The sequence below is a fragment of the Hymenobacter roseosalivarius DSM 11622 genome (assembly GCF_900176135.1).
Taxonomy (GTDB): domain Bacteria; phylum Bacteroidota; class Bacteroidia; order Cytophagales; family Hymenobacteraceae; genus Hymenobacter; species Hymenobacter roseosalivarius.
The window spans coordinates 114,201-163,808 of the sequence record NZ_FWWW01000055.1; the positions used below are offsets into that span (position 1 = coordinate 114,201).

Genomic DNA, 49,608 nt, shown 5'->3' on the forward strand with positions numbered 1-49,608 from the left:
CACACCTCTGATTCAACCTTTTACGACGTGCTACGGCTCTCACGGGTGCCGGTCATTGCCTCACACTCCAGCTGCCGCGCCCTCGCCGATATGCCCCGCAACCTTTCCGATGATATGCTGCGGGCGCTGGCCCGCAACGGTGGCGTAATTCAGATTAATTTTTTCAGCCCTTACGTGAAAAACGAAGCCAAAAGCCCCGAGCGAGTGGCGGCCGAGCAGGCGTTTTTCTCCAAGTGGCAAATCAAAACTTCCCTGAACGTGTACGGGCTGCCGGCCGAATCTCAGAAAGAAGCTCTGGCAGAGCTAAAGCAGTTACAAGTACGCTATCCGGTGCCGCTGGCCACGCTCCAGGACGCGGCTAACCAAATTGACCACGCTGTGAAAATGGCTGGCATCAACCACGTTGGCATCGGCTCCGACTTTGATGGCGGCAGTGTACTCACCGGCCTGCGTGACGTGGGTGACTTACCATCGTTGACGGCGGAGCTGATGCGGCGGGGCTACTCACGCCGCGACCTCGCCAAAATCTGGAGTGGTAATCTGTTTCGGGTCATGAAGGCAGTGGAGAAAGGCAAAAGCCGCCCGGCTACGGCCTTAGTCTCTACGCCTTAGTGCCAGAAATACAGTTCAGCAACGGGGCTTATTATCTACATTTGATCTGATGCCGGCTGCAAGGTTGGCTCGCTTACTTCTTTCGTTCTTTAACCAACCCAAACCCTTAATGCATACTTCTATTCCTCGATTGGGGCTGGTGAGTGGGCTGCTGCTGAGTAGCCTCAGCACCTACGCTCAAACTAGCACCTTCCCGCGCAACGGCGTGTACGACCAGCGACCGGGCCTCTATGCCTTTACCCACGCCACCATTTTTACCGACTACAAAACCAAGCTCACCGACGCCACACTCCTGATTCGGGATGGCAAGGTGGAAGCGGTGGGCACCAACGTGAAGATTCCGGCTGGCGCCGTGGTGCAGGATCTGAAAGGCAAGTACATCTATCCGGGCTTCGTTGATTTAGCTGCCAGCTATGGTCTGCCGGAGATAAAGCCCCTAGAGCGCGCCGCGCGCCGGCCCCCGCCGCAATTTGACAGCAAAAAAGGCGGCGCTTACGACTGGAACCAGGCCGTTCACCCCGAAACCGACGCCGCCAGCGACTTCCGGCTCAACGAAGAACAGGCCGATGCTTACCGTAAGCTGGGCTTCGGAGCGGTGCTCACCCAGCAGCCCGACGGTATTGCTCGTGGTACCGCTGCCCTCGTGACGCTGGCCACCACCGGCCGCCGCGAAAACGAAGTTATTCTTACCGATAGAGCCGCCGCTGGTTTTTCCTTTAACAAAGGCACCAGCACCCAGAATTACCCTGCCTCGTTGATGGGCAGCATTGCATTGCTGCGCCAAACATATCTGGACGCCGACTGGAACCAGCGCAACCCCACCAAAGAGCAGAACCTATCGCTGCGGGCTTTTCAGGAGCAGCGCCGCCTGCCGCAGCTTTTTGAGGTGAGTGATAAGATGAACGCCCTGCGGGCCGACAAGCTGGGCGACGAGTTCAAGACGCAATTCATCATAAAGGGCCGCGGCGACGAATACCAGCGCATCGCCGACATTAAGGCTACCGGCGCGTCATTTATCTTGAACCTTAACTTCCCGGATGCCTACAACGTGGACGACGTGTACGACGCCTCACGTATTCCGCTGGAAGATTTGAAGCACTGGGAAATGGCCCCCGCCAACGCGGCCCTGCTCGCCAAAGCGGGCGTGCCCATTGCGCTTTCAGCCACTGATTTGAAGGACAAAAAGAAGTTTCTGCCCAACCTGCGAAAGGCTATTCAGTACGGGCTGACGGAAGAGCAGGCCCTGCGTGCCCTCACCGCTACGCCCGCTGAGCTAATCAAGGCCCAGGACAAAGTAGGCAGCCTGAAGCCGGGCCTGACCGCCAACTTCCTGGTCTGCTCCAATCGGTTGTTTGCTGAGGATAACGTGATGCTCGACAACTGGGTGCAGGGTGAGCGCTACCAGCTCAGTAACCTGCCCGCCGACTATCGCGGCGTGTATACGTTGCAGGTAGGCAACCGCCCCGCCGTGCAAATGCAGGTGGCGGGCAAGCCCGAATCGCCGGAGCTGAAAATTGCCGTCGCGCCCAAAGACACGGTCCGGGGGGCAATTTCGGTGCAGGGCGAGCTGGCTACCATCGTGTATAACCCCACACCTAAAGACAAAACCACCGCCGTGCGCCTGAGCGGCTACTTTACCCCCGAAACCCGCCAGTTTCAGGGCGACGGTCAGTTGCCCGATGCGACGCTCGTGAAGTGGTCGGCCAAGCGCCAGGAAGTAGCCAGCCAGGCTGCCAAGCGCGACTCGGCCAAAGCGCCCGAAGCTATCCAACTGGGGTCTATGCTGTATCCGTTTGCGGCCTACGGGCGCGCGGCCATGCCTCAGCAGGAAACAGTATTGATCAAGAATGCTACCGTTTGGACCAGCGAAGCCGCCGGCAAGCTGGAAGGCACCGACGTATTGCTGGTGGGGGGCAAAATTTCGAAAGTAGGCAAGAGTCTATCGGCTAAGGATGCCCGCGTGATTGACGGCACGGGCAAGCACCTCACGCCAGGCATTATCGATGAGCACTCGCATATTGCTATTATCGGCGGTGTAAACGAAGGCACCCAGGCCGTTACCTCGGAAGTACGTATCGGCGATGTGCTCGACCCCGAAGACGTGGATCTGTACCGTGATCTGGCGGGCGGCGTTACGGCTGCCCAATTGCTGCACGGCTCGGCCAACCCCATCGGTGGTCAGTCGCAACTCATTAAGCTGCGTTGGGGAGGTGCACCTGAGGATTTAAAAATAGCTGGTGCTGATGGGTTTATCAAATTCGCTTTGGGCGAAAACGTAAAGCAATCGAACGCGGGCGAAGCCAACGTGCTGCGCTTCCCACAGTCGCGCATGGGCGTGGAGCAGGTATTTGTAGACGCCTTCACGCGGGCCAAAGAGTACGAAAAGGAATGGGCGGCTTTCAATAAGCTCAGCAAAGGCAAGCAGAAAAAAGCCGAAGCTCCGCGCCGTGACCTGGAGCTGGATGCGCTGGTGGAAATTCTGAATAACAAGCGCTTCATTACCTGCCACAGCTACGTGCAGAGCGAAATCAATATGCTCATTAACGTAGCCGACCGTCTGGGCTTCAAGGTGAATACCTTCACCCACATTCTGGAAGGCTATAAAGTGGCCGACAAAATGAAGGCCCACGGCGCCGCTGCCAGCACCTTTGCCGACTGGTGGGGCTACAAAAATGAAGTCCGTGACGCCATTCCTTACAACGCCGCCATCATGCACGACGCCGGCCTCACGGTCGCCATCAACTCCGACGATGCTGAGATGAGCCGCCGCCTCAACCAGGAAGCCGCCAAAACAATGAAATACGGTGGCTTGTCGGAAGAGGAAGCCCTAAAGCTGGTCACCATCAACCCCGCCAAAATGCTCCACGTCGACAATAAGATGGGTAGCATTAAGGAAGGCAAAGACGCCGATGTGGTGCTGTGGAGCGCCCACCCGCTCAGCATCTACGCCCACGCTGAGCGCACCTTCGTCGATGGCCGCCAATTCTTTGATATCGAGTCGGACAAGGTGATGCGTCAGGAAATGGAGAAGGAGCGCCTGCGCATCGTGCAGAAAATGCTGGCTGCCAAGAAAGGCGGCGCGCCTACCCAAACCCCGGTAGCCAAAGCTACAGGCCATTTTCACTGCGACTCGGTAGGGGAGGATAAGGAACTTGATAAGTAAAAAGTAAAGCCAATTCTGTCCTCGCAAGTGGAGGCGAAATGCATTACGAACCCATAGATTACTCAACCATGAAGCATATACTTCTTTCTTTAAGCCTGCTCACGGCCGTATCGGCGGCGGCGCAGGTTCCGGTGCCCGCTCCGCCCCAAGGTCGGCCCATTTTGCTGGTGGGGGGCAATTTGCACGTTGGCAACGGCACTGTCGTGCCCGACGCGGCCGTAGCTTTCGATAAAGGTCGCATAACGTACGCCGGGGCGCAAAACGGCTTTACCCAGCGCGATGGCTACGAGGTCGTGGACGTGAAGGGCCAGGAAATTTATCCCGGTCTAATTTTGCCTAATACCACCCTGGGCCTCACTGAAACCGAATCTATCCGAGCGACGGTAGATGAGCAGGAAGTAGGCACGATGAACCCCAACGTACGCTCCCTCATTGCCTATAATACTGATTCCGACATTATCCCGACGGTGCGCACCAATGGGGTGCTGCTGGCCCAGATTACACCCCGCGGTGGCATGCTTTCAGGCCAAAGCAGCATTGTGCAGCTCGATGCCTGGAACTGGCAGGATGCGGCCGTGCGCGCCGACGATGGCATGCACCTCATCTGGCCGCAGATGATTCTGAAGCTGAACCCCGCGGAAGACGAGAAAGCGGTAGAAAAGCGCATCAAGGATCGTCAGACGCAGCTGCGCGAGCTGGAAGTAATGTTCACGGAAGCAGCAGCTTACAAAAATTTGCCCCCCAGCCGCCGCGAAAACCTGCGCCTCTCCGCTCTGGGAGGCATTTTCGATGGTTCCAAAACTTTGTTTATTCACGCTGACTACGGCAAGGAAATCGTGGAAGCGGTCAGCTTTGCCAAGCGCCTGGGAGTACAGAAAGTAGCCGTCATCGGGGCCCGCGACGCGTGGATGATGCTTGATTTTCTGAAGCAGCATGACGTGGCCGTGGTGTTGTCGCGCACGCACGCGCTGCCCCGCCGCCCCGGCGACGACTACGATTTGCCCTACAAATTGCCGAACATGTTGCAGCAGGCTGACATCCGTTTCTGCCTTGATTATGAAGGCAGTATGGAAACGGCCGGCTCGCGCAACCTGGCTTTTATTGCCGGTACTGCCGCAGGCCATGGCCTCACCCAAGAGCAGGCCATCACGGCCGTTACCCTCAGCCCCGCCCGCATCTTGGGCATTGATAAAGATTACGGCAGCCTCGAAAACGGCAAAAGCGCCACGCTGGTCGTGAGTAGCGGCGACCTGCTGGACATGCGTACCAACAACATTACCCGCGCTTACATCGATGGCCGCGCTTTCAGCCCCGAGAATAAGCAGGTGTATCTGAATCGGAAGTTCCGGGGCAAGTACGGTATGCCAGTAGGAGTGAAGTAAATTCCAGATATAAAAAAGCCCCCCAGAAACGCTTCTGGGGGGCTTTTTTGTACGTAGAACACAGCGTTTATGTCGTCAATCTTCAATCTGGTAGCCAATTGGTTTGAAGGCGTAGTTATTCGACATCTCCGCCGAGCAGGCTGTCATGCCGATCAGCAAATCCATCTTAGCTTCCAGCACTACATAATCCCCGGCTTTGCTTTTGGGCGGCAGCACATCCACCTTGCCCGTGTTCCCATCCACGGTGACGTGCATGAAGATATTGAAGCAGATAGGAATAGCATCAGGGCTGATTCCGTGCTCTTCCAGGACGGCACTCAGGTTGCCGAAGCAGCCCCGATGCGGCTGCTGATGCCCGTAGATAATGCGAAACGTATCGGCGCTACAGGGCGTGAGCAGGAAATCGTGGCGGCCTACCGTGTCCTCTACCATCTCGAACATGACGTTGCTGCGGTTGGAGTAGAAGGGGTGGCCTTTGGTCAGGAAGATGGTTTCGGCGTAATCAATGGTGCGGCCCGAAGACAGGTATTCGGCCTTGTCCTCCAGACTATAGCACACAAAGTCGGCTACCTGCTCGCCCTGAATATCGACCACCCGCAGGCGCTGGCCCTTTTTGACGATGAAGGAAGTGCCGCTACGCGGCGGAATGATGGTCAGTTGTGGCATGTTGGCTTAAAAAAGGGCATTTCCAGGCATTGTCGTACACCCGGCCGCTGTACTGGTACACTTCCGAGGCCTGACCATAGTCTTCCAGCATCGGGTTGATAGAACCAGAAAACACCACATCGCGCGTTCGGATAGTGTTGCGCAGCCCATCGTAGCGGCTGGCTTCCCGAATCTGCTCGAACTGGGCATGAGCATTAAAGACCAATGTTGGATATTTAAACCGTCGTGCCAGTCGGCTACTACCGGGGTGCAAACCGATGATGAAAAAAGCTTCTTCTTTCAGGCTGAAGCTGAAATCGGGAGAGTTAGGGTCGGCTACTACGCGCTTGTCGTAACCGTATTGCTGAGCATCCAGGTTAGATAAAGCTTGCAGGCGCTGCCACAGAAACTCCTCAAACTGGGCTTCATTCGGGTCTTCTGGCCCCTTAAAGACAATAGCCAAGCTATGGTACAGCTTAGTGGACTGCCGGTACTCATCTACGAAATCGTAGATGAATTGCAGAATGGCCGCGTCGTCCTTGGGGCAAGCCATATGATCAACCACCAAGCATTTTATCTGCTTCCAAGTGAGTGCGGTCTTAGCGGCGACACAAGGGAATTCTTTGTTATTTATAAAATCAAAGTATTCCGATGTTATAATATTGTATTCAGCATCAGTCATATAAGCTACTCAGGTTCAACGAAACCGGCGGAATAGTTAAATTCCCCGACTTGCTTAACGAGTATGTTATTTGGAAGGTTGAGGTTTTTGATAGAAAAAGTTAAACAGAACAGTAGGGCTTACTTCCGGGAAAAAGCCATTTACGCGACGTGGAAAGGGTTTTTAGTAAAGTTTCGCTAGGTTTAGGCTTTCTGGAAAAACTTAGTGCTGTTGCTAAGCTCTATCCTGATCTGGACCGAGTACGCACCATGAAGGCAGACCACACGGGGTAGTGGATACTAGTATCACACCAGAAGATTTATCGTATATTTCTACCTGCTGTTGCGGGTAAGTTATCCAAGCATGTTGCAGTCTGCTATGGGTAGAAATTGCGTAATCTGTTCTTGTGCCTGACCATTTGCGCTATATGAATGACCCAGTAGCCGAAGATTGCATTGCCGTCTTGGTGCTCGATGACCACCAGATGGTAATAGAAGGCGTGAAGACGTTGCTGAAATCCCAGCCCAAAATCCGGGTGGTGGCCGAAGCAAACCGGGGTGCCGACGCGTTGCAGCAGCTGCTCAGGCATCCGGAAGTGCAGGTAGTGCTCACCGATCTGAGTATGCCTCAAATGTCGGGACTAGAGTTTATTCGGGCGGCGCGTGAAGTCAACGCCAACTTGCGTATCGTGGCGCTCAGCATGTTCTATGACCAGGCTTCCGTAACCGACGTGCTTAGCGCCGGCGGCTGTGGCTATATGTTAAAAAGCCTGAGCCCAGAAGAGCTAATACAAGCCATTGAGCAGGTGGCAGCGGGCCATACATACTTTAGCCCGGAAGTAGGCTCGATGCTGCTGCAAAACATGGAGCTGGCTTCCCTGCGGCCAACTCCCGCCACCGACGCCCCCGTGCCGCTAACCCTGCGGGAGCGGGAGGTGCTTGAGCTAATCAGTAGAGAGTACTCCAACCACCACATTGCCGAAAAGCTGTTCATTAGCGAGCGAACAGTAGAAACGCACCGCAAGAACATCTTAACCAAAACGAACTCAAAATCGATTATTGGCTTGATTCGCTACGCGTTACGCCACAAGCTTATTCAGTAAACGCAACCTTTTCCAGCTGCTCAGCCTCTACGATTCGTGGGGGCTTTTTTATGCTTTCTGGTATGAATTGGCGCCGCTACGCGTAACAGCCCTTTTGGGTTACGAGAGGGGAGCATATTTAGCTACTTATAATAAATGCCCTAATCAGGCTTTAAATGCACTATTCGTAGGTTGTATCCGGGCTAGTACGGATAGAGGCGTACGTACTGACTCAGACCTAAAATTACGGGGTAATACGCATTTACTTTTACATATTTAATAAGCTACCTTAGCATCGTTCAAAAAGATGTTTACATCTTCATAGTTAGTAAATAAAAAAAGTTAAATACTCTGTCTTCTCCCAGGTAGCACTTTCCCGACAATCCTACACACTTAATTTTACCCTATAAAGCACACTTACCATGCCGTCCAAAATCCTTTCCTTCATTTGCCATGCGCCAGGTCTGATGCCTGGCTCGTATCCTTCGGTTCCGACGATGCCCAGCACCCGCTCCGTGGAGCGCAAGCCAGAAGCAAGGAGCACTGCTCCAACGGGGCACTTCGCTGCTATCTATGAGAACGACCGGTTTGTGCGCTTCAAGTACATTAACAATGCTATCAGCTAACTACTGCTCTATGCTTATGCTACTTTAGCTTATACTTATTTTAGATTAGCTACTTAATAATATCAACCGCCGCTTTTGCCCTGGGCAAGAGCGGCGGTTCTCGTTAGGGGCTACCCGGTGCAGATTTCCGCTAACTTGCGGCCCAGTCCATTCATTCGCGTGCATGCTCCCTTCGCCGCTTCGTATTCTGCTCGTATTGCTTATCTGCGCTACAGCAGGTCCGCTTTTCGCCCAAAACACTCCTTTTATTCCCGATGAAAAGGCCTATTATGGCATCGCAGCCCGCAGTAGCGGCCGGTCATTGGATGTAGCCAACTCTTCCGCTGAGTCGGGTGCTGCTATAGTGCAGTGGGAGTTCACGCACGCCTCCAGCCAGCAGTGGCGCTTCGTGCGCGTCATGCCGGGCAGCGACTATTTCCGCATCGAAAATCGCCTTACCGGCAAGTGCCTGACGGTAGATAAACCGGATGAAAATGCCCCCTTGGTGCAGCGGCCCTTCACGGGCAGCCTGTATCAGCAGTGGCGTCTCGTGCCGGGTGGGTCGGCGGGCAGCTTACAGCTCATCAGCCGCGGCAACGACCGGTGCATTTCCGTAGCCTCAGCCGACAAAGCTAACGGGACGCCCATCGTGTCGCAGAAGCCGGCCAACCGGGCTACCCAGCAATGGCGCTTATTCATGTTGCGCCTGAACGTGGATTCTAGCTTACCGGGCTTCGGACCCCCGCAGGCCCTGAATACATTGAATACTCCTGGCAATGAGCTACAACCCGTGCTGGCCCCCGATAACGCGACCTTGTTTTTTGTGCGAACTAAGTTTGCCGGTAACACGGAAGGCAACGCGGAGTCGGGCGATATCTGGATGAGCCGCTCCGTAGACCAGGGCCGTACCTGGGGGCCCGCCACGCGCTTCGACGGGCTGAATACACCTCAGCACAATGGGGTGATGGCGGTGGTAAAGAATGGCTACTATCTGCTGGTGCGCGGCTACTACGAGCGCGACGGTACGTTTCATGACGATGGTATTTCGCGGGCCGCCCGCAACGTGGGGGGCAAAAACGGCAACCGCACCGAGCAGCTGGATATAATTAATTATTATTCTACGGGCACCGCTACCACGTTTTTTCAGACCAACGACGAGAAAGTTTTGCTCTTGTCCCTGGAGCGGGCTGATGGCTACGGCGGCAATGACTTATATATCAGTCAGCCTGCCGGAAAAGGATCCTGGTCGGAGCCGCGCAACCTGGGCGACGTAGTAAACTCGCCGGGCTTTGAATTTGCCCCCTGGCTGGCACCCGATGGCAAAACCCTGTATTTCTCCTCCTATGGCCACGGCGGCTACGGTAGCGCCGACATCTTCACCAGCACCCGCCTCGACGACTCCTGGACGAAATGGAGTGAGCCCCGTAATCTTGGTCCTACCCTCAACGGGCCGGGCTTCGATGCTTATTTCAGCCTCACGCCCGATGGCAAGCAGGCCTATTATGCCGCCTCCCGCACGGCCAATGGCCCCGCCGACCTGTTTCGGGTGGAGGTGGGCGTGGTACCTCCCGATTCGGTGGTGGAAACGGCCCCGGCACCCACGTTTGCGGTGGCACCTCCACGGGCGCTGCTGTCGGGACGCGTAATCAATGCTAAAACCCAGCAGCCAGTAGCTTCCGAAGTGAAAATTGCAAGTCTGGGGGGCAATTTCTCGTACAATGCCACCGCTCGCGTAGAGGCGGCTACCGGCGGCTACCAGTTTACGCTGCCGCCCGGTCGCTACCGACTGTCGGCGGTGAGCGGGGGCTTCCTGACCGCCACCGATACGCTTACTGTCACGGCTCCGCTCACCCGCAACCTACTCTTAGTACCGGCCGGGGTAGGCTCGCGCCTGGAGCTGCCAACGCTGATTTTTGCTCAGGGCAAATACAATCTGCTCGGTGCTTCCTACGCCGAGCTAAACCGCCTGGCTGGCACCCTCACCGACAACCCCACGGTGAATATTCGCTTGGAAGGTCACACGGATAACCAGGGCAATTTGGGTCTCAACCAAAAGCTGTCGGAAGACCGGGTAGCAGAGGTGAAGCGCTATTTAGTGAGCCGCGGGGTAGCCGAAGGCCGCATCAGCACCGTAGGCTACGGTGGAACGAAGCCCCGCGCCAGCAATGCCCAGGAAGAAACCCGCCGCCTGAACCGCCGCGTGGAGTTTACGATTACGAAAGAGTAAGCAAATCCGACCAGCGTAGCGTGGTCCTGCGACTCCAAAGTCGCAGGACCACTATCGTCGAACGACTATCACGGCGCGGACATCAGCAACGAGAGTGGACCTACGACTTTTTCGTCGTAGGTCCACCTGACTTCCTACCCTATGAAAGCAACCATCCTTCGCCAGTTTGATTTGCCCGACCTGCCCTCGGCCTCTGGGGTGGAAGTGGTGGGCGACACAGTTTACATTATCGGCGACGATTCCCCTTTTCTCTACCGCTTCGATGCGCGGGCCCTGAAGGCCAACGGCCGCATCACGCTTTTTGAAACAGTGCATTTCAGCTCCGGCCGCTTACCCAAAAACATCAAGCCCGACCTGGAATGCCTCACGGCCGTGCCCATAGCCGGCGGCGATACAGCCCTGCTTGTATGCGGCTCGGGGGCCACAGAGGAACGCGAGAAGGGGTTTTGGGTGACGCTGCCCAAACAGCCGGGGGCCGGAGCTGCGGTGTATCCGCTTTCGTTGAGTGCCTTGTATGGTGCCCTGCGCAAAGCGTTGCCCAAGAGCGTGGTGCTAAATCTGGAAGCCGCCGCCGCCACCGCTACCGAGCTGCTGCTGTTTCAGCGTACGGTGGGTTCGGCAATGGGTAACCTGCTGTTTCGGTTGCCTTTACAGCAGGCGTTAGATTTTATCCAACATCGCTCGGCCCAACTTCCCATCGTCCTAACGCAGTTTTATCAATTACCGGTCATCACTCAGAAACCTGCCGGCTTTTCGGGTGCCACTACCTATAAGGAGAAGCTGTTTGTGACGGCCTCCGTGGAAGACACCACCGACCCCGTAGCCGATGGCGAAGTATTAGGCAGCTTTGTAGGTATGCTGGACCTGGCGAAGCGTTCAGACCGCCCTTTGCAGACCCTCTTTACCCAACTGGTGTTGCCCAGCGGCCAGCCCTACCGCGGCAAGGTAGAAAGCATAACCGTGCGCCGCGAAATTGCCCCCCAACGCTACGAGCTGCTACTCGTTACCGATGACGACGCCGGCGGTTCCACGGCAGTATTGGTAGAGCTAAAAGCAGATATGTAGAGACGCCTATTCGCGTCTAATTGTCGCGGTCGTTGTTCAATTGGCATAGTACCGGTTGTTAGCTGCACTGACCTTCGGTTCAATGATTAGACGTGAGTACGCGTCTCTACAAGCTGTATTAATCTACTCAAATAACCTTTCGCCCGTTCTGAGCGTGTTTAGGCTTGGAGTTAGCTTTTATAGTAGTTCCAAAAACTTTAAGCTGCCTTTACAGGTTGAAGAAACCGGCCGTACTTTTTTGCGGCCGCTTATTATCCATTCTTGTCTATCTGAACAATGCCAACCAACTCTAAAAACTGGTTTATCACGGGTGTCAGCACCGGCTTCGGCGCTTCCCTGGCCGAGCTGCTCCTGCAGAAAGGCGACAAAGTAGCCGCCACCTTCCGCCAGCAGCAGCAGGCCGACGAATTCACCCAAAAAGCCGGTACCAACGGCCGCGGCTTCGTTTGCGAAGTCACCGATGAAAGCCAGGTAAAACAAGCCGTCACCGATGCTATTCAGACCCTGGGGCACCTCGACGTTATCGTGAATAATGCTGGCTACGGCTCTATGGGCAGCATCGAGGAAATCACGGCCGAAGAAGCGCACCGTCAGTTCGACGTGAACGTGTTTGGCCCGCTGCATGTGCTACGGGCCGTATTGCCCCACCTGCGCGAACGCAAAAGCGGCCACGTACTCAACATCACCAGCATTGGCGGCCTGAAAACCTTCCCCGGCGTGGGCGTGTATAATGCCAGCAAGTTTGCCCTCGAAGCCATCGGCGAAAGCCTGGCTCAGCAGGTAGGCCCCTTGGGAATAAAAGTCACGAACATCGAGCCCAGCGGCTTCCGCACCGACTGGGCCGGCCGCTCCGCCAGCTTCGCTGACACCCAGATTGAGGACTACCGCGCCACCGTGGGCGAAAACCTGAAAGGCATCCAGAGCTATAGCGGCCGTCAGCCCGGCGACCCCGACCGCGCCGCCCAGATCATGTATGATCTTGTGCGTCAGGAGAATCCGCCGCTCCACCTGCCCTTGGGCAAAGCCGCCGTGAAAAGCGCCCGCGACAAGTTTACGAGCTTGATGAAGGAGCTGGAAGGAGTAGCTGAAATAGGTAACTCAGCCGACTTTCCGGAGTAGTAAAGAGACCACCTGAATTCAATATAAACGGCCCGGAAGCTTACTGTTTTCGGGCCGTTTTTGTGCGCTGATTATTCAAGTGGTATATCTAGCCGAAATATAGTTGCCCGTCATGCTGAGGACATGCAGCATGACGGGCAACTTTCAGTTGCCATTATTTTGTTGATAGGCGATTTAGTGCGCATCCGAGCCCCCAGCAGGACCTAATGTTACTTGGCTCAACTGAGCTTTATACGTCCGCCACTCAGGCATAAACTCATCCATGAAACCCCAGAACCGGGTGTTGTGGTAGCGCTCATGTAAGTGCACCAGCTCATGCACCACCACGTATTCCAGGCAGCCTGGGGGGCGTTTTATCAATTCCAGATTCAGCCAGATACGCCTCGCTTGAATATTACAGGTGCCCCAGCGGGTGCGCATCTGCTTTATGCCCCAGGCCGCGGCCTGCTGGCCTACCACAGACTCCCATTTGGTGAGTAGCGCCGGCAACTGCGACTTCAGTTGCGCCCGGTACCAGGCAGTCATTATACTTTCTCGTTGCTCTTTGGTACTGCTTTCGAGCGTGTATAGGTCCAGATACTGTTCATCCCGGATTGCTACCCGTGACCGTCCCTGAGCTTCGTGCACTTGCAATTGATAACCTTGGCCTTGGAAAAAGTGTGTTTCGCCCGACACGTAGGCAAGCGCAACAGGCCGCTCCCGCGACGCAAATTTCGCCTGATGCTTCAGAATCCAGACTCGCCGCGCTGCCACGAACTCTTCGATAGTGCTGGCGGCCATGCGCATTGGAGCTGCCACGCGCACCTTGCCATCGGGGGCGTACACCGTCAGGCGTAGCGTGCGAATGTTTTTGCGCACCAGCTCAACCTGCAAACCGTCAATCTGTAAAAGAGTCATTCGGAGAGAATGCTTTAAATCACTGAATGCAAAAAGCCTGAAAAACCGCCTCTGCTTCCAGATCATCGGTTTCTCAGGCTTTTTGTTTCTGCTACTCTGTACCCAGAGCCGGAGTCGAACCGGCACACCTTGCGGTATTGGTGTTTGAGACCAACGCGTCTACCGGTTCCGCCATCTGGGCATCCCTACGCTCCCACGACTCAGGAACGGGTGGCAAACTTAGCCAGACTTTCGCGAATACGCAACAAGTATCGGCGTTTCAAATAATAGGTGCGCACTTGTTGCAGGGCCTGGGGGCGCACATCGGGGGGCAAACCGGGGTAGCCAGCTAGTACCGGTTCGATGCCGGCGTCGAGGGTGGTAGCGATGGCATTTACCTCATTCTCAACGCTTGCCACTACGTTTGGGTCGGGTTCCATTTCCAGCTCCATCAGCTGTTCGTTGAGCTCCATTACCTCCATCAAAAAATCCGAGGGAATCTCCTGCTTGCCTTCTTCCAGCAGGCCGTGGCGGCTGAGAATGTAGGCCATGCGCTGGTTGGGGTCGGAGAGGGTGCGGTAGGCGTTGGTGTTCTGGGTGGCCAGGTGCAGAACTTCCTGCTGACGCTCGGGCGGGGCAGTGGCGTGAAAATCAGGGTGGTACTCGCGGCTCAGGGCGTAGTATTTCTGCTTCAGCGCGGCCTCATCGGGGTGGAAGGATTCGGGCAGGGCGTAAAATTCAAAGTAATCGGTCATGGGTGGCTGGTTGTGCAGATAAATGGGCTGCCGGATGTGGCGCGGAGAGAGAACAGATGCCTTGTCACTGCTTGAAGTGCAGGAGGCTGAATACTTCTTTACGTCGCCGGAGCAATAACTGGCTGTACTGAAAAGGCCTGGGCCGGGGCTGCAAACAAGGCCTTGGTGGCGGGCCATACTTCTCCAAACAGGGCCGACTTGCGGTACGCATTCAGCGCCGCTTCCGAATCCCAGTGGCTATACGTGCAATAAATGTGGGGTGTATCAGCATCCTGCCACAGCTCCAGGTGCTGGCAACCGGGGATTTGGCGAATACGACCTTCCGTATTGCGGAAAAGCTGCAAAAAGGACGCGGTGTGCTCTATCATAAATGTCATACGAACGACTCGAATCAGCATAAGGCAATGAGTTGTATGAGAAAAGAAATGCCCCAATCATCGAGCATTCTAAAGCTATGTCATATTGGCTTATTCAGTTTAACATAATACAAAAACACAATTATAAAATGCCTTTAAACGCATTAAAACCGGTTTTTCGTAAATTATGGTGGTTCGACAAGGGCAGCGTTGGCTACGTTTCGTCTAGGGCAAACCGAATATCTACCTGCGAATCAAAGTACAGGCCGAGTAGTTCGGCCGCGTTGCCTTGGCTGATGCCAATGCAAAGTACTTCCTGGCTGTTATAAATGCACACAGCTTCGCCAGGAGCGGTGGCTTGGAAGTGGGGGGCAATTTCGCGCACAGTTTCGCGGGCAAAGTGTACCGAGCACGTCCGGCCGTGGCCCACGGCCTCAATGGCGGTGCGGGTGATGTTGGTGATAAGGTTGCCGTAATGATCTACGTGCACTACGTGGCCAGTAACGCGGTGATCCTGAAGCCGGAGCTGGCGGTTGAGGAGCTGATACAACTCCGTGGTGGCCGGGCCAAGGTCTTCGAGTGGACGGCCTTGGGCCAGGTGCACGGCGGCGGGAGCCAGCACGTCGCGGGTAGGCGAGGGAGTAGCGGCAGCGGGCAGACGTACGACGTCGGCCGGGCGACCATCGGTGAGCAGGGTAAGGAGACCGTTATCAGCGGCCACGAAATAATGACCCTCAAACTGCACGGCGTGCCAGCGGCCCTGCGCGCCGCCATAATCATTCACGCCCAAGAGGTGCACGGTGCCGACTGGAAAATCCCGAAACACCGCATTTAGAACGTGTAAGGCGTGCGCGATGTTAAAGGGTTCGATGGCGTGGGAAATGTCCAGCACAGGCTGCGTGGGGGCCAATTGCAGTAAGCGCGCCTTCACGGCCGCCACGTAATGGTCGCGGTAGCCAAAGTCGGACAGAAACGTAATCAACCCCATTGCCGGAAATCCTGAGTTCTTCGTACTATTGTTTGACCCCGGTGTAAGCTGGGGTGGGGGCGGCAAAAGTAGGCATTTGCTCCTACCAACGCCCCACCGCTAGTTTTTTTATCACCTTCTTCGCCTTAAAGCACTTATAAATTTGGTCGAGAAAATCATCACCCTCGAAAATGTCTCCCTCGTCGAGTTCCTCGGACCCGACAATCAGAACATACGCCAGCTGGCTGCCGCTTTCCCCGGCAGCAAGATCATCAGCCGCGGAAACGAAATAAAAATTCAGGGCCAGATGCCAGTCATTGCCCGCATTAACGAAATTCTGTCCTCGCTCATTGAGCACTACCACCAGTACGGCGCCATCACCGACCGCAACGTGAGCGAATACATCGCGGCGGCCGACGACGAGCAGCAGGAGCGCATCATTGCCACTGTCTCGCCGGCCGATGTGATTGTATTCGGAGCCAAAGGCGGTGTGATCAAGGCCAAAACGCCCAACCAGCAGAAGCTGGTGGATACGGTCATGAAGCACGACCTGACGTTTGCGCTGGGGCCCGCTGGTACCGGAAAAACTTATGTTTCGGTGGCGCTGGCCGTGCGGGCGCTCAAGAATAAGGAGGTCAAAAAAATCATCATTTCACGCCCCGTAGTGGAGGCCGGCGAAAGCCTGGGCTTCCTGCCTGGCGACATGAAGGAGAAGGTTGACCCGTATCTGCGCCCGATCTATGATGCCCTGGAAGATATGATTCCGGCCGAAAAGCTGAAGTTCTACCAGGAAAATAAGATCATCGAAATTGCCCCCCTGGCCTACATGCGCGGCCGGACGCTGAACAATGCCTTCGTGCTGTTGGATGAAGCCCAGAACACCACGCCTTCCCAGCTCAAGATGTTTTTGACCCGTATGGGCCCGACCGCGAAGGTGATGGTGAACGGCGACCGCAGCCAGATTGACTTGCCCACCAAGCAGAAGTCGGGCTTATTGCAGGCGCTTGATATTCTGCGCGATGTGCGCGGCATTGGCTTCGTGGAAATGACCGCTGAGGACGTGGTGCGTCACCGTCTCGTGAAGGAAATCGTGTATGCCTACGACCGCTACGACGTGCAGACGCAGCGTGACCAGGCCACCCGCCCGACCCGCGACCTCTACCGTCCGCACCCGGATTCCCGCCCTGAGTCGGATTTTCCGACGAATGGCAGCACCAGCCTGCCGGTCAATCGGGAGCAGCAGTTGTAGAATGAATTTAGTTACTTGAATTGCCAATTTTATCGATTCAACTGGCGTGAATATAAGCCGCCAGCCGTTATTTGGCGGGAGTCACTTTTGAAAAAAGCTGCTTCGTAAGTGAGGCAGCTTTTTTTGTTCCATGTACCTTCGCTAAACGAGTGATTGTTCCAAAACCGCTATTCATTCGCATCTGCGAACCCAGCTTAAAACTGCCAAATCTGTGATTACCGCCGAACGAGTTACCGACCTGCGCGACCTTGACGACGCCTTCACCATCCGGGAAACCGTGTTTGTACATGAGCAAGGGGTGCCCTTGAATGACGAATACGACGAACACGACCGCACCGACGCTACGCATTATCTGGCCCGCGCTGCCGATGGCATGCCCTGTGGCGCAGCCCGCTGGCGCCCCACCGACAAAGGCGTAAAGCTGGAGCGCTTCGCCGTGTTGGCTGACTACCGCAATCAGCAAGTAGGTGCCGCCTTATTGCGGCAGGTGCTCGCAGATGCGCACGCTGCTTACCCCGAGGCTACTTTGTACCTGCACGCCCAACTGCGGGCTATTCCCTTCTATGAGCGCCACGGATTTGAGAAAGTGGGCGAGCAGTTTTCGGAATGTGATATTGAGCACTTTAAAATGATTTACCGCGGGTAAGAGCGCGCCGTACGCGCCCGGTGTTATTTAATTGAAAGACCCTCCTAAACAACTAAACGACGACGGGCGCGTGGCACGCGCCCCTACAAAAGTCCTTCTGGCTCAAAGCCGGAAGGACTTTTGCTTTAAAATTCCCCAGAGATTGTCAGTAAATAATGAGTGCGGCTATTTCGATTTTTACACAGATCACTACTCTGTTATCTTACTATGCATAGCCTGATTCGCTGGGCTCCTCTTGCTTTCGTGCGACTAGTCGTAGCCTTAGCGGCGGGCATTCTTACTTATTTGTACGGCGGCGAAAAGCTACCCGAACTGTGGCCGTGGCTGCTGGGGGGCTTTTTTCTGATCGTTTTCGGGCAATGGTGGGCTGCAAAGTGCGGGTCAGCCGGAGCGAATGATGCCATAGGTCTGCTGGCGTTGGCCGTTGTGTTTCTGGCGGGGCTTACCAGCGCCCAATTGGCTACTGAGTCGCGGCGCCTGGACCATTTAAGTCAACTTACCAGCCCTGTAGAGTTTTACCGAGCGGTGGTGGATGAGAACCCTGTGGTGCGGCCAGCTACGTACGCCACTACCCTGCGCGTGTCGGCGGTACGCGTTGGCGGGCGCTGGCAGCCGGCAGTAGGGGGCATTCGGGTGTCAGTACCACGCGAGGATGGCGTAGCCGCGCCGCTTTACGGGGAGGTGTGGCTGGTGCGCGGGCAGCCCGCGCCGGCCAAAGCGCCGCTTAACCCCGGCGAGTTCGACTACCGTCGCTATCTGGCTTACCACCAGATCTATCATCAGCAGTTTATTCACCCCGATCAATACCGAATACTCGCATTTTTGCCCCCCAGCTATGTTCGCGCCGTTAGTTTGCGGGCGGCGCGGGTGCTTGATGGCGTTTTTAGGCGCTACGTCACAGCTAAGCGCGAGTATGCCATGGCTTCGGCGCTGGTATTGGGCTTAAGGGATGATATTGACCAGGAAACAAAGCAAGCCTACGCCAACACCGGCACGACCCACATTATGGCAGTGTCGGGCTTACAGGTGGGGCTACTGTTTGGCTTGATTACCTGGGCGTTACGTCGGTTGTTTGGGGCTGCACCCGGATTTCGGTACTGGTCGGCGGGCGTGGGGCTGGCGGTTATCTGGAGCTACGCGTTTGTTACGGGCTGCTCGGCCTCGGTGCTGCGGGCGGCGGTGATGTTCAGCTTTATCATTGTGGCGCGGGTAACGGAGCGGCAGAGTACGATGTACAATACGCTGGCCGTGGCCGCTTTCGTGCTGCTCTGCTATGATCCGTACTTGCTGGCTGATGTAGGCTTTCAGCTCTCCTTTCTGGCCGTTCTCAGCATTGTGTATCTACAGCCGCGCATTGCCGGCTGGGTTGATTTTCGGGAAATAGCAGCCCGCCGGCAGCGGCCCTGGCAGTCGCGCCCGGTGCGCCATCTGTGGAAAGCCAGCGGCTGGGCGGCCGAGTGGGTATGGCAGGCCACGGCCTTAACACTGGCGGCGCAGGTGGCTACGTTTCCGCTGGGGCTGTATTATTTCCACCAGTTTCCGCTCAGCTTTTTGCTGTCCAATCTGGTGGCCGTGCCGTTATCGTCGGGGGCGTTGTATGTGGGTCTGGGGCTGCTGGCCGTGACGGGCATCACGCACGTCATAGGTGCATTGGTGCCCGCTTTTGCTTCCGGGTTGGATGTAGTACCGCGCTTGGTGGCGGTTGTACTGGAAAATATCATCTGGGCTTTCAACGAATACATCTTCTGGATTGGCCGGCAGATGCCGCAGGCACTCATCAGCGGTATTCAGCTCTCGGCCCCGCAAACCTGGCTGGTGTTCGGTGTTATTCTCCTGCTGCTCATCTTTTTGACTGCCAAACGGCTGGCTTGGCTAGGGCTGGCCTGCGCGTTGTTAGGTGTCTTTGCTGGCAGTCGCGCCTGGGCCGCGCACCGCATAAGCACCGATGAGGAGCTGATAGTCTACAGCATACCGCGCCGCTCGGTGTGCGGCTTCTGGCAAGGCGCGGCGGCCGACATTGTGACTGTCGATTCGCTGCCGCTATCCGAAACGGAGCGCACCTACCGCATCGTGCCGGGCTCCATTCAGCGCGCCGCGCGCCGCGTAAGCTATTACCAGGGTTGGCAGGCTGCGCCCGTGCCGGCCAGGTTGCAAGCCGAAGATGGGCTGGTGCTGGTCGTATGGCGTGGGCTGCGGCTGGCTTTCGTGACGGGCTACCTTAGTCCGGCTCGCCAGCCCTGGCCCGTAGATGTGGTCGTGCTGCGCCGCAACGCCCGTGTGCGGCCGGCTGAGCTGGCGGCGGTGTTCGGCAAAAAGCCCCCCATCGTCTTCGATTCGTCGTGCCGAAGCTGGTACGTGGCCCGCCAGGATTCGCTGTTGCGCGCGGCCGGCTTTCACACCCATGATGTGACGGCCCAGGGGGCATTTCGGCAGCGGCCGAGGCAGTAAAAAGGAAAAGTCCGGTCGCCGCGCCGCCCTATGTAGTTTCTTTACCGCACCATTTTTGTTAGGTTTGATTACCAAGCCGGCTCATTGGCGTCTGGGGGGCTTTTATCGCCCCGCAGGCGCTGCCCGTATACTGCTAAGCCTAACGACCATGGAAAACACACCAACCGAGGACCTGCAAGCCCTGCGCTACGTTCGCTACGAGTGCCAGGCAGCCGTAGGATATATCACGCTCAACCGCCCTGAGAAGCGCAATGCTCTCAACTCCGACATGGTATCGGAGCTGAAGCTGGCCTTTGAATACGCCGAAGATGACGAGACCTGCAAAGTAGTGGTGCTGCGCGCTGCCGGCGACGCGTTCTGCGCGGGTGCCGACTTAGCGTATATTCAGGAGCTGCAAGGCTTTAGCTACACCGATAACCTGTCGGACTCCACGCATCTGATGCAGCTTTTTCATCAGATTTATACCCTCAAAAAGGTCGTTATTGGCCAGGTTCAGGGCCATGCGCTGGCGGGCGGCTGTGGTCTGGCCAGCATCTGCGACTTCGCTTTTGCCGTGCCCGAAGCGAAGTTTGGCTACACCGAGGTTAAAATTGGTTTTATACCCGCCATCGTAAGCGTGTTTTTGCTGCGCAAAATTGGCGAGGCCCGTACCAAGCATTTGCTGCTCACCGGCGATGTGATTTCGGCCCAGGCTGCGCTCGATTTTGGCCTGATTAATTTTCTGGCTCCCAAAGAAGAGCTGGCCGAAATGGTTCGCGCGTTTGCCCGCCGTCTGTGCGTCGAAAACTCTGCCCAGAGTATGGAAACCACCAAAGAGATGCTGGCCCGCATCCCCGAAATGCCCCTGGAAGAAAGCCTGCGCTACGCCGCCCAGATGAATGCCGAAGCGCGTGGCTCCAATGATTGTCGTCGGGGTATCGCCGCTTTTTTGAATAAGGAAAAAATCATCTGGGAAGACGCTGGCGCCTAGCTAGGCAATGCACAACCAGGCGTTAAGCTCGTCAGGCAGAGGTTCAAAACGTCTTTTAAACATCCCTCCCGCTCCCCGGTTAACCCCTCATGACACCACTGGCAGCCGCAGCCGTGACGACGGCCACCTTTCTGGGAATGGAATTCGTTGCTTGGTTTATGCATAAGTATGTGTTGCACGGCGCGCTATGGTTTCTGCATCGGTCGCACCATGTGCGGCATCCCCACCGCTTTGAGCGCAACGATTTCTTTTTTCTGTTTTATGGCTCCCTGTCTATGGGCTTTATTATGTACAGCTCGGAGACGAAAGACTGGCCGTTTTGGGTAGGAGTAGGTATTGCTGCGTACGGCACCGTTTATTTCTTCGTGCACGATGTGCTGATTCACGGCCGGCTGCGGTTTTGGCGCAAATCGAGCAGTAAATACCTGCGCGCTCTGAATATGGCTCACAAGATGCATCACAAAACCAGCGCGCGCGATGGCTCGGAGGAGTTTGGGATGCTGTGGGTATCATCGAAGTATTTTGCCCTGGCCCGCCGGAAAAAAATTAATAATTAACCTCTAATTATTAATTTAGCCCGTGGGACAATTTTCTATTAGCGACCTGGAAAACCTTTCGGGTATTAAAGCACCTACCATTCGGATGTGGGAGCAGCGCTATAATATTCTGCGTCCCGAGCGTACCGCGACCAACATTCGCACTTACTGCGACGCCGACTTGCGCCGCCTGCTCAACGTAGCTACGCTGTGCAGCCGCGGCCAACGAATTTCCCACGTTGCCCGCCTCAGCGAGGGAGAGCTGGCCCAGGCCGTATTAGCCGGCTCCGATGATCCGCATGATTATGCCCGCCAGGTAAACGCGCTGCTGGCCGCTATGCTGGAAATGAACGAGCATCAGCTAACCAAAGTGCTCACGGCCACCATCCGCCAGCTGGGGTTCGAGACGGCCATCATGTATGTGGTGTATCCCTTTTTACAGCGCATCGGTCTTTTGTGGCAGGCAGGTAGCGTCAATCCGGCCCAGGAGCATTTGGTTACCAATCTGTTGCGGCAGAAGATGCTGGTAGCCACTGACAGCCTGCCGCTGGTAGCCCCGGCCACTACGCGGCGCTGGGTGTTGTATCTGCCCGAAGGCGAGCTGCACGAGCTGGCGTTGCTTTTTATGAATCATGCTCTGCGCTCCAGGGGCCATCATGTGCTGTATCTGGGGCAGAATATGCCGCTCGACGACTTGAAGGTGGTGTACAGCACGTATCAGCCCCACGCCGTCTGCTGCGTAATGACGGCATTGCCCGAGCGCGACCACGTTCAGGCTTACATAAACGAGCTGGCCCGGCTTTGCCCCGAATGTGAGCTGTTTCTGTATGGTGGCCAAGCGCAGCATCAGGAGCTGGAAATGCCCCCCAGAGCGAGCCGGATTCGCCTGATGACTGACTTTCTGGCTCTCGCCGATGAGCGGCGCCTTAAGTAGCCAGGTAGCCTGCTGGTGGTCCGCTATAGGAGTTGATGGCCTTTAGCAGGAAATCTCCCGTGAAAAACAGAAAAGAACGGGAAAGGAAAAGCCATTTTTATTTTCTGTTTAACTCAGAAAGCTTCAACGAGAGAAAATGGGAGTTGGTCCGGCTATATGGCCGGTTCAACAGTCAGGAAGGGGAGAAGATCGATTTTATATTCTGCAAATCCTCCTGATTATCAGCGCCTTCGTACATTGGGGTGGCCTAAACAAGTACAGGAGACTCAAGAAAAATAATTGCTTCAAAGCTATCCGACTTTCAAATCTTCTCGTATATTTGTTTAACTTTTTGCCACGAAAAGCTAAACAGTATGACCTCTCTGGAATTCACTAATCAAGTACAAAAGATTTCCTATTCGCTGAAGCCCGTGGCGATGAACCTGACCCGCGACGCCGACGATGCAAAGGACCTGGTACAGGAAACCTTGCTCAAGGCGTTGTTGAATAAGGACAAGTTCAAGGCTGGGACCAACTTGAAGGCATGGTTGTACACCATCATGCGCAACACCTTCATTAACAACTATAATAAGATTACCAAGCGCAATAGCAATATTGACAGCACCGAGTATTTCCAGTACTTCAACACCGACGAGAACTACATCACTCACAACGGCGCTTCCAGCGACTTCGTGGTAACCGACATCAACGAGGCGATTGCTACCCTCTCGGCCGATTACCGCACCCCGTTTATGATGTACTATATTGGCTACAAGTACCTGGAGATTGCAGAGAAGCTACAGATCCCGATTGGTACCGTGAAAAATCGTATTCACATTGCCCGCAAGGAACTGAAGCAGGCGCTGAAAGTATACGCCCCCGGTGTGTAGAGTATAGGGAGAGATAATACCGCCGCCCGGGCGTAGAGCGGGCCGCAGGATACAAAACCGAAAGGTGGCGTACCCGCGGCCCGCTTTTTTAATCGCGTATTTCGCAGATTGTCTCTGATTCGGGGGTTTAGGCTGCAATCTGGCAAACCTCTGCTCAATTAAACGGTATCAATAGGAGCCCTTGCTTCGCAAGCGAGGCCTTCACCTCAATATTAGCACCTGCTGTTGGTGCAACATCCATTCTACCTAATTGGTAATTTGTGAGTAAACACGTTCTAGTTATTGGCGCGGGCTTCGCGGGCCTATCGGCGGCTACCTCCCTGGCCCAGCGCGGCTACCAGGTCACGGTGCTGGAGAAAAATGAAGGGCCGGGGGGGCGGGCGCGCGTCTTTCGGGCTGAAGGCTTCACCTTCGATATGGGCCCGAGCTGGTACTGGATGCCCGACGTGTTTGAGCAATACTTTGCCCGTTTCGGGCACCAGGTGGCCGATTTCTACGACCTGGTGCGCCTCGACCCATCGTACGCCGTGATTTTTGGCGATGAAGACATCCTGGATATTCCCGCCGGTATGCCCGAGCTGCGCGCCATGTTTGAGCATCTGGAGCCCGGCAGCGCTGTCCGGCTCGATGAGTTTTTGCGGCAAGCGGCTTACAAGTATGAGGTCGGGATAAACAAATTCGTGCACATGCCCGGCCGCTCCCTGCTGGAGTTTGCCGACCCACGCCTGCTCGTGGATGCCGTGCGCCTGGACGTGCTGCAAAGCATGAGTAAGCATGTGCGCCGCTTTTTCAAACACGAAAAGCTGCTCAAGCTCATGGAGTTTCCGGTTTTGTTTCTAGGAGCTACGCCCGAAAACACGCCGGCTCTGTACTCGCTTATGAACTACGCCGATCTGGCCCTGGGCACTTGGTACCCGCGGGGTGGCATGCACAAAATAGTGGAAGGCATGGTCAAAGTGGCTGAGCAGCAGGGCGTGAAGCTGGAATACAACCAGGAAGTGCAGGAAATACGCGTGGAAAACGGCCTCGCCACCGGAGTGCAGACCGCCACTGGTTTTCGCCCCGCCGATATCGTAGTGGCCGGCGCCGACTACCACCACGCCGAGCAGCAGCTATTAGCCCCCCAGCACCGGCACTATGACGAAAAATACTGGGATTCGCGTACGATGGCGCCCTCGTCGTTGCTGTTTTATCTGGGTATAAATAAGCGCCTGAAAAACCTGCGCCACCATAACCTCTTCTTCGATGAGGACTTTGGTCGCCACGCCCAGGAGATATATGAGCAGCCGCAGTGGCCCAGCAAGCCGTTGTTTTACGCCTCCGTGCCTTCCCAAACCGACCCTACAGTAGCTCCCGAAGGCTGCGAAAACCTGTTTCTGCTGGTGCCCGTGGCCCCCGACTTAGCTGATCCTGAAGAAACCCGTGAGCGGTATTATCACCTCGTAATGGACCGCCTGGAGCGCCTCACGGGCCAGAGTATCCGCGACGCGGTGGTGTACAAGCGTAGCTACGCCCACCGCGACTTCGTGGCCGACTACCACAGCTACAAGGGCAACGCCTATGGCCTGGCCAATACGCTCAAGCAAACGGCCATTCTCAAGCCCACGCTGAAAAGTAAAAAGGTCAGTAATCTGTATTTTACGGGCCAACTCACCGTGCCCGGCCCCGGCGTACCGCCCTCGCTCATTTCGGGGCAGGTAGTGGCCAGGGAAGTTGAGAAAGAGAACAAGTTGTCATTCAACAATTAACATTTATCATTTACCATTCTGTACTGTCTTTATAATCGGGCATCTGAGTGATCTATGAGCTGTTAAATGGTAAATGATAAATGTTAAATGAAACCAATGGACCACGTTGCCCTTTTTGATGAAACCAGCCTGGCGTGCAGTAAGCTGATTACCAAGCGATACAGCACGTCGTTTACGCTGGGTATCCGCACCCTCGACCCGCGGTTTCACCTGCCCGTGTACGCCGTCTATGGCTTCGTGCGCTGGGCCGACGAAATCGTGGATACCTTCCACGACCACGACAAAGCCACGCTGTTTGCCGATTTCCGGCGCCAGACTTATGAGGCGCTCGATACACGCTTTAGCCTGAGCCCAGTGCTGCACGCGTTTCAGCTTATAGCGCACCGCTACAGCATAGATCGGCAGTTTATTGAGGCATTTTTGCGCAGTATGGAAATGGATCTGGAGGACTGTAATTACAATCAGTCGCTCTACGACGAGTATATCTACGGCTCGGCGGAAGTGGTGGGGCTGATGTGCCTGCGCATCTTCTGCGAGGGCGATGTGGCTTTGTTTGACCGTTTGCGGGAGCCTGCTCGCCGCTTAGGCGCTGCTTTCCAGAAGATCAACTTCCTACGCGATATCCGCTCCGACTATGAGGAGCGGGGCCGGGTGTACTTCCCCGGCGTGAGCTATGAGCACTTCAACGATGCCGTGAAGCGCGACATTGAAGCTGATATTCGCGCTGATTTTGAGGCGGGCTACGCCGGTATCGTGCAGCTGCCGCGGGCGGCGCGCCTGGGCGTGTATCTGGCGTATGTGTACTACCTGAAGCTGTTTCACAAAATTCGTCAGCTGCCCGCCACCCAAATCCTCGGGGGCCGCGTGCGCGTGCCCGACAACACAAAACTACTGCTGCTGGTCGGCTCGTACTTCCGCTACCGGCTACGCACCATATAATCCTCAAAAAAAGCCCCCCAGACGGTAGTTATGCTTGGTTTTGCGCTGTCTGGGGGGCTTTTTATTACTCATCACCCACCCACACACCTTCTATGCATTCTTCCTACGACCTCGCCACCCTGCGCCGCCACTACGAGCAAGCCGCCGCCGATAAAGCGGCCGCTGAGAAGTTCTATCAGCTTACAAGTAGCTACCAAGGCAATGAAGCCTTGCCACTCGCCTACAAAGCCGCTGCCGAAGCCATCCGGGCGCGCGACGCTTCCATGTTCAATAAGCTGACCTATGCCCAGGCGGCCGCCCGCATCTTCGAACAAGCCGCGGCCGCCGACTCAAACAATGCTGAAGTTCGGTTTCTGCGCTTCAGCGTGGAAAGCAATATCCCGGCTTTCCTGGGCCTGAGCCCGCACGTAGAAGAAGATCGGCAGTATCTGCTGGATGCGCTGCGGCAGCATCCGCAGTCTGGCCTCGATGCGGAGGCGTTCCATACGGTGCGCGGTTTTCTGATAGGCCGGGGCCACGTAAGTGCGGAGCAGGCGCAGGAATTGGAGCAACTGACGGCCTAAGCCCGGAACCTAATACTTCATCGCGAGCTGCACCTTCACGCGGGGGCCATGCACCGCTATTTTCGCCTCGGCAAAAGATGGCGGTCCCATCGTGGCGCGCGGATTATTAGAAAATGCGTAGCCTTCAGTGGGAAGGCCGATGAAGTTAGTGTCGAGACGGCCGTTGTTGTTCTCGTCGTGGTAGGCAGCTATGGCATAGTCGCCTTTGGGCAGCTTATCAAAGATGAAAACGCACTCCTTAGCTGTCAGCTGCACTTTTTGGGTGGCCACCGACTTCTTACCCGGAAATCCTTCTTTGCGATTGTAGAGCGACACGTAGCAAGTGCCGCGAGCGTTGCGCAGGTTGGCGACGCTGCCGCTGATGGCATGGCTGGCCGGCACATCGGCGTCGGTAGTGGCGGTGCGCCAAAGCGCCGGGACCGCCGAAACGAATGCTAGTAGTTGAAGCAGCGTGATGGAAAGAAAAGAGCGAACCAAGAGGTAGCAGGAGGTAAGGATGGCAGATGGATGGCGATTACTGACTTAAATCCTTAAATCAGGCTTCAAAGCTACACTACTCAGTGACTTCCAACGCGCACGACTGCTTAATCTTATTGTTTTCCATTTGCGGAAAAAAGAGGATTTTGCAAATTGTAGAAGACAGTTAATCAGCCTCTACACGTCGTGAGCTTAACTACGAGCCCAACTTATTGCGTACCTTATCAACAGGGCACGTTTCGGCCCATAACCTTCCGGCCATTTTCCTGGTTACCGATTTATGCCGCACCATCTGAGCGTCCATATCGACCCCAACTCTGGCTTTTGCTTCGGCGTTATCTATGCCATTCAAATGGCCGAGGATATTCTGGAAGAACAGGGCTACCTGTACTGCCTCGGCGATATTGTGCACAATGACGAGGAAGTAGAGCGCCTTGAGCAGCGAGGCCTGCGCATCATCGACTACGATACCCTGGCTCAACTGCGCAACGAGAAAGTGCTGATTCGGGCCCACGGCGAGCCGCCCAGCACCTACCAAACGGGCCTTGAAAACAACCTGATCCTGATTGATGCTTCCTGCCCGGTGGTGCTCAAGCTGCAAAACCGCATCAAAACCAGCTACGACAAGCAGGAGCAGATCTTCATCTATGGCAAGCACGGCCACGCCGAAGTGCGCGGCTTAATGGGCCAGACCAGCGGCAATGCGGTCGTCTTTGAGAACCTGGACGAGCTGCTGGGCCACGAATTGCCCCCCAGCATCACGCTTTACAGCCAGACCACGAAAAGCACTGACAGCTTTTACCGCATCAAGGGTGAGCTGGAGCAGCGCGGCTACGCCATCAACGCCAATGATACTATTTGTCGGCAGGTAAGCAACCGGGATAAGGACCTGCGCAAGTTTGCCGCCCAGTTCGACCAGATTGTATTTGTGTCGGGCACCAAGAGCAGTAATGGCAAAGTGCTTTATCAGGTTTGCAAGGATACCAACCCCCAAACCCATTTTATTTCGAAGGTGGACGAAATCTGCGCCAGCTGGTTTGAGCCGGGCCAGTCGGTCGGGATTTGCGGGGCCACCAGCACGCCAATGTGGCTGATGGAGGACGTGCGCGATACTCTTTTGGCGCTTTAAACCCATTGTGGAAGGAATTATAAACTAGTATTTGGTCTTTAGAAGGCCCTACGTCTGCAAGAGCAAACGTCCGGTTTACATCAACTTAGCAATACTTAATGCACGCTACCGCCTCTGCTCATCCTGCTGCTACTCGCCTGAAGCCAGCTCCGGTCGGTAATAAGGGTGTGCTGGCTGCGGGATGTATTTTACTGGCCTGGGGGGCTTTATTGACGTTTTTGCTGGCTTCTTATAAGCCGGATTGGCGTACGCCGTGGCCCTATTTGCTGCTGCTACTCCAAACGCACCTGTACACCGGCCTGTTCATCACCGCCCACGACGCTATGCACAGCGTAGTCAGCGCCAATAAGCGCCTGAATGACGGCTTGGGCACGGCGGCGGCGCTGCTGTTTGCCTTCAACTGGTTTCCCCGGATGCTGCCCAAGCACCACCAGCACCACCGCCACGTCGGCACCCCCGACGACCCCGATTTTCACGATGGTCGTCATCCGGGCTTTCTGCCCTGGCTGGCGCGCTTTGCCTGGAACTACGTTACGTGGTGGCAGGTAGCGCTCATGGCAGCTACCTACAACGCGCTAAAGCTGTTTTTTCCGCAGGCCAATGTCATTGCCTTCTGGATGATACCAGCGATACTGGCCACGGTACAGCTATTCTTTTTTGGCACCTATCTGCCCCACCGTGGCGAGCACACCGAGCACAATCCGCATAAGTCACGCAGCCAGTTTCGTCACCACTTATGGGCCTTCACGAGCTGTTATTTCTTTGGCTACCACTATGAACACCACGATCAGCCGTACCTACCTTGGTGGCGGCTATGGCAGGCTAAAGAAGAGGCGGAGTAGTAGTTTTTGATGTAGATTTCTGCTCTGCGCCCTGCCTTTTTTTATAGCCTGTCTTTCAAATTATGCCAAGAGTTTATATTTAAATAGTTATGTTTTAAAACAAAATGTTTTTATTCATAATCGAGTGTATTTAGGCCTTGAAAAGATCATGAGGCCCTTTTTCTGTAAGGAAAATTTTTATTACTATTTTTTCCTAACTAAAAAAATACCAACTTAGCGCTATATAGTGTTTCGGGTTGATGTTTTGCTAGTTACCACCGTTTTCAGCACTTTGATATCCACTTGCGCCCGCCGGGCTCAGATAGTGCAGGTGTGCCTAAAAAAGACGGATTTATCGTGGGCAAGGCAGAGAGTGGGTGCTTTATTGGGCCAGTCAGCCAACTGCTCGGGCACGGCCGTCATAGTATTATTAATCTATGCTGGCGTGGCTACTACCGCGCACGCCGCGAGTTCAGCGCCGCTCACCTTTTCGCAACAGCATCAGCAAGCCAGTCACCCGGTTGCTGTAGCCGATCCATTGAATTCCCTGAAGCAGGCCAAACTTGCTTTGGAAGCTGCCACTAAAGCAAAAAATGCCCCCCAGACAGCTATCGCGCAGCTACGGTTGGGAAGCGCTTTTGAGGCACTGCACCGCTATGATGAGGCGGTACCACACTTTGCTGCCGCGCTGCGCCACCATGTGCGTACGCGAAATACCTACAGCGCTGCCACCGTTCGCTACGCCTTGGGTAGTGCCCAGTTCAGCCAGGGCGATACCGGCAAGGCGCGCGAGACCTATCTGCTCGCTTTAAAGTCATTTACTGCCCTCCAGAACCTGGCTGGCGTGGCGCAAGGACATGAATTGCTAGGTCATTTATATGCCAGTGAGGCTAAATGGACGCAGGCCCTGAAAAACCACGAGCAGGCGCTAGTAGCCTGGGAAAAGGTCGGCAACGAGTACCAGACGATAGTGGCCATGAACAATATGGCCAATGTGCACCGCCAGCAGCGCCATTATAGTCGCGCCCTGTATCATCTGCAACGTGCTTACCGCAAGGCATTAATGTATCAGGATAGTGCCCGCACGGGCCAGACGCTTACCAGCATTGGGCAGGTATATCAGGCTATGAACAACCAGGAGGTGGCAATGGGCTTTTATACGCAGGCGCTTACCAATTTGCCCCCCACCACGGCTCCGGACTATGTCGCTGACCTGCTGCATTCCTTAGCTACTGCCCACGATTCAATTGGTAATCATGAGCAAGCCAGCGCCTACCTGCGGCAAGCCCTGCTTCTAGCCCGGCAAGCGCGCGCGCTTAGCCGAGTCAGTAGCATTTATCAATCGCTATCAAACCTCTACCAGCGTGACAACCAATATGCGTTGAGTCTAGAGGCTTTGCGTCATTATGCTGATTTGCAGGACAGCGTGTTTGCCGAGCAGCGTTCGGCGCAGGTAGCCGAACTGCAGACTCGTTACGAAACCGAAAAGAAAGAGCGAGAGATTCAGCTCCTGACTAAAGATCGGCAGATTCAGGCCAGCCAGCTGCGCCGTCAGCAACTGTTGCGTAATGTGCTCTTGACAGGAACAGCAGTGCTGATAGTGCTAGCTACGGTATTGTATCGTAGTCGCCGCCGCCATCGCCGCCTTAATGGCTTGCTGCAGCAGCAGAACGTAGATATTCAGGCTCAGCGGGATGAGCTGGGAAGGTTAAACCGCACCAAAAACACGCTTTTCTCCGTGATTTCGCATGATTTGCGCAGTCCGCTGGGCTCTTTGTATTCAATGCTGTCTCTGCTGAATATGGGGGCGCTGCCGCCCGAGCGGCTCGCGGTGCACTCCGAACGGCTTAGCCGCATGCTAGATACTACTCTGAGCTTGCTCGACAACTTGCTGAATTGGTCAGCGGCGCAAATGGGAGGGGAGGCCATCCGCCCTGAACCAGTATACATCGACGAAACCGTGGAAGAAACTTTGTCTCTGCTTCTCAGTGATGCCGAACGAAAAGGAATTTACCTGCTTAACCACGTGGAAGAGCCCTGCGTGGTTCAGGCCGACCTGAACATGATTCGACTAGTGCTGCGCAATCTAGTGGCGAATGCTATCAAGTTTACGCCCGCCACGGGTACCGTAACGGTGGCTGCTCAGCCCCTGGGCACTATGTGGGAAATTACGGTCACCGACTCAGGTATAGGTATTGCCAGTACCGACCGGGAAAAAATCTTCGGACAGGGTGGGCCTCATACCACACTCGGAACGGCCCGCGAGAAAGGTACTGGTCTGGGGCTGGTGCTCTGCAAGGACTTTGTGGAGCGTAATGGGGGGAAGCTGTCCTTCGAGAGTGAAGTAGGTCAAGGCTCGATCTTCCGGTTTACCTTACCCGCCGTAACCCAGATCATGGGAGTTAGTCGGAACACTAATTCTGCCGCCGGATAAGCGAGCGGCCAATAATACCTTCCGTCAGGCGTTCCCTGTAGGTTTGCCCCACGGGTAAGTTATGGCCGCCTACCCGCACCTCTTGGGTGCTTACTGACTCGATATGGTTGGCGTTGACTAAGTAAGAGCGGTGCGTGCGCACGAACATGCCAGTGGGTAATTGTTCTTCCAGATTCTTGAGGTTGACTAGTGTTAGATGAGTGCGCCCGTCAGCGGTATTGATTTTAGTGAAATCCTTAAGAGCTTCCATATACAGCACATCCCGGTAGTGTAGGCGAACAAACTGGGAATCCGTGCGAATAAAGAAGGAGCCCGGTCGCAGAATCTGTTCGTAAATCTCAGCCTCGCTTGACGAAGAGTTGCGGATTAAGCTCACTACTTTGCTCACGGAGCGCAAAAAACGGTCGAGAGAAATAGGCTTTAACAAAAAGTCAATCACGTCGAGGTTGAAGGCTTCCATAGCGTACTGTGGAAAGGAAGTCATCAGGACCACCAATGGCGGCTGACGCAGGGCACGTACCAGATCGAGGCCACTGAGGTGGGGCATCGTAACATCGGAGAACAGTACCTGCACGTCGTGGCTGGTAAGATAGCTGTGGGCCTCCAACGGGTCGGTAAATACAGCCTTTACTTCCAGTACATCCGTCATGGCTATATACGCCTGCAACAACTCCAGTACCAGCGGGTCGTCGTCGAGAAGCAGACAACTGATCTTCATAAATGGAAATTTGATAATTAGTGGGGTGTGAATATAATAAGATTTAGATAATTAGGAATAAAGTTGGTATACTAATTTTATGTCTCAACCCTAAAAAAGGCCCGCTAATCGACTTTTACCCCCTATTGGTATATCTCCAGCATAAGAAAATATATATAAGCGTTATTTGGATAGAATCTTAATTTGTAAGTATTGCAGGAAAAGTTGTAATGTTCTCTGAGCGCACTTACTTGGTCGTTATCTAAGATGGATTATAGATTCGGTGGGCGACAAAAACGCATTAAAGCATCTCTGAAATTAAAGTTCAACAAAAAACCCGAGCCATTCCTGGTTCGGGCTTTTTGTTGGACTTTATGATATTAGTACGTGGCACCATCGGTGTGTATATCGTTGGTTTTCATGCAGCCCTCGGGCAGCTTATCATAGGTACAAGTGTCGGCAGGCTGGGCATCAGCGGCGTAGTCGGCACGCTGTACGGCCATTCGGAAGGCTGCGGGATTGGTCTTATTGGGGCGATAGGTGACCGTAAGCATTTGAGATGACACATCAGAATTGATCGTCTGTACCCCTTTTTCATGAACCAACAGGCCCCAGAAAATCTAATGTGCAGATCAAACCTGGCGTCTGAAGGTCTTCAGGTCATGCGGAAATTAGGACTGCCAATTTGGCAAAAGGTCTACCACACGCTACCACTTTTCTGCTCAAAACAGTTTTAGTTTCTAAAAAAAGCCCCCCAGTACATTGAAAAGGGCTTTTTGAGTAGTGGTAGAAAATGGTAAATCGTGGTTGCCTTTTGCTAGGCAATCTGTACTTTTGCTAACCCCCCTTTCTCAGGGTCCACGGGTCTGATCTCTCCCTATGAATCTTCTCTCTGGCGAATACGAGTGCAAGCTTGACCCGAAAGGGCGCTTGGTGCTGCCCGCCAAGGTGAAGGGGAATCTGCCGGAGGCTTCGGGCAATCAATTGGTGCTGGTGCGTGGCTTCGAGCCCTGCCTGGTGCTATACCCGCGCGCTGCCTGGCGCGTGATTCATGAGAAGGTGATGGCCCTGGACGAGTTTAACGAGGAGTACCGGCAGTTTCAGCGCAACTTCTTCCGTGGCATGACGGAGGTCGATTTCGATAGCATTGGCCGCTTTATGCTGCCGCGCACCATGCTGCGCTACGCCGGTATCGAGAAGGAAGCCATCATCGTGGGGCTGGGCAACCGCTGCGAAATCTGGGACCCCGAGCGTTACGATGAGTTCCTGATCAAAGACCAGCAGAGCTTTTCCAAGCTGGCGCAGAAATTTTTGTCTACCGAAACGCCCCCCGCGGGGCAACAGGCCGCATGAGCGCCGTGCAGCCCACCAACAGCGCGGCCTACCACCGCCCCGTGATGCTGGCCGAGTGCCTGCAAGCATTAGAAATACAGCCCGACGGCCGCTACGTAGATGTTACGTTTGGTGGCGGCGGCCACTCCCGGCCCATCCTAGAAAAGCTTACCACCGGCCACCTCTACAGCTTCGATCAGGATGCTGATGCTGAGCAAGAAGCTGCCGCATTAGCCAGCCCCAACTTTACGTTTATCCGCGCTAACTTCCGCGACTTGCAGCAGGAGCTGGCTGCCCACGGCGCGCTGCCCGTCGATGGTCTGCTGGCCGACCTGGGCGTGTCGTCGCACCAGTTTGACACGGCCGAGCGCGGATTCAGTACTCGCTTCGATGGCCCCCTGGATATGCGCATGGACCCCGATGCCGACCGCACGGCCGCCGAGGTAGTGGCCGAGTATTCGGAGGCCGAGCTGCACCGCATCTTTGGGATGTATGGCGAAGTAACCAACGCCCGCACCCTGGCCAATACGCTGGCAACAGCCCGGCGCGGGCAGGCGGTGCGCACCATCGGCGAGTTGAAAAAGGCCATTGCGCCCTGTACGCCGCGAGGAAAGGAGAATAAGTATCTGGCCCAGGTATTTCAGGCCCTGCGCATTGAAGTAAACGATGAGTTGGCGGCCTTGCAGGAAATGCTGCTGCAAACGGCACAGGTGCTGCGGCCGGGTGGTCGGCTGGTGGTCATGTCCTATCATTCTTTAGAAGATAGGCTGGTGAAGAATTTTATGGCTAAAGGCAAGTTTTTCGGCGATGTCGAAAAGGATTTTTACGGCCACCAACACACGCCCTTTACCGTGCTCACGCGCCGCCCCGTGGAAGCGTCGGCCGCTGAAGTGGCGGAGAATAGCCGCGCCCGCAGCGCCAAGCTGCGCATCGCGGAGAGAAGTCAGGAAAAAGCTAAGAGTTGATATGGCAATAAATACCATCAAACCACCTGTTGCGTCGCCCCGCGCCAACGTGCCCCGGCCGGTTGTCGTGGTCGCGCCGGAGCCCGTGCGGGCTCCCGTGCTCGAGTCGCTGCCCGTGGAGGAAGAAGCGCCGCGCGCCGTGCCGCGCCCGCCAAAGCCGCGCAGCACCTGGAGTGTGTTTACGCTGCTGGAACGCATCACGCGCATGGATGGCCTGTTTCGGGAAGGGTTGCCGGTGCACTACCTGCCGCACGTGCTGTTCATCATGTTTCTGACCTTGCTCTACATCGGCAACACACACTACGGCTACCGCATGAACCGCAACATCCAGAAGCTGAAGCTGGAAACCGAAGACTTGCGCGCTGACTACACGACCCTGAAATCGGATTACATGGAGGCCAGCAAGCAGAGCGAGGTAGCCCGCAAGGTGGCTGCTTATGGCTTGGTCGAAAGCTCCTCGCCGCCCTTCCGCATCACGGTGCCCGCTGGCCGCCTCGATGAGGCCGAGCTGGATAAGCTACCTATCATCACCGCCGACTCATTAATGGCGCGTGCCGTGCGCGACTCACTGGCTACGGTTGCCGCCGATTCGGTAGCGCTGGCTGAAGTACAGAGTGAAGTCCAAGAATAAAGTCCTGAGTGCGGGCTTCGGCCTGCATATGTTTTAGGGGTGGAAAAAAGCCCCCGGAGTCTTAATTAAACGCGAAACACACGTACTACTTTGAAAGGCAACGTTAAAAAATCCATCGTTACGCGGGTGCGGCTGGCGTTTTTGGGCGTCTGCCTGTTTTCAGCCGCCATCGTATGGAAGGTGTCGCGAATTCAGTTTCATGAAGGCGACAAATGGCGGGCTTTGGAGCAGGAACGCCGGGTGGTGTATCAGCCGGTATTCGCCACGCGCGGCACTATTCTGTCCGACAACGGCAGTATTATGGCCACTTCACTGCCGTTCTACCGCGTCGCCTGGGACCCGAGCGTGGTGGATAAGCAGCTGTTTCGCAGTAATGTAGATTCACTGGCGTTGCTTTTGTCGCGGTTTTTCGGCGACCGCTCCGCCCAGGAGTACCGACGTAAGCTGATGAACGCGAAGAACTCGAAAGAGGTAGTGCGCTACCTGCGCCTGAATTCGCGGCAGATCAATTATCAGGATAAAAAGAAGCTGGCCCAGTGGCCCATTTTCCGGGCGGGCAAGAACAAAGGCGGCGTTATTTTCGAGAAGGTAGATAAGCGCTTTCGGCCTTTCGGCGGCTTGGCGCAGCGGACCGTGGGCTTTTTGAACGAAGATAAAAACGGAGCGGGCTTGGAGTTTACCTATAACAGTCAACTCGCCGGTAAAGACGGCGAAGCGTTGTTTGAGCGCCTGCCGGGGGGTAATAAGCCCATTTATGATGGCACCGAAATAAAGCCGCTGCCTGGCTACGACATCAAGACCACCATTGATATCAACCTTCAGGATGTGGCCGAAAATGCCCTCTACAAGTCCCTGGTAGACAATGACGCCCAATATGGCTGCGTGATTCTGATGGAAGTGCAGTCGGGGGAAATTAAGGCGGTGGCCAACCTGGGCAAGGCGGCCGATGGCGTGTACCGCGAAGATTACAACTACGCTATTGCCGACCAGGGCCGTACCGAGCCGGGCTCCACGTTCAAGCTGGCATCGATGATGGCCCTGTTTGAAGACAATCCCGATCTGGAGCTCACCGACATCGTGGACACCGGCAATGGCCGCATGTACATCGGCGGGGCCGTGAAAACCGACTCGCACGCCAACGGCAAGATTTCGGTGCAGAAAGTGGTGGAGCAATCTTCCAATATCGGGGTAGCCAAGCTGGTACACGACCATTTTCACCAAAGCCCCGATAAGTACACCGATTATCTGAAGAAGTTTGGGCTCGATAAGCCGCTGGGCTTTCAGATGCACGGCGAGGCGCGGCCCTACGTGAAAGACCCCACCGACCGGAGCTGGAGCCGCACCTCGCTCACCACCATGAGCATCGGGTACGAGCTGAAACTGGCCCCCCTGCAAACGCTGGCTTTTTACAACGCCATTGCCAACGACGGTGTGAAAGTTCAGCCCATCATCGTAAAGGAAATACGGCAGGCGGATAAGGTGATTGAGGAGTTTGAGCCTAAAATATTAAACCCCAAAATCTGCTCGGAGGAAACCTTGCGCAAGGTGCGCGCGATGCTGGAAGGCGTGGTGCTGCAGGGCACAGCCAAAGCCATCAAATCGAACGACTTCAGCATTGCAGGCAAAACGGGTACAGCCTGGAAATTCAAAAATGGCCAGTACACCAAAACCTACTCCACCAGCTTCTGCGGCTACTTTCCGGCCGATAAGCCCAAGTACAGCTGCATCGTGGTGGTTGATTCGCCCAAGCGGGGCCGCATCTATGGCTCCGACGTGGCGGCGCCGGTTTTCCGCGAGGTGGCCGACAAAGCTATGGCCCGCGACATTGCCAGTCAGCGCCCCTTGCTGGCGCGGGTACCGCTCAACAAGACGCAGATACCCGTGGTGAAGGTGGGCTTGCAGGATGAACTGACGCTGGTGTGCGAGAAGCTGGGCGTGAATCAGCAGTCGCAGGCGGCGGGCGAGGAGTGGGTGCGGGCAGATACCAATACCCGTTCCCTGGCTTGGCAGGTGCAGCCCGTGCGGCGCGGGCAGGTGCCCGACGTGAGCGGCATGACTCTGCGCGATGCGCTGTTTTTACTTGAAAACCGAGGCTTGCGGGTACAAGCCGTGGGTAGCGGCCGGGTGCAGCGGCAGTCGGTAGCGGCCGGCACGCCCTTACGGCGCGGCACCGTGTTGCTACTGGAATTGCAGCCCATTGGCGCTATGGCGGGCACGAAGCCCCAGCCACCACCCGCCCGCACCAAATTGGTAGAAAACAAGCTCTTGACACCTGCCGACCCTGATCCGGCCAAACAGCGCGCCAAGCTACTGCTCCGGCAAGCACAACTCAAAAAGAAGCTTCTGGAGGAAGAAACCGGCCCGATAGAAGTGAAAAAACCGGAAGTAAGTAAGGATAAGAAAAAGGTATAAATGATTGCCTCATTCCCTAACCCCTTCTCCCCAGGAGAAGGGGTTAGGGAATGAGGCTCTACCACCACAGTCAGTAACCAACCCATTGACCAACTCAACTCCCATAGCGCAACCCCTCGCCGACCTGCTGACCGCCGTAACGGTGCAGGCGCAGCATGGCCCAGCCGCTGCGACCGTGCAGGGCCTCACGCTGGACTCGCGGCTGGCGGGGCCGGGGATGGTGTTCTTTGCCCTGCGCGGTGCCCAAACCGACGGCCACCAGTTCATCGACAAAGCAGTGGCCCAGGGTACGGCGGTGGTAGTATGCGAAAATTTGCCCCCCAGTCTCGACCCGGCTACTGCTTACGTGCAGGTACCCGACAGCGCCGAGGCTATGGCCTACATGGCGGCGGCGTTTTATGGTCATCCTTCGCAAAAGCTTCAATTGGTAGGCGTGACGGGCACCAATGGCAAGACCACCTGCGCCACGCTCCTGCACAAGCTGTTCCGGGAGCTGGGCTACCGCGTGGGCCTGCTCTCCACAGTGCAAAACCAGATTGACGAGGAAGTTATTCCGGCTACCCACACCACACCCGACGCTATTCGGTTGAACGAGCTGCTGGCCCGCATGCTGCGCGCCGGCTGCACTTACGTGTTTATGGAAGTCAGCTCCCACGCCGTGGTGCAGCACCGCACGACGGGTTTGCGCTTCGTGGGGGGCATTTTCACCAACCTCACCCACGACCACCTCGACTACCACGGCACCTTTGATGCGTATCTGAAGGCCAAGAAGGGCTTTTTCGATCAGCTCGGTAAAGATGCTTTTGCCCTCACCAACGCCGACGACAAGCGCGGGCTGGTGATGCTGCAAAACACCGTCGCCCGCCGCGAAACCTACTCGTTGCGCAGTCTGGCTACGTTTCGGGCCAAGCTATTGGAAAACGCCGTGCACGGCCTGCACCTGGAAATAGACGGCCGCGAGGTGCAGTTTCGGCTCATTGGCGTATTCAATGCCTACAACCTGCTGGCCGTGTACGGGGCCGCCGTATTGTTGGGCGAAGACCCCACGGAGGTACTCACCATACTATCGGGCCTCACCTCGGCGCCGGGCCGCTTCGAGCCCATCGTGGCCGAGCGCACCCGCGTGACGGGCATCGTGGACTATGCCCACACGCCCGACGCGCTGGAAAACGTGCTTTCCACCATCGCCCAGATTCGCCAGCCCAGCCAGCAGGTGATTACCGTAGTCGGCTGCGGTGGCAACCGCGACGCGGCCAAACGCCCCGTAATGGCCAACCTGGCCGCCAAGGGCTCCGACCGCGTGGTGCTCACCTCCGACAATCCGCGCTTCGAAGACCCTAACGCTATTCTGACCCAGATGCAGGCCGGCGTCCAGCCCCAGGAGCTGGGCAAAGTCCTTACTATTCCCGACCGGCGCGAGGCCATCAAAACGGCCGTGGCCCTGGCCCAGCCCGGCGACATTGTGCTGGTAGCCGGCAAAGGCCACGAGACTTACCAGGAGGTGCAGGGCGTACGGGGGCCATTTGATGATAAACAGGTACTACAGGAGATGTTTGATTTGCTGAATAAATGAAACAGGCCGTCATGCAGAGCGGTAGCGAAGCATCTCGCGGGCTGACGCAGGATTAGTGCTCCCACTACCACCAGCGAGATGCTTCGCTACCGCTCCGCATGACATTCGCGTTACACCAAAAACCCGAAAACACAACCTTTGACCTCAACCCAAAAAGCTAAACCTTTGCAACTTGGCCTAACGCCGCTTTCTACCCGCTGACTCTCGCGCCCATGCTTTATTACCTCTTCACGTACCTCAGTAAAAACTACCATCTGCCGGGGGCGGGCGTGTTTCAGTTTATCTCGTTTAGGGCGGCTATGGCCGTTATTACTTCCCTGCTGATTGCGCAAGTTTTCGGCAAAAGCCTGATTCGCATTCTGCAAAAGAAGCAGGTGGGCGAAAGCATCCGCGACCTGGGCTTGCAGGGCCAACTGGAGAAAAAAGGCACCCCGACTATGGGCGGTCTGATTATCATTCTGGCTATTCTGGTGCCCGTGCTGCTGTTTGCCAAGCTCGACAATATCTACATCGTGCTCATGCTGCTGAGCACGGTTTGGCTGGGCCTGATCGGGTTTCTGGACGATTACATCAAGGTGTTTCAGAAGAATAAGGAAGGCCTTAGTGGGCGCTTTAAAGTGCTGGGTCAGATTGGCTTGGGTATTACCGTAGGCTGGGTGCTGTTTTTCAGCAATGAGGTGACCGTGCGTCAGTACCTGCTGCCCAGCGGGCAGTTGTCGGCCGTGGATGCCAGCACGGTGTATCAGGATGTGAAGCTGATGATTACCACCATTCCCTTCGCCAAAAACAACGAGCTGAACTACGGCAACCTCTTCGCCTACGCCGGCCCCTACTTCAACGGCCTCTATAGCTTCCTCTACATTCCTATTGTCATCCTGATCATCACGGCCGTCAGCAATGGCGCCAACATCACCGACGGCCTCGACGGCTTGGCGGCGGGCACCTCCGCCATTATCGGTATCACGCTGGCCATTTTTGCCTTCGTGAGTGGAAACGCACTACTAGCTGATTACCTGGATGTTATGTTTATTCCCAACTCCGGGGAGCTGGTAATCTTCTGTACGGCTTTTGTGGGGGCCTGCGTGGGGTTCTTGTGGTACAACAGCTACCCGGCCCAGGTTTTTATGGGCGACACAGGCTCGTTGGCCATCGGCGGCATCATCGCGGTGCTGGCCCTTATCATTCGGAAAGAGCTGCTGATACCGGTGCTGTGCGGGGTGTTTCTGATTGAAAACCTCTCGGTTATCGTGCAGGTCAGCTACTTCAAATACACGCGGCGCAAGTACGGCGAAGGCCGGCGTCTGCTGCGGATGTCGCCCCTGCACCACCACTACCAGAAGCTGGGCTACCACGAGTCCAAAATCGTGTCGCGCTTCTGGATTGTGGGTATTATGCTGGCCGTGTTTACGCTGGTTACTTTGAAACTACGCTAGTATGGATAAGGCAAACGTCGTTTCCCGCAGAGGTACGCAGTGGTTTCGCGGAGGGTCGCGGAGGTCGTCCTCTGCGTTCCTGCGCGAAAACCTCAGCGTACCTCTGCGGGAACCTCTTCCTGAACAACTATGCACATTGTAATATTAGGCGCAGCGGAAAGTGGAGTAGGGGCGGCGCTGTTAGCGCAAGCCAAAGGCCACACTGTGTTCGTGTCCGACGGGGGCGCGATCAAGCCAGATTACAAGAAAAAGCTAACCCAGGCCGGCATCCGCTTCGAGGAAAACCAGCACACGCTGGAAGCTATTCTGCAAGCCGATGAAGTCGTGAAAAGCCCCGGCATCCCGGAAAAGGCCCCCGTCATTCAAGCCCTGCGCGAAAAAGGCATACCTATTATCTCCGAAATCGAGCTGGCCGGGCGCTACACCCAAGCGAAGTGCATCTGCATCACCGGCACGAACGGCAAGACCACAACCACGCTGCTCACTTATCATTTACTAAAAGAAGCGGGCTATAACGTGGGCCTGGCCGGCAACGTGGGCTACAGCCTCGCCGAGCAGGTGATGGCAGATAAACACGACTACTATGTGGTGGAGCTGAGCAGCTTCCAGCTCGACGACACCCACGATTTTGCCCCCTGGCTAGCCATTCTTCTCAATATTACCCCCGACCACCTCGACCGTTACGACTACTCGCTGGAAAGCTATGCGGCGGCTAAAATGCGGGTCGCCCGGAATGTGAGCCGCTACTTTATCTATAATGCCGACGACCCGGAAACGCGGAAAGCAGTAGCGGCTTCAGCGGCTCACGAGAATGCGTTGGCGTTTGATCAGCATCTTAACGAGGCTAATAAGAACATGGCCGCCTGGTACGGACCGGATGGAAGCTTACAGGTGCACTTACCGGAATGGCCAGCGAGTAAAATTGAGCACATCGAAGTGGCCAACTCGCCGTTGATTGGGCAGCACAATCAGCAGAATATGGCGGCGGCTATTCTCGCGGCCAGCGTAGCAGGTTTATCGCCCGCGCAGATTGAAAGCGGCTTGGTGTCCTTCAAAAATGCCCCCCACCGCCTCCAGTTAGTTGGTGAGCACAACGGCGTGAAGTTTATCAACGACAGTAAGGCCACGAATGTAGAAGCCGCTTGGTTTGCCCTGGACGGCGTGCGACAACCCATCGTCTGGATTGCCGGCGGCACCGACAAAGGCAACGACTACACCTCCTTGCTGCCTTTGGCCAGACAGAAAGCCAAAGCCCTGATCTGCCTCGGCGTAGATAATGAAAAGCTGAAAGCCAGCTTCGGCGGCGTAGTGCCGCACCTGGAGGAAACGCAAAGCATTGAAGCCGCCGTACGCCGCGCCGCCGCCCTGGCCGCGCCCGGCGACGTGGTGCTGCTCTCGCCCGCCTGCGCCAGCTTCGACCTGTTTAAAAACTACGAAGACCGCGGGGGGCAATTTGCTGCCGCCGTGGAAAAATTGACAGCTAACGAATCAGCGAAACCAGCTTAATCTGCGATTTATGGAACCCGTCAAACTCTGGCTGCAACGCAACCTCAAAGGTGACCCTATTCTGTGGGGCATTGTATTGCTGTTTTCTTTTATCAGCATCGCGGTGGTGTACTCGGCTACCGGCACGCTGGCCTACAAGAAGATGGGCGGCAATACGGAGTACTTCCTGATCAAGCACACGGGTCTGATCGTGGTGGGCCTGGCGTTTATGTGGCTGGCTCACCGTATCGATTACCGGTACTACTCGCGCCTGTCGCTGTACGCGCTGTTGCTGTCGGTGCCACTGTTGCTGTTTACCTACTTTATGGGCTCGAATATAAACGAGGCCTCGCGCTGGCTCACTATTCCGGTCATCAACCAAACCTTCCAGCCTTCCGACCTGGCCAAGCTGGCGTTGATTTCTCACCTAGCGAGTATGCTCAGCCGTCGCCAGCAGCATGTGCAGGATTTCAAAACGACGCTGTTGCCCGTAATGCTGTGGGTGGGTCTTATCTGCGGTATTATTATCATGAGTAATGCCTCCACGGCGCTGCTGCTGTTTGCCACCTGCCTGCTGCTGATGTTTATCGGGCGCGTGCCGCTGAAGCAGATGGCCGTGATGGTGCTCATCGGCGCTGTCGTGGGTGGTATCGGGCTTTCCTCGGGCCAGCGCTACAAAACGGTGCTCACGCGTATTGAGAGCTTCACCGACAAGAGCAAGCCCGTGCCGTTTCAGCTGGAGCACAGCTACATCGCCATTGCTACCGGCGGCCTCAGCGGCAAAGGTCCCGGCAAAAGCACCGAGCGCAACATCCTGCCTCACCCGTATTCCGACTTTATTTACGCCGTCATTATTGAAGAATATGGCCTGATCGGGGGCGTAGTGGTGTTATTTCTTTACCTCGCCTTTCTGTATCGGGGCCTGAATACCGTAATTCATAGCTACGGAGCCTTTGGGGGGCTTTTATCGGCCGGACTAACGTTTAGTCTGGTCTTGCAGGCGATGGTGAATATGGGCGTGGCCGTAGGTCTGGGACCAATTACCGGTCTGCCGCTGCCTTTGCTGAGTATGGGCGGTACCTCTCTGATTTTCACGGGTATCAGCATCGGCATTATCCTGAGCGTGAGCCGTGGGGAGCGGGAAATCCGCCCCATGACGGGCGAGCCGGAGGATACGGCCCGGATTCCCAAGAAGACAGCCTACGCTTAACTGCATAGGTTACTCTACACAGTTATAAGTACAGCCTACGCTTACATGCCCAAGTCGAACCTCCAGTTTATTTCGTCACATCCCGCGCCCTACCGCATTATTATTAGCGGTGGGGGCACGGGGGGGCATATCTTTCCGGCGGTGGCTATTGCTAATGAGCTGCGGCGGCGGCAGCCGGAGGCTGAAATCCTTTTTGTAGGTGCCAACGGCCGCATGGAAATGACCCGCGTGCCCGAGGCTGGCTACGACATCGTGGGCCTTGACATCAGCGGCTTGCAGCGCCGCCTGACCCCACAGAATCTGCTGTTTCCGCTGCGGGTGATTCGGAGTATTAAAAGAGCGGGTAAAATCATCGAGAAATTTCGCCCCGAAGCTGTGGTGGGTGTTGGCGGCTATGCGTCGGCTCCTATTCTGCTGGCTGCCGCTTCGCGTGGTATTCCGGCGCTTATTCAGGAGCAGAATTCTTATGCTGGTCTGGTCAATAAACTGCTGGGTCGGCGCGTAGATCGTATCTGCGTGGCGTATGAGGGGATGGAAAAGTTTTTCCCAAAAAATAAGATTGTACTCACCGGCAACCCCGTCCGCACCGAAATTGCGTCCGGTGACCGTGCCGAAGCGCTAACGTTTTTTGGCCTTTCGCCTACTAAGAAAACCCTGCTGGTAATTGGCGGCAGCTTAGGTGCCCGCACCCTGAACGAAGCCACGGCCGCTGCGCTTGCACGCCTGCAAGCCGCCGACGTGCAACTGCTCTGGCAAACCGGCAAGCTGTACCACGCCACGGCCCAAGAGCAGGCCGCCCCATTTGCCGCCGACGGTATCCGGGCCCTGGAGTTCGTGCAGCGCATGGATCTGGCCTACGCCGCCGCCGACGTGGTGGTGTCGCGCGCGGGTGCTTTATCGGTTTCGGAGCTGTGCCTCACTGGCAAGCCTAGTTTGCTGGTGCCATCGCCCAATGTGGCCGAGGATCATCAGACTAAAAATGCCATGGCCCTGGTGCGCCGCCAGGCGGCCCTGCTCATCACCGATGCCGAGGCGCCCGCCCGCCTCTACGATGAAGCCCTGAGTCTGCTGGCTGATGAACCCCGTCAGCACCAGTTGAGCGTGAATGTGCGCCAGCTGGCCCGCCCCGACGCTACGGCCGCCATCGTGGACGAGCTGCTTACTATTATGGACCGCCGATGAACCCCGTAGCCGCATTTCCTTATGTCTATTTTCTTGGCATCGGCGGCATTGGCATGTCGGCGCTGGCGCGGTGGTTTCAAGCTAACGGTCACCAGGTGAGCGGCTACGACCGCACTGCCACGCCGCTTACCGAGGCATTGGCAGCCGAAGGCATTGCCGTGCATTACGCCGACGCGGTAGAAAATATTCCGGCCGCGGTGCGCGAAAATGCCCCCCAGACGCTGGTCGTGCTCACGCCCGCCATTCCCGCCGGCCATCAGGAGTGGGCCTGGCTGCGTGAAAAGGGCTACGATATCCGTAAGCGCAGCCAAGTGCTGGGTTTGCTCACGCAGGGCCAGCGCACCATTGCCGTAGCCGGCACCCATGGCAAAACCACTACGTCCTCCATGCTGGCCCACCTGCTCCACCACGCGGGCGTCGATTGCTCGGCTTTTCTGGGGGGCATTTCCGTGAATCTGGGGTCAAATCTATTGTTACCAGCTGGCCGAGGTGGTACTACGGCTCAAAGCCGTAGTACCACTATCGTAGAACAGACTGGTAGCGCAGCCATTAGCAACGATAGTGGTACTACGACAGAAAAAGTCGTAGTACCACCCACGCCCGTGGTAGTAGAGGCCGACGAGTACGACCGCAGCTTCCTGACTTTATTTCCCGACGTAGCCATCGTCACCAGCACCGACGCCGACCACCTCGATATCTACGGCACGCAGGAAGCTTTAATAGAATCCTTCCGCCAGTTTGCGGGGCAGATAAAGCCTGGCGGTACCTTGCTGCTCAACCACACCGCCGACGCCCGCGTGGCCGCCGCGGTACCGGCCGGCGTGCAGGTCATTCATTATGGGTTAGAAGCCACGCCGGAGGCAAATCTGTACGCGGCCAACGTGACAGCCCACGGCCACGAGTTTCGCTTCGACGTGCATAGCCCGCTCGGCAACCTGACTGATCTGCAGCTCACGGTGCCCGGCTTCCACAACGTGGAGAATATGCTGGGGGCCATTTTCGCGGCCCAGCTCGAAGGCGTGCCGGCCCATAAAATTGCCGCTGCCGTGGCTGCCTATCGGGGCGTGAAGCGGCGGTTTGAGTTTATCGTAACCACAAAAAATAAGGTGTATGTGGATGATTATGCCCACCATCCACGCGAAATAGAGGCTTTCCTGCGTTCCTTACGGGCATTGTACCCGCAGAAACGTCTGCGCGTCATCTTTCAGCCCCATCTTTTCACCCGTACCCGCGACTTCGCGCCGGGCTTTGCCCAGAGCCTGAGCCTGGCCGATGAAGTGGTGCTGCTCGACATCTATCCGGCCCGCGAGCTGCCCCTCGAGGGCGTAACTTCCGAGCTGATTCTATCTCAGATAACGGCTCCGAAAAAGTCTTTGCAGACCAGGGAGCAAGCCGTGAGGGCTGTTGCTACCGACGATGACTTCGACGTGCTGGCTACCGTTGGAGCCGGCGATATTGATCAGCTGGTGCCTCAGCTACAAACCATTTTAACCAGCCGCTGGCATGAAACTCAAGCCTAACGCCAAAAATTACCTGTTTGCGACCGCCTGCCTGCTGTTGCTTAGCGGTCTGGCCGTGTTTGCCGGTGTGCGCCAGGCCAGCCGCCCCGTGGGTGGGGTTATCGTGACCATCAGCAACGAGTCGAATAACTACTTCATCAGCGAGCAGGAAGTGACGGCGCTGCTCACCCGCGATGGCAACCAGCGCCTGGAGGGGGCCCGCCCCGAGGACGTAAACCTGAAAGCGCTGGAGGCGCGTCTCAAAGCGCACAGCTTCGTGCGCGAAGCGCAGGTATACCGCGACCTGGCTGGTAACCTGCACGCCGATGTGCGCCAGAACCGCCCTATCGCCCGCCTCGTGCACGCCGATACTCGCCGCGACAGCTACCTCGACGCCGAAGGGCATGAGCTGCCGCTTTCACCTTTGTTCACCGCGCGGGTGGTACCTGTAGCGCGCCAGGGCGGTATTCCGCTGCCCGCTACCTTTTTCCGCGACTCCACGGGCCGCCGCTACCTTGAGGTGCTGCGCTACATTGATGAGCATCCGTTTTGGCGGGCGCAGGTAGCCGAGGTCTTTATTGGGGCCAACGGCAAGCTTGCTTTTACCCAACAAATAGGAGATCAACGAGTAGAATTTGGGTTTCCAGAGAATATTTCAGAAAAATTCGCGAAACTAATGGTATTTTACCGGCAAATTCCACCAGTTTTAGGATGGGATACCTACCACCGTGTCAACGTCGAGTTTAAAGACCAGATCATTTGCGAATAACTATACACTCTCTGTAACGCCTAAAAAGGCCCTCCAAGCGCCCTAAATAGCGTTTTTTTAGATACACTCTGCAACTTCCCGCAAACCCTGCCAGTACCTACCCCATGCAAAACGATAAAATTGTAGTCGGCCTCGACATCGGCACCACCAAAATCTGCGTCCTGGTAGGGCGCAAAAATGAGTTTGGCAAACTTGAGATCCTCGGCATGGGTAAAGCCGTGTCGGAGGGTGTAGTGCGCGGTATTGTATCCAATATTGACAAAACTGTCGACGCTATTAAGAAGGCTATCCGGCAGGCAGAAGAGCAATCTGGTATCAATATCGGCGTGGTCAATGTCGGCATTGCTGGCCAGCATATTAAGAGCCTGCAGCATAATGGCAGCATCACGCGCGCTTCACAGGATAGCGAGATTACCGTCGATGACGTGAACCGCCTGACTAACGATATGTATCGTTTGGTAACCCCACCCGGCTCCGAGATTATCCACGTAATGCCCCAAGATTATAAGGTGGATTACGAGGAAGGTATCATGGATCCGGTAGGCATGTCGGGTGTACGCTTGGAAGGTAATTTTCACATTATTACCGCCCAGAGCACCGCCATCAATAACATCAATAAGTGCGTGACCAAGGCCGGCCTGGAGATTGATAACCTGATTCTGGAGCCGCTGGCCTCAAGCATGTCGGTACTGAGCGATGAGGAGAAAGAAGCCGGTGTAGCCCTGATCGACATCGGTGGCGGCACTACTGATTTGGCTATCTTCAAAGACGGCATCATTCGCCACGCGGCCGTGCTGCCCTTCGGCGGCAACATCGTGACCAGCGACATCAAGCAGGGCTGCCTGGTGATGCAGAACCAGGCCGAGCAGCTGAAGGTGAAGTTCGGCAAAGCCATTGCCGAGGAAGCCTCTGACTACGAAATCGTGAGCATTCCGGGCCTGCGCGACCGGGCACCGAAGGAGATTTCTCTGAAAAACCTGGCCCACATCATCGAGGCCCGGATGGAGGAGATCGTGGAGCTGGTGTACGCCGAGATTCAGCGCACCGGCCACGCCGACAAGCTGGCCGCCGGCATCGTGCTGACGGGCGGCGGCTCCCAGCTTCAGAACCTGGTGCAGCTCACCGAGTACGTTACGGGCCTGGATACGCGCATCGGCTACCCCAACGAGCACCTGGGCAAGAGCCGCATTGAAGCGGTAAAATCGCCGATGTACGCCACCTCCGTGGGTCTGGTGCTGGCCGGCTACCGCTCTATCGACGAGCGCGTAAGCCGCGGCTACGAGCCCGAGGAGCAGGTGTATCGGGCGGCTCCTGAGCCACGCGCTGAAGCGCCTGTTATGCCCGCCGCGCCCCAAAAAGCCCCCCAGACGCCACCCGCGCCTAAAAAGCCCTCCGGGGCCGGCAAGTTTTTCCAGGATATCATCAGCCGCACCAAAGGTTTGTTGATCGACGATTTTGACGACAAGCAGTATTAAGGTCAATGATAGACGCCGACCGATAAAATCGTCTGTCATCCTGAGGAACGAAGGACCTTATCACACCTGAATAAGTCATCAGTGATTCATCGTTCAATTGGCATAAGGTCCTTCGTTCCTCAGGATGACGAGCGTATTTCTCTCATTGAAAACTGAAATAGCATGAACTATAAATTCGATATTCCGTCCACTTCCAAGTCCATCATCAAGGTGATTGGCGTGGGGGGCGGCGGGTCCAATGCCGTGAACCACATGTTCAGCCAGGGCATCAAGGACGTAGAATTCGTCATTTGCAACACCGATAAGCAGGCCCTGCACAGCAGTACTGTGCCCACCAAATTGCAGATCGGCGTCGACCTGACCGAGGGTCTCGGGGCCGGCGCTAACCCCGAGCGGGGCAAGCAGGCCGCCATCGAGAGCCGCGAGCAGATCCGCGAGCTGCTCAGCAACGGCACCCGCATGGTGTTTATCACGGCCGGTATGGGCGGTGGTACGGGCACCGGGGCCGCGCCCGTAATTGCCAAAGTGGCCAAGGAGCTGGGCATCCTGACCGTGGGCATCGTGACTGCGCCTTTCCTCTTTGAGGGCAAAAAGAAGCGGCAGCAGGCCGAGCACGGCATCAAGGAGCTGAGTGAGAACTGCGACACGGTGCTCGTGATTCTGAACGATAAGCTGCGCGAGATTTTTGGCAATCTGCCCATCCGCGCCGCCTTCGCCAAGGCCGATAACGTGCTGAGCACGGCCGCCAAGAGCATCGCCGAAATCATCACCGTGACCAGCGAGGTGAACGTGGACTTTGAAGACGTGAAAACCGTCATGAAGGACTCGGGCGCGGCCGTGATGGGCAGCAGCATCACCGACGGCGAAAACCGCGCCCAGCGCGCCGCCGAGGAAGCCCTGGCCTCACCGCTGCTCAACAACACCGACATCCACGGGGCCCAGAAAATCCTGCTCAGCATCATGTCGGGCGACCAGGCCGAGCTGGAGATGGACGAGCTGACCGAAATCACGGAGTACATCCAAAACAAAGCTGGCCAGGATGCCGAGGTTATTTTCGGCCACGGCATCGACGCAACACTGGGGCAAAGCATCCGCGTGACGGTGATTGCCACGGGCTTCGCCCGCGACGCGCACACCATCAATACGGGCTTTGTGAACAATAAAACGGAGCCCGAGCCCGATCCGCAGATTAACCTCTTCGACCAGGACCGCCAGGAAGCCCCCGCGCCCGTGGTGCCCACGTTCAGCGCGCCCGCACCGGCGCCGGTGCCCGTGCCGGCCCCCGCTCCGGTCGAGCCGCCCAAAGTAACCTTCGATCTGGAAACATCGGCCTCGAACTACGTGCCGCCGGTAGCCGCGCCGTCGTCGCCGGCCCCGGAGCTGGTAGCCGTGCAGCAGCCGGCCCCGCCGTCGGCACCCGCCGCCCCGCGCCCCACCCTCGACGCCCGCGCCGACGAGCGCCGCCGCCGCCTCCAGGACCTGAGCAACGGCCTCACCAACGACGCCATCAAGGACCAGCTGGAAACGCCCGCCTACCTGCGCCGCCACGTAAAGCTGGAGAACGTGACGCCATCAAATGAGCGCGACATTTCCCGGTTCAACTTATCAGATGATAATGAGCTGCTGGGCGACAACCGGTTTCTGCATGATAATGTAGATTAAGGTTCT

The 49,608-nt window shown here is 56.1% G+C and carries 43 protein-coding genes and 1 tRNA gene (1 of these 44 cut by a window edge); 34 read left to right on the top strand and 10 right to left on the bottom strand.

All coding sequences use genetic code 11. The features are described 5' to 3' along the window. The 3 genes from B9A24_RS07715 to B9A24_RS07725 all read left to right on the top strand — a co-directional run. On the top strand, positions 1-612 hold the 3' portion of the coding sequence (locus tag B9A24_RS07715; protein WP_084444600.1) for a dipeptidase. It extends 657 nt beyond the left edge of the window; only the last 612 of its 1,269 coding nucleotides appear in the window; its start codon lies beyond the left edge, outside the window; its stop codon occupies positions 610-612. Positions 613-721: 109 nt separating this feature from the next. Further along, positions 722-3,775, top strand: coding sequence for an amidohydrolase family protein (locus B9A24_RS07720; RefSeq protein ID WP_084444601.1), 3,054 nt, complete (start codon positions 722-724; stop codon positions 3,773-3,775). Positions 3,776-3,843: 68 nt separating this feature from the next. Further along, entirely contained in the window at positions 3,844-5,157 is a 1,314-nt protein-coding gene (locus B9A24_RS07725) for an amidohydrolase family protein (RefSeq protein ID WP_084444602.1), read from the top strand. A gap of 75 nt (positions 5,158-5,232) precedes the next feature. Here the strand turns inward: B9A24_RS07725 and B9A24_RS07730 are convergent, their stop codons facing one another. Both B9A24_RS07730 and gntA read right to left on the bottom strand, forming a co-directional pair. After that, the gene (locus B9A24_RS07730; protein WP_084444603.1) at positions 5,233-5,823 is read right to left on the bottom strand and encodes a DUF1989 domain-containing protein; all 591 of its coding nucleotides are present in this window, start codon (positions 5,821-5,823) and stop codon (positions 5,233-5,235) included. Beyond that, the gene (gntA, locus tag B9A24_RS07735; protein WP_084444604.1) at positions 5,792-6,484 is read right to left on the bottom strand and encodes a guanitoxin biosynthesis heme-dependent pre-guanitoxin N-hydroxylase GntA; all 693 of its coding nucleotides are present in this window, start codon (positions 6,482-6,484) and stop codon (positions 5,792-5,794) included. Before gntA ends, B9A24_RS07730 begins: the two co-directional genes overlap by 32 nt. Positions 6,485-6,890: 406 nt before the next feature. On the opposite strand from gntA, the gene B9A24_RS07740 reads away from it, so the two are divergent. The 5 genes from B9A24_RS07740 (at position 6,891) to B9A24_RS07755 (ending at position 12,560) form a co-directional block, all read left to right on the top strand. Then, a complete protein-coding gene (locus B9A24_RS07740; protein WP_084444605.1) occupies positions 6,891-7,565 on the top strand; it encodes a response regulator in 675 nt (224 codons plus the stop codon). A gap of 401 nt (positions 7,566-7,966) precedes the next feature. After that, on the top strand, positions 7,967-8,170 hold the full coding sequence (locus B9A24_RS21575) for a hypothetical protein (RefSeq protein WP_143434823.1): 204 nt from the start codon (positions 7,967-7,969) through the stop codon (positions 8,168-8,170). A gap of 163 nt (positions 8,171-8,333) precedes the next feature. Beyond that, the gene (locus B9A24_RS07745) at positions 8,334-10,376 is read left to right on the top strand and encodes an RICIN domain-containing protein (protein WP_084444606.1); all 2,043 of its coding nucleotides are present in this window, start codon (positions 8,334-8,336) and stop codon (positions 10,374-10,376) included. Between the two features lie 141 nt (positions 10,377-10,517). Beyond that, entirely contained in the window at positions 10,518-11,441 is a 924-nt protein-coding gene (locus B9A24_RS07750) for a DUF6929 family protein (protein WP_084444607.1), read from the top strand. Between the two features lie 276 nt (positions 11,442-11,717). After that, positions 11,718-12,560 (top strand): oxidoreductase, encoded by an 843-nt coding sequence (locus B9A24_RS07755; protein ID WP_084444608.1) that lies wholly within the window; start codon positions 11,718-11,720, stop codon positions 12,558-12,560. A gap of 174 nt (positions 12,561-12,734) precedes the next feature. Here B9A24_RS07755 and B9A24_RS07760 read toward each other — a convergent pair whose 3' ends face one another. The 5 genes from B9A24_RS07760 to B9A24_RS07780 all read right to left on the bottom strand — a co-directional run bounded on the left by B9A24_RS07760 (position 12,735) and on the right by B9A24_RS07780 (position 15,535). Next, positions 12,735-13,457, bottom strand: coding sequence for a M48 family metallopeptidase (locus B9A24_RS07760; protein WP_159451981.1), 723 nt, complete (start codon positions 13,455-13,457; stop codon positions 12,735-12,737). Positions 13,458-13,556: 99 nt separating this feature from the next. Beyond that, a tRNA-Leu gene (locus B9A24_RS07765) sits at positions 13,557-13,638 on the bottom strand. A gap of 19 nt (positions 13,639-13,657) precedes the next feature. Further along, a complete protein-coding gene (gene hscB, locus B9A24_RS07770) occupies positions 13,658-14,191 on the bottom strand; it encodes a Fe-S protein assembly co-chaperone HscB (RefSeq protein WP_084444610.1) in 534 nt (177 codons plus the stop codon). Positions 14,192-14,289: 98 nt separating this feature from the next. Beyond that, positions 14,290-14,589, bottom strand: coding sequence for a putative quinol monooxygenase (locus tag B9A24_RS07775; RefSeq protein WP_084444611.1), 300 nt, complete (start codon positions 14,587-14,589; stop codon positions 14,290-14,292). Positions 14,590-14,761: 172 nt separating this feature from the next. Next, positions 14,762-15,535: an SAM hydrolase/SAM-dependent halogenase family protein gene (locus tag B9A24_RS07780; protein ID WP_084444612.1), complete on the bottom strand. Its 774-nt coding sequence runs from the start codon at positions 15,533-15,535 to the stop codon at positions 14,762-14,764. 142 nt (positions 15,536-15,677) lie between these two features. Between B9A24_RS07780 and B9A24_RS07785 the strand changes: the two genes are divergently transcribed. The 10 genes from B9A24_RS07785 (at position 15,678) to B9A24_RS07835 (ending at position 26,416) form a co-directional block, all read left to right on the top strand. Then, positions 15,678-16,763, top strand: coding sequence for a PhoH family protein (locus B9A24_RS07785; protein WP_084444613.1), 1,086 nt, complete (start codon positions 15,678-15,680; stop codon positions 16,761-16,763). A 211-nt stretch (positions 16,764-16,974) separates the two neighbouring features. Then, the gene (locus B9A24_RS07790; protein WP_084444614.1) at positions 16,975-17,409 is read left to right on the top strand and encodes a GNAT family N-acetyltransferase; all 435 of its coding nucleotides are present in this window, start codon (positions 16,975-16,977) and stop codon (positions 17,407-17,409) included. A 207-nt stretch (positions 17,410-17,616) separates the two neighbouring features. Beyond that, the gene (locus B9A24_RS07795; RefSeq protein ID WP_084444615.1) at positions 17,617-19,857 is read left to right on the top strand and encodes a ComEC/Rec2 family competence protein; all 2,241 of its coding nucleotides are present in this window, start codon (positions 17,617-17,619) and stop codon (positions 19,855-19,857) included. A gap of 148 nt (positions 19,858-20,005) precedes the next feature. After that, positions 20,006-20,827, top strand: coding sequence for an enoyl-CoA hydratase/isomerase family protein (locus tag B9A24_RS07800; RefSeq protein WP_084444643.1), 822 nt, complete (start codon positions 20,006-20,008; stop codon positions 20,825-20,827). 89 nt (positions 20,828-20,916) lie between these two features. Next, on the top strand, positions 20,917-21,384 hold the full coding sequence (locus tag B9A24_RS07805; protein ID WP_084444616.1) for a sterol desaturase family protein: 468 nt from the start codon (positions 20,917-20,919) through the stop codon (positions 21,382-21,384). 22 nt (positions 21,385-21,406) lie between these two features. Then, positions 21,407-22,297 carry a MerR family transcriptional regulator gene (locus B9A24_RS07810; RefSeq protein ID WP_084444617.1) on the top strand — a complete coding sequence of 297 codons (891 nt, stop codon included), beginning with the start codon at positions 21,407-21,409 and terminating at the stop codon, positions 22,295-22,297. A 353-nt stretch (positions 22,298-22,650) separates the two neighbouring features. Then, positions 22,651-23,166: a sigma-70 family RNA polymerase sigma factor gene (locus B9A24_RS07820; protein ID WP_084444619.1), complete on the top strand. Its 516-nt coding sequence runs from the start codon at positions 22,651-22,653 to the stop codon at positions 23,164-23,166. A gap of 260 nt (positions 23,167-23,426) precedes the next feature. Beyond that, the gene (locus tag B9A24_RS07825) at positions 23,427-24,914 is read left to right on the top strand and encodes a phytoene desaturase family protein (protein WP_084444620.1); all 1,488 of its coding nucleotides are present in this window, start codon (positions 23,427-23,429) and stop codon (positions 24,912-24,914) included. Positions 24,915-25,010: 96 nt separating this feature from the next. Next, complete coding sequence (locus B9A24_RS07830) at positions 25,011-25,853, top strand: phytoene/squalene synthase family protein (protein ID WP_084444621.1); 843 nt, start codon at positions 25,011-25,013, stop codon at positions 25,851-25,853. A 92-nt stretch (positions 25,854-25,945) separates the two neighbouring features. Beyond that, positions 25,946-26,416 (top strand): hypothetical protein, encoded by a 471-nt coding sequence (locus B9A24_RS07835; protein WP_084444622.1) that lies wholly within the window; start codon positions 25,946-25,948, stop codon positions 26,414-26,416. 9 nt (positions 26,417-26,425) lie between these two features. Here the strand turns inward: B9A24_RS07835 and B9A24_RS07840 are convergent, their stop codons facing one another. Beyond that, the gene (locus B9A24_RS07840) at positions 26,426-26,893 is read right to left on the bottom strand and encodes a DUF2141 domain-containing protein (protein ID WP_200813880.1); all 468 of its coding nucleotides are present in this window, start codon (positions 26,891-26,893) and stop codon (positions 26,426-26,428) included. 280 nt (positions 26,894-27,173) lie between these two features. Between B9A24_RS07840 and B9A24_RS07845 the strand changes: the two genes are divergently transcribed. From B9A24_RS07845 to B9A24_RS07855, 3 genes are all read left to right on the top strand, one after another. Further along, on the top strand, positions 27,174-28,022 hold the full coding sequence (locus tag B9A24_RS07845; protein WP_084444624.1) for a 4-hydroxy-3-methylbut-2-enyl diphosphate reductase: 849 nt from the start codon (positions 27,174-27,176) through the stop codon (positions 28,020-28,022). Positions 28,023-28,120: 98 nt separating this feature from the next. Further along, positions 28,121-28,864, top strand: a complete 744-nt coding sequence (locus B9A24_RS07850) for a fatty acid desaturase (RefSeq protein ID WP_084444625.1) — start codon at positions 28,121-28,123, stop codon at positions 28,862-28,864. Between the two features lie 424 nt (positions 28,865-29,288). Further along, on the top strand, positions 29,289-31,277 hold the full coding sequence (locus B9A24_RS07855; RefSeq protein ID WP_143434824.1) for a tetratricopeptide repeat-containing sensor histidine kinase: 1,989 nt from the start codon (positions 29,289-29,291) through the stop codon (positions 31,275-31,277). Here B9A24_RS07855 and B9A24_RS07860 read toward each other — a convergent pair. Further along, positions 31,258-31,995, bottom strand: coding sequence for a LytR/AlgR family response regulator transcription factor (locus B9A24_RS07860; RefSeq protein WP_084444627.1), 738 nt, complete (start codon positions 31,993-31,995; stop codon positions 31,258-31,260). The two genes, B9A24_RS07855 and B9A24_RS07860, sit on opposite strands and share 20 nt — an antisense overlap. Before the next feature lie 359 nt (positions 31,996-32,354). Continuing rightward, positions 32,355-32,528, bottom strand: coding sequence for a hypothetical protein (locus B9A24_RS22030; protein WP_159451982.1), 174 nt, complete (start codon positions 32,526-32,528; stop codon positions 32,355-32,357). A gap of 325 nt (positions 32,529-32,853) precedes the next feature. On the opposite strand from B9A24_RS22030, the gene mraZ reads away from it, so the two are divergent. The 13 genes from mraZ to ftsZ all read left to right on the top strand — a co-directional run bounded on the left by mraZ (position 32,854) and on the right by ftsZ (position 49,602). Next, on the top strand, positions 32,854-33,327 hold the full coding sequence (gene mraZ, locus B9A24_RS07865) for a division/cell wall cluster transcriptional repressor MraZ (RefSeq protein ID WP_084444628.1): 474 nt from the start codon (positions 32,854-32,856) through the stop codon (positions 33,325-33,327). Further along, the gene (rsmH, locus tag B9A24_RS07870) at positions 33,324-34,271 is read left to right on the top strand and encodes a 16S rRNA (cytosine(1402)-N(4))-methyltransferase RsmH (protein WP_084444629.1); all 948 of its coding nucleotides are present in this window, start codon (positions 33,324-33,326) and stop codon (positions 34,269-34,271) included. The genes mraZ and rsmH overlap by 4 nt, the downstream gene beginning before the upstream one ends. A 1-nt stretch (position 34,272) precedes the next feature. After that, entirely contained in the window at positions 34,273-34,902 is a 630-nt protein-coding gene (locus B9A24_RS22265) for an FtsL-like putative cell division protein (protein ID WP_200813881.1), read from the top strand. 90 nt (positions 34,903-34,992) lie between these two features. Further along, positions 34,993-37,314 carry a penicillin-binding protein gene (locus B9A24_RS07880; RefSeq protein WP_084444630.1) on the top strand — a complete coding sequence of 774 codons (2,322 nt, stop codon included), beginning with the start codon at positions 34,993-34,995 and terminating at the stop codon, positions 37,312-37,314. 85 nt (positions 37,315-37,399) lie between these two features. Next, entirely contained in the window at positions 37,400-38,887 is a 1,488-nt protein-coding gene (locus B9A24_RS07885; protein ID WP_394334634.1) for a UDP-N-acetylmuramoyl-L-alanyl-D-glutamate--2,6-diaminopimelate ligase, read from the top strand. Positions 38,888-39,099: 212 nt separating this feature from the next. Next, positions 39,100-40,320 (top strand): phospho-N-acetylmuramoyl-pentapeptide-transferase, encoded by a 1,221-nt coding sequence (gene mraY, locus B9A24_RS07890; protein ID WP_084444631.1) that lies wholly within the window; start codon positions 39,100-39,102, stop codon positions 40,318-40,320. A 129-nt stretch (positions 40,321-40,449) separates the two neighbouring features. Continuing rightward, positions 40,450-41,826 carry a UDP-N-acetylmuramoyl-L-alanine--D-glutamate ligase gene (murD, locus tag B9A24_RS07895; RefSeq protein ID WP_084444632.1) on the top strand — a complete coding sequence of 459 codons (1,377 nt, stop codon included), beginning with the start codon at positions 40,450-40,452 and terminating at the stop codon, positions 41,824-41,826. 10 nt (positions 41,827-41,836) lie between these two features. After that, positions 41,837-43,015, top strand: coding sequence for an FtsW/RodA/SpoVE family cell cycle protein (locus B9A24_RS07900; protein WP_084444633.1), 1,179 nt, complete (start codon positions 41,837-41,839; stop codon positions 43,013-43,015). Between the two features lie 45 nt (positions 43,016-43,060). Continuing rightward, a complete protein-coding gene (gene murG / locus B9A24_RS07905; RefSeq protein WP_084444634.1) occupies positions 43,061-44,197 on the top strand; it encodes an undecaprenyldiphospho-muramoylpentapeptide beta-N-acetylglucosaminyltransferase in 1,137 nt (378 codons plus the stop codon). Next, positions 44,194-45,717, top strand: a complete 1,524-nt coding sequence (locus B9A24_RS07910; RefSeq protein WP_084444635.1) for a UDP-N-acetylmuramate--L-alanine ligase — start codon at positions 44,194-44,196, stop codon at positions 45,715-45,717. The genes murG and B9A24_RS07910 overlap by 4 nt, the downstream gene beginning before the upstream one ends. Next, entirely contained in the window at positions 45,701-46,465 is a 765-nt protein-coding gene (locus B9A24_RS07915) for a cell division protein FtsQ/DivIB (protein ID WP_084444636.1), read from the top strand. Before B9A24_RS07910 ends, B9A24_RS07915 begins: the two co-directional genes overlap by 17 nt. A 104-nt stretch (positions 46,466-46,569) precedes the next feature. Beyond that, entirely contained in the window at positions 46,570-47,940 is a 1,371-nt protein-coding gene (ftsA, locus tag B9A24_RS07920) for a cell division protein FtsA (RefSeq protein WP_084444637.1), read from the top strand. Between the two features lie 162 nt (positions 47,941-48,102). Further along, complete coding sequence (ftsZ, locus tag B9A24_RS07925) at positions 48,103-49,602, top strand: cell division protein FtsZ (RefSeq protein WP_084444638.1); 1,500 nt, start codon at positions 48,103-48,105, stop codon at positions 49,600-49,602. The last annotated feature ends 6 nt before the right edge of the window (positions 49,603-49,608 follow it).

What these genes read in the sequence shown, in the direction of transcription:
- B9A24_RS07720 (WP_084444601.1), top strand. Translation starts at nt 722, where the DNA reads ATGCATACTTCTATTCCTCGATTGGGGCTGGTGAGTGGGCTGCTGCTG.
- B9A24_RS07725 (WP_084444602.1), top strand. Translation starts at nt 3,844, where the DNA reads ATGAAGCATATACTTCTTTCTTTAAGCCTGCTCACGGCCGTATCGGCG.
- B9A24_RS07730 (WP_084444603.1), bottom strand. Translation starts at nt 5,823, where the DNA reads ATGCCACAACTGACCATCATTCCGCCGCGTAGCGGCACTTCCTTCATC.
- gntA (WP_084444604.1), bottom strand. Translation starts at nt 6,484, where the DNA reads ATGACTGATGCTGAATACAATATTATAACATCGGAATACTTTGATTTT.
- B9A24_RS07740 (WP_084444605.1), top strand. Translation starts at nt 6,891, where the DNA reads ATGAATGACCCAGTAGCCGAAGATTGCATTGCCGTCTTGGTGCTCGAT.
- B9A24_RS21575 (WP_143434823.1), top strand. Translation starts at nt 7,967, where the DNA reads ATGCCGTCCAAAATCCTTTCCTTCATTTGCCATGCGCCAGGTCTGATG.
- B9A24_RS07745 (WP_084444606.1), top strand. Translation starts at nt 8,334, where the DNA reads ATGCTCCCTTCGCCGCTTCGTATTCTGCTCGTATTGCTTATCTGCGCT.
- B9A24_RS07750 (WP_084444607.1), top strand. Translation starts at nt 10,518, where the DNA reads ATGAAAGCAACCATCCTTCGCCAGTTTGATTTGCCCGACCTGCCCTCG.
- B9A24_RS07755 (WP_084444608.1), top strand. Translation starts at nt 11,718, where the DNA reads ATGCCAACCAACTCTAAAAACTGGTTTATCACGGGTGTCAGCACCGGC.
- B9A24_RS07760 (WP_159451981.1), bottom strand. Translation starts at nt 13,457, where the DNA reads ATGACTCTTTTACAGATTGACGGTTTGCAGGTTGAGCTGGTGCGCAAA.
- hscB (WP_084444610.1), bottom strand. Translation starts at nt 14,191, where the DNA reads ATGACCGATTACTTTGAATTTTACGCCCTGCCCGAATCCTTCCACCCC.
- B9A24_RS07775 (WP_084444611.1), bottom strand. Translation starts at nt 14,589, where the DNA reads ATGCTGATTCGAGTCGTTCGTATGACATTTATGATAGAGCACACCGCG.
- B9A24_RS07780 (WP_084444612.1), bottom strand. Translation starts at nt 15,535, where the DNA reads ATGGGGTTGATTACGTTTCTGTCCGACTTTGGCTACCGCGACCATTAC.
- B9A24_RS07795 (WP_084444615.1), top strand. Translation starts at nt 17,617, where the DNA reads ATGCATAGCCTGATTCGCTGGGCTCCTCTTGCTTTCGTGCGACTAGTC.
- B9A24_RS07800 (WP_084444643.1), top strand. Translation starts at nt 20,006, where the DNA reads ATGGAAAACACACCAACCGAGGACCTGCAAGCCCTGCGCTACGTTCGC.
- B9A24_RS07805 (WP_084444616.1), top strand. Translation starts at nt 20,917, where the DNA reads ATGACACCACTGGCAGCCGCAGCCGTGACGACGGCCACCTTTCTGGGA.
- B9A24_RS07820 (WP_084444619.1), top strand. Translation starts at nt 22,651, where the DNA reads ATGACCTCTCTGGAATTCACTAATCAAGTACAAAAGATTTCCTATTCG.
- B9A24_RS07830 (WP_084444621.1), top strand. Translation starts at nt 25,011, where the DNA reads ATGGACCACGTTGCCCTTTTTGATGAAACCAGCCTGGCGTGCAGTAAG.
- B9A24_RS07835 (WP_084444622.1), top strand. Translation starts at nt 25,946, where the DNA reads ATGCATTCTTCCTACGACCTCGCCACCCTGCGCCGCCACTACGAGCAA.
- B9A24_RS07845 (WP_084444624.1), top strand. Translation starts at nt 27,174, where the DNA reads ATGCCGCACCATCTGAGCGTCCATATCGACCCCAACTCTGGCTTTTGC.
- B9A24_RS07850 (WP_084444625.1), top strand. Translation starts at nt 28,121, where the DNA reads ATGCACGCTACCGCCTCTGCTCATCCTGCTGCTACTCGCCTGAAGCCA.
- B9A24_RS07860 (WP_084444627.1), bottom strand. Translation starts at nt 31,995, where the DNA reads ATGAAGATCAGTTGTCTGCTTCTCGACGACGACCCGCTGGTACTGGAG.
- B9A24_RS22030 (WP_159451982.1), bottom strand. Translation starts at nt 32,528, where the DNA reads ATGCTTACGGTCACCTATCGCCCCAATAAGACCAATCCCGCAGCCTTC.
- mraZ (WP_084444628.1), top strand. Translation starts at nt 32,854, where the DNA reads ATGAATCTTCTCTCTGGCGAATACGAGTGCAAGCTTGACCCGAAAGGG.
- rsmH (WP_084444629.1), top strand. Translation starts at nt 33,324, where the DNA reads ATGAGCGCCGTGCAGCCCACCAACAGCGCGGCCTACCACCGCCCCGTG.
- B9A24_RS22265 (WP_200813881.1), top strand. Translation starts at nt 34,273, where the DNA reads ATGGCAATAAATACCATCAAACCACCTGTTGCGTCGCCCCGCGCCAAC.
- mraY (WP_084444631.1), top strand. Translation starts at nt 39,100, where the DNA reads ATGCTTTATTACCTCTTCACGTACCTCAGTAAAAACTACCATCTGCCG.
- murD (WP_084444632.1), top strand. Translation starts at nt 40,450, where the DNA reads ATGCACATTGTAATATTAGGCGCAGCGGAAAGTGGAGTAGGGGCGGCG.
- B9A24_RS07900 (WP_084444633.1), top strand. Translation starts at nt 41,837, where the DNA reads ATGGAACCCGTCAAACTCTGGCTGCAACGCAACCTCAAAGGTGACCCT.
- murG (WP_084444634.1), top strand. Translation starts at nt 43,061, where the DNA reads ATGCCCAAGTCGAACCTCCAGTTTATTTCGTCACATCCCGCGCCCTAC.
- B9A24_RS07910 (WP_084444635.1), top strand. Translation starts at nt 44,194, where the DNA reads ATGAACCCCGTAGCCGCATTTCCTTATGTCTATTTTCTTGGCATCGGC.
- B9A24_RS07915 (WP_084444636.1), top strand. Translation starts at nt 45,701, where the DNA reads ATGAAACTCAAGCCTAACGCCAAAAATTACCTGTTTGCGACCGCCTGC.
- ftsA (WP_084444637.1), top strand. Translation starts at nt 46,570, where the DNA reads ATGCAAAACGATAAAATTGTAGTCGGCCTCGACATCGGCACCACCAAA.
- ftsZ (WP_084444638.1), top strand. Translation starts at nt 48,103, where the DNA reads ATGAACTATAAATTCGATATTCCGTCCACTTCCAAGTCCATCATCAAG.